Genomic DNA, 57,671 nt, shown 5'->3' on the forward strand with positions numbered 1-57,671 from the left:
ATCCTGGTCCGCAGTCTGCGACAGTGATGTAAAAAAAGATGACAACCTTACCATCGTAGACAAGGACAGTATTACCTTAATTGTAAAAAACAATTAAACAGCATAAGTATTAACCTTAAACTCAATTTATCATGTTTTTAGTTCAAATTTCCGGATCAACAATCATACTGATTGCTCTGGTCGTTCTTGCCATTATTATTTTCTTTTCCACCATTAAAATTGTTCCGCAACGTTCAGCTTTTATTATTGAAAGGCTGGGTAAATTCAGGATAACCCTACAGGCAGGTTTTAACGTCCTTATTCCTTTTATAGATAAAGTTGCCTATAAACATACGTTAAAAGAACAAGCCATTGATGTGGCATCACAGATTTGTATTACCAAGGATAACATTGCTGTAGAAGTTGACGGGATTCTCTATCTGCAGGTTATCGATCCTTCAAAAGCCTCGTATGGTATAGACGACTACAGATTTGCTTCAATTCAGATTGCACAAACCACCATGCGTAGTATCATTGGTAAAATGGAACTGGATAAAACATTTGAAGAACGCGATCTGATTAACACTAATATTGTTGAAGCCGTTGATAAAGCATCTGATCCATGGGGTGTAAAAGTAACACGCTATGAACTCAAAAATATTGTTCCGCCTCAGAGTATTAAAGATGCCATGGAAAAACAAATGCGTGCAGAACGTGAAAAACGCGCATTAATAGCTGAGTCCGAAGGTCAGAAGCAGGCCAAGATTAACGTGGCAGAAGGTGATAAACAGGAGCTTATCAAACGTTCTGAAGGTGAAAAACAGAAACGTATTAACGAAGCTGAAGGCCGTGCTGCAGAAATTGAAAAAGTGGCAGTTGCAACAGCAATGGGACTTCGTCAGATAGCAGACGCCATTGGATCAGAAAATGGTATTGATGCGGTAAACCTGAGGATTGCAGAACAGTATCTGGGAGAATTTGGGAAACTGGCTAAGGAAAGTAATACTATTATTCTTCCTAATAACCTGACTGATGTTTCAGGAATTGTTGCTACGGCAACATCGGTGCTTGAAAAAGTAACTAAAAAATAAAACTGGAGTTACAACAATAAGAGGCTGTCCCAAAAGTGATAACAGAATTTTCTTTCCTTACGGATTGTAAGTAGTTTTTACAAAATTACCCCTAAATCCCCTGAAGGGGACTTAAAGCCTCCCACTTTAGGGGAGGTTTGGAAGGGTAAAATAAAGATTGCTTACAATTTATAAGTTCAAAATATTTTTGTTTGTCTTTTGGGACAGCCTCTTATTTCATATTTTAAATGCACAAATTACTCAAAGAAGTTCCGTACCTTCTTAAAAAAGTTCTTTGCCACATTCTCCTCTGGTTTGAAGGCTTCAGACTCTGCCAGCTTTTCAACTATTTTCCTGTCTTCTTTCGACAAATTTTCAGGAATATACACATTTATGTTTACAAGAAGATCTCCTCTGCCGTAACTGTTAACATCCGGCAGACCTTTACCTCTGAGTCTTAAAACTTTGCCAGGCTGTGTTCCCGGATCAATTTTTATCTTAACCTTACTGTCCACCGTAGGTATTTCAATGGGAACTCCCAAAGCAGCTTCAGGAAAACTCAGTAAAAGATTGTAAACAAGGTCGTGTCCATCCCTGATTAATTCCGGATGTTCCTCTTCTTCAATATACACCAGAAGGTCACCATTTATGCCTCCTCTTCTTGCTGCGTTTCCTCTTCCACTTACAGATAACTGCATGCCTTCTGCTACTCCTGCCGGGATTTTTACAGAAATTACTTCTTCATCCCTAACAATACCTTCACCATTACAATGTACACATTTATGTGTGATCATTTTCCCTTCACCATTACAGGTAGGACATACAGTCTGGGTCTGCATCTGGCCAAGTAAGGTGTTTTGTACACGGGTCACATAGCCTGTTCCGTGACAGGTTGTACAGGTTGAATGTGCATGACCGCCTTCGGCTCCGCTACCTTCACAGTATGTACAAGCCACATATTTTTTGACTTTTAGTTTCTTTTCTACACCATTTGCAATATCCTCAAGATTAAGTTTAACCTTAACCCGTAGATTTTGTCCTTTATTCACCCTGTGGGCTGAACGGCCTCTGGATGAACCGAATCCTCCAAATCCTCCACCAAAATGCCCTCCGAATATATCTCCAAACGCAGAGAAAATATCTTCGATATCACTGAATCCACCAAATCCACCACCATTGGAAGCACCACCTACTCCGGCATGTCCAAACTGGTCATAACGGCTCCGTTTCTGCGGATCCCTCAGTACCTCATAAGCTTCAGCTGCTTCCTTAAATTTCTCCTCAGCTTCTTTATCTCCAGGATTTTTGTCGGGATGGAACTGAATAGCTTTCTTACGATACGCTTTCTTTATCTCATCTTCCGATGCACCTTTCGATACACCTAATACTTCGTAATAATCTCTTTTTGACATACCTTAAATTTTTAACCTCACTCTCCTATCACAACTTTTGAATAACGGATAACCTTGTCATTCAACATGTACCCCTTCTGTATACAATCCACTACTTTGCCTTTGAGTTCTTCGTTCGGAGCAGGGATCTTTGTAACCGCTTCATGCAAATCTGTATCAAACTCTTTTTCATTAGTTTCAATAGGTTTAACACCATTCTGATTTAAGAAACTTACAAATTTTGAGTAGATCAGTTCAAACCCCTGACGCACACTTTCAATGTCTGATGCATCATGTAACATCTGCTGTGCTCGTTCAAAATCGTCTATAACAGGAAGAATATTTACCAGAATACTTTCACCGGCTGACTTTGTCAATTCCATTTTCTCGCGCAATGTACGTTTTCTGTAATTATCGAATTCAGCCTGCAAACGAAGATGTTTATCATTCAGTTCTTCATATGCTTTCTTAACAAGTGTCAGATCATCAGCTTTATCCTCACATTCTGCCTTTAACTCTTCCTTTTCAGCATCAACATCATTAACAACCTCAGGATCAACTTCTTCAACTTCAATTTTCACACCTTCATTTTTACCATTATCCTTAGTGTTTTTAGATGTCTCATCCTGAACAGACTTTTTCTGCTCTTTTTCGTTGGTTTTCTGTTTCTTGGACATATTTTATTTTGATTTTTTCATTTTATCCGGCTAGGATGCAATTATCCTGCCATTACGTTTTTTAAGTCAAAATGACATTTTATACATTTCAGGCTGCAAAAAAAATCGAAAAAATGACAATTCACAACAATAAAACACGAATATTTGGCATAAGCATTTTAATAAAGATCGAGATCGATTATTTTTGCCATCAATTAGTATGGATTAAAAAGTCAGTGTCTGTACACGTAAAATGTTTACAACACATTGCAGGTTTGGTTTAAATATTGGACCGGTTCCTGATATTTAAAATTGTATATCGTTTAATTATGAAAAAAGATATTGAAACGTTTGATGACATAAAAATTCTGGTAGATACTTTTTATAATAACGCCAGAAAAGATGCACAGATAGGCCCTGTATTTGAGAAATACCTTGCCGGACACTGGGATGAACATCTTGAGAAGCTTTACAGGTTCTGGCAGACCATTCTACTTAGGGAAATGGCGTATTACGGAAAGCCTATTCCGGTTCATTTTAAAATGTTACTTGATGATAAACACTTTGGAATATGGCTTGAAATATGGAACAGCACTGTAACGTCGCTTTATGAAGGTCCGCTGGCTGACCGTGCAAAACTTCGGGGAAGAACCATGTCGGAAGCATTTCTTAAAAAAATTAAAAAAAGTTCGGTTTAGTTATTTAGAAATGGTATATAATTGCCACTAAATCAAAAAAAAAGCTGTTAAGATTTGAATTGTTAAATCTTTTTCACAATTTTGAATTCATAAATTATCAAATAAGTGTATTATGGAAGGATCAGAAAAGAGAGACAGAGATGAAGTGTTTTCTAAGATCGTAAGGGCCGGTAAACGTACATATTTTTTTGATGTGAAAAAAACCCGCAAAAACGATGATTTTTACCTCACAATCACCGAAAGCAAAAAACGATTTGTTAATGACGGTGAGTTCCGCTACGAAAAACATAAAATTTTCCTGTATAAGGAGGATTTTGACAAATTCAGAGAAGCATTTTTAGAGTCTACTGAATTTGTTGGTGAAGCTGTCGAAGGAAAGATTGAAATCGATTCCGATGGCTATTCCAACGATTCTGAACTGAACACCGAAGAAGAAGTTGAATTAACGGTTAGTTCAGGATTAACGGATGTTGATTTTGACGATTTAGGAAAATAAAATAAAACCCCGGAATTCCGGGGTTTTATTTTATTTTGTACTTTATAATTGAATTACCTGATATCTATCTCATCTATATCTTCCACATCATCACCATTATCAATAAATTCAAAGATTTCGTTTTCATTCATTTCCTTTACATTGGTGATAATAAATTTATCACTGATGAATTTACCGAACTGGTTGCAGGCATTAAATATCTTTACAACAATATCCTTGATCAGTACATCTATGGGAATCAGTGCAACAAAACTGATATAGGTCGATTTGTTTTCTCTTAATTCAAACTCACATCCTTCAAGATTAAGAACGAATTCAAATTCCTTACGAACAAAATCACGTTCAAAATCTGAAAAACCTTTATCCTTATCGTGCGGAAACAATACAATAAAATAGCGCAGCATCTGCCCTTTTCCACCTAAACCGGTAGATATGAAGATTTGTTTCTCATCAGACAGTGAACTTTCCAACCCCATCCTGGCCTCGATCAAAGCCAGATAACTCCAGTTTTTAAGTCCATCATCTTTTATTTTATAAAAAAAGTCTTCAATAATACGATAGGCTTTAACATCCTGCATCGATGCCAGCCAAATAAGTATTTTTTTACGTTGTTCATCCGGCACATCGTCATTCCAAAGACTTTCAGCCATGTCGAGCACATTATCCGGCATAAATTTCTTCAGGTGCTTCGACTTGTTGAAATATACCATCTGCTCTTCAAGGTCTATCTTCTTTTCCAGAATGTGAAAGTTACCCTTAAAATTTGCTATAATATCTTCTATCTTTTTTTCCATTACCTGTCACACAAAAATACACAAATAAAATGGCTATTTATCCTTTTTTATATAATTAACACCTATAAATGCACAATTATATTGGGGTTTTCGAAAAAAAAACGAAATTTGCACTTGTTTTGATTTAAACTAAATAAGACATTAAAAATCAACTTTTTGCGCCTGATTACAATCCAAAAACACTAGCAAATATGTTATTTTTAATTGTGATATAAAATTATATAATTTCGATTCGAAATAAGTTTGATATGAATCTATCCGAATTGCGGAATAATGAAGAGGCTGTTATTGTAAAGGTCAGAGGGCATGGGGCATTCCGCAGGCGAATTATTGAGATGGGATTCATCAGGGGAAAGGTGGTAAAAGTAATAAAGAACGCACCACTAAAGGACCCCATTGAATACCAGATTATGGACTACCAGGTTTCGCTTAGAAGAAGCGAAGCCGCCAATATAGAAGTTGTATCTGTAAGCGAAGGAAAAAATCTGCTTCAAAACGGATATGAAGGAGTTTATGAAGAAACGCAACTCCGTAATCTTGCCTTAGAAAAACGGAAACACATTAACATAGCATTTGTCGGAAATCCAAATTCTGGAAAGACAACGCTCTATAATAAGATAACCGGATCATACGAACACGTAGGAAATTTTAGCGGTGTTACGGTTGATGCCAAGCTCGGTGTTAGAAAATACAAGGGTTACGAGTTTAATCTTGTTGACCTGCCCGGTACATACAGCATGACCACTTATTCTCCCGAAGAAAGGTATGTACGGAAACATATCCTGGAACAAAAACCGGATATTGTTATTAACGTTATCGACGCCTCAAACCTGGAACGTAATCTTTACCTTACCACGCAACTTATCGATATGGATATTCGGGTGATCGGAGTACTGAATATGTTCGATGAAATGGGTTCAAAAGGTATTGATTTTAACTATAAGGCACTCGGCGAAATGGTTGGAATTCCCTTTGTTCCAACAGTAGCATCAAAAGGCAGAGGGATCACTGAACTCATGGATGAGGTTATTGATGTGTACGAGGAAGTGGATCCGGTTGTACGCCATGTGCATATAAATTATGGCGATAATGCCGAATCTGCCATCCGAAAAATCAGAAGGGAGTTATCACAGAATAAGGAAATCACCAATAGATTGTCCCCGCGTTTCCTGGCTCTCAAACTTCTGGAACGGGACGGTGATGCAGAATCATTTATTAAACAGTTCCCGGAATATGTGGCCATAAAAAATGTCACAAAAAAAGAGATCAGGCAGCTTGAAAGCATCTATAACAATGATAGTGAAACGATTCTAACTGAAGCTAAATATGCGTTTATTGCAGGTGCTATAAGAGAAACTGTCAAGGTTGATCCTGAAATGGAAACGCTCAATACCTCCAGAGTTATTGATACAATCCTTACACATAAATTATTCGGGTTCCCTATATTTTTTCTGTTTTTGTATATCATGTTCAAAGCGACTTTTTCACTGGGACAATACCCGATGAACTGGCTTGATAGCGGCGTTGTCTGGTTACAGGGTACACTGGATCATCTTTTGAGTGATGGGCCGCTGCATGATTTGATAATAAACGGTATTCTTGGAGGTGTAGGTGCGGTACTGGTATTCCTGCCCAATATTCTTATTCTGTATTTCTTTATTTCGTTTATGGAAGACAGCGGATATATGGCGCGGGCGGCTTTTATTATGGACAGGTTAATGCATAAGATCGGCTTGCATGGAAAGTCCTTTATCCCGCTTATCATGGGTTTTGGGTGCAATGTACCGGCCATTATGGCAACCCGTACAATTGAAGACAATAAAAACCGGTTGCTGACAATTTTACTGATTCCCCTTATGTCGTGCAGTGCGCGGTTACCCGTATATATTTTAATTATTGGCAGTTTTTTTCCTGAACATGCCAGTCTTTTACTACTAAGCATTTACGTACTTGGTATTTTGCTGGCCATAATATTTGCAAGGGTATTTAAGAAAACCATCATTAAAAAAAGCTCTGCACCCTTTGTAATGGAACTTCCGCCTTATCGTTTACCGTCCATTAGAACCACGGGAATTCACATGTGGAAGCGCGGAGAACAATATGTGAAGAAAATAGCAGGAGTTGTTCTGCTGGCCTCTATCGCCATCTGGATGCTGGGATACTTTCCGCATAATCATGAGATGATTAATAAATATGAAACTCAAATCGCAAAAATTTCGCAAAGTACGCTTCCACAATCCATACAACAGGATTCCATTATGGCATTACATCTTAAAATAAACGCAGATTTACAGGCCCATTCCTATCTCGGACAGGTAGGACGGTTTATTGAACCGGCACTCCGACCACTGGGATTCAACTGGAAGGTTGGCGTTAGTTTGTTATGTGGCATTCCGGCTAAGGAAATCATAGTCAGTACAATTTCCGTGCTTTATCAACAGGAAGATATTGAACCGGGAAAATTGTCAGAAAAGCTACGAAATCCTATAACAATTAACGGAGAAACATCACCCGGATTGAACAAAACAAGTGCACTGGCGCTTGTAGTATTTGTACTGATCTATTTCCCCTGTCTGGCTACTTTATCATCAATTAAAGTTGAAACAGGAAGCTGGAAATGGGCTATGTTTACCCTGGGATACACATCAGTACTGGCTTATTTTCTGGCATTTGTTGTTAACAGTGCCGGAAATTTATTATTCTGAACATGCAGGAAGTAATAGTTTCAATAATAGGTTTAATTACCATAGTAATTATCGCGCGACGCCTGGTTAAAGTATTACAGAAACCGTCGTCCCCTTGCGATACCTGTCCTGGTTGTGATTTAAAGAAAAATTGGGAAGAATCGGGTAAACCAAAACATTGTTAAGCTGTTATAACAAGGTTTACAATTAAAAATGAATACAGGATACAGATTTACGATATACTTTGAGTTCTTTTTAAGTTGATATTTTGTTTAAAAAGACAGCCGGGAATAAATTCATATAAAAACCGGTAGACGTACTTTTGTTATCTGCGAAGCATAAAATTTAAAATAATATATCATGGCTATTGAAGTAACTGACAGTAATTTTGAAGAACTGATACTTAATTCAGACAAGCCAGCCCTGATCGATTTCTGGGCTGAATGGTGCGGACCTTGTAGAATGATTGGTCCAATCGTGGAAGATATGTCGTCGGAATACGATGGAAAAGCAGTAATTGCAAAACTTAATGTGGATGAAAATCCTGAAGTCTGTTCAAAATACGGCATCAGAAATATTCCAACCGTTTTGTTTTTCAAAGGTGGAGAAGTTGCCGACAAACAGGTAGGCGCTGTACCTAAAAATATTCTGGTGCAGAAGATGGAAAATCTTTTATAATCAAACAGCAGATTAAATACAACCCCGGTCCTTGCCGGGGTTTTTTGTTTTACTATCTTTATCATTGCTTTTAAATACAAACAATACGTTGAAAAATAATACACCCCGAATAACCATTGCCGTTATCTCTGATTTAAACACCGATCAGCGAATACAAAAGATTGCAACATCGCTTCAAAATAACCTGGGTCAGGTAACTGTTATTTGCCGAAAGCTCAGGCATGATAATCCAACATACGAATATAACGTCAGGAGAATAAGGCTACTGTTTAATAAGGGTTTTAAGTTTTATGCAGCCTTCAATATCCGTTTGTTTTTAAAATTATTGATCCAACCATCAGACATCATAGTATCCAACGATGCTGATACACTTCTCCCCTGTTACTATGTTTCAAAACTTAAAAGATGCAAACTGGTGTTCGACAGCCATGAGATCATGTCAGAGGTTCCGGAAGTTATTCATCGCCCTGCGGTTCAGAAATTCTGGAGATGGATAGAGCAAAAGTATATTCCAAAAATCCATTATAAGTATACGGTATGCAAATCACTCCAAAACTATTACAAGTCAGGATTTGAAGTGATCCGCAATGTGCCGTACAGGTTTGAGATTTCTGAAAATAAACAAAAAAGGGAAGAAAAACTGATCCTTTACCAGGGATCAGTTAATATGGGCAGAGGCATAGAAGATATCGTTGCGGCGCTACCATTTATTAGTAATGCTCTTTTTGTGATTGTTGGAGACGGTTACCTGATGAAGGAACTTCATTTAATGGTTCAGAACTCCAATGTGGCGGAAAAAGTTATTTTCAAAGGCAAAATGGATCCAAAAAAATTAAGCATCTACACTCAGCTTGCAGATCTGGGTATCTCAATAGAAGAAAACCTCGGTTTGAACTATTATTATGCGCTTCCCAATAAACTGATGGATTATATTCAGGCAGGAGTTCCTGTTCTTGTCAGTGATTTCCCTGAAATGAGGAATATTGTAAAAAAATACAAGGTTGGAGAAACACTAAAAAGCCGTGAACCGGAAGAACTGGCTCAACAAATAAACAGAATGCTTAACGATGAAGAACAGATACAAAAGTGGAAAGAAAACCTTAAAACTGCGGCCATTGAACTATGCTGGGAAAATGAAGAAAAAATATTGTTGAAACTGTACCGGGAAGTTCTGCATTAGCAAATCATACTTTATGTATTAACTCAATAATGAACCGCGTAATGGTTCCACCGAATAGAATCAGTACCATTCCTTTTAAAAATAAAAACAGTAAACCCGCTGTTCCAAACCTTTTGATGATCCTCGTTGCCTTCTCGCCCATACCTTTCATAACCATCATATTTGAAATTAAACACACTGTTTTATCTTAAAGTTTATCCGGTTATGTTAAATGAAATGAAAAATATATACAGCAACTGAATTATAACATCTATTTTTGCAACACAAAGAAAAGTATATGATCCATATCGGTAAAATAAATAGTCTGACATGCGTTAAGAAGGTGGACTTCGGTGCCTATTTCGATGGAGAAAGTTTTGGTGAAATACTCCTGCCTAAACGGTATGAACCGGAAAATCTGCAACCGGGTGATTCCTTAGAACTATTCATTTACAGCGATTCAGAGGACAGGCTCATTGCCACAACCAAGAGACCGCTGGCAATGGTTGGAGAAATTGCACACATGAAAATAGCAGATGCGAATAATATCGGTGCCTTTGCAGACTGGGGACTAATGAAGGATCTGCTGATTCCTTTCAGAGAACAGAGGTCAAAACTTAAGAAGGGACAGGAAGTTTTAATTGCCGTTGAATATGATTTTACGACCCAACGTATTTTCGGATCAACAAAAATTGAAAAATACCTTGATAATGTTCCGCCCGAATATGAAGAAGGACAGGAAGTAGATCTGGTGATATGGAATGAAACTGATTTTGGATACAAGGTTATTATCAATCAACAACATACAGGACTACTTTACAAAAACCAGGTATTTAAGCCTCTGAATCCCGGAGATGCCGTGAAGGGTTATATTCAAAAAGTTCGTGAAGACGAAAAAATAGATTGCATGCTTACTAAGTCTGGATTTGCAAAAACAGAAGGTTTAAGCGATCAGATTCTGGAAGCCCTGGAAGTAAATGGCGGAACACTGAATTTATCGGATAAAAGTTCACCTGAAGAAATTCAACAGCTTTTTCATTGCAGTAAAAAAGCGTTCAAAATGGCAATAGGAAGTTTATACAAAGACAAAAAAATTACAATTTCCCCAGAAAGCATTTCGCTAACACGCTAATTATAAATCATTTTCAATACAGTGAACCATTTTTAATCGTTTAACTAATTGTTTATAAATACCTCTTTTAATCATTTTAAGTTTTAAACGGAATACCGAAATTTATATAATTTTAAAAACGCAACATCATGCAAAATATTCAAAACATTATTATTGGACAGGGACTTGGAGATTTACGGTTTGGTATGTCAATGGATGAAGTAAAAGGCATTCTGGGTGATCCGGACGAAATTGAAAAGTATACAGATGATGATGAAGATGATAACCTTACCGAGACATGGCATTATGATGAACAGGAACTTTCGCTTTCATTTGATGAAATGACCGGATGGATCCTGGTAACCATTGCTGTAAGTTCTGTAGATTATGCCTTTGAAGGCTTAAAACTGATAGGACTTTCATTCGATAGTGTTATGCAGAAAATCAAAAAACTGGAACTGGGTGACATGGAATCGGAAGACATTACCGATGATGACGGGATGCAACAAAAGCTGGTCAGTTTTGATGACGTCGCCGTCAGTTTCTGGTTCGAGGAAGACTTGTTGTCGGAAATTATCTGGGCACCTGTCTGGGATGATGAAGCCTGAATACATTAAACCTTTTATTCCGGTTGCTGTTATACCGATTTGAAAATTAACATAAAACAGACTGACCATTTTCATAATTGGTTCAAACAGATGAACCAAACGGATTGTGAAGGTTATAAATACTGATGGAATTAAAAAAGGTAAATATACTGGAGCATACACAGCTAGCGCCCCAGGCTTTTCTTCTTAAAACAGAACGGATATTTGATTTTAAGCCGGGACAGTCGGTTGCAATTTCTGTTGATGACTCTATCCCTCCCCGTTTGTATTCCATTTGTTCGGGTGTGAACCGGAATTATATTGCAATTTTATATAAAGTAATTGAAAACGGCACTCTTACACCGTTGCTTGCCAAACTAAAACCAGGCAATAAAATATGGATGTCAGAACCGCTAGGATCCTTTTTGCATGGCGTAGACAATGGTTTCTGGATTGCATCAGGAACAGGTGTCGCACCGTTTGTTTCCATGCTGGAATCGGGAGTTTCGCCTCCGGTTCGGCTTCTGTACGGATCACGGACATCCACCGAAACATATTTCGCTTCATTCCTGCGGGAAAAACTGGGGAACCGTTTTACACCATGTGTGACCCGTGAAAATATGGCTGATGCATATACCGGAAGGATAACAGAATGGCTCAAAGATGCTCAGGATCTCCCTTTGGATTTAAAGTATTACCTTTGTGGCAGCCCCGAAATGGTAGTGGATGTGAGGGATATTCTGATAGAAAAAGGGGTGGAATTCAGGAACATCGCCTCCGAAATTTACTTTTAAGTGGATATGGATAAATTATTTGGGAAAACACTGGATGAACTGAAGGAAATTGTAGCAGAACTGGGACTTCTTGCATACACAGCTAGACAAATTTCAGACTGGCTGTACAAAAAAGATATTCATGATATTGATGCCATGTCTAACCTGGCAAAAAGAACACGCGATATACTGAAAACGCGGTTTGAATTTGGCCTTACTCCTAGTCATAATGTTCAGGAAAGTATTGACGGAACAAAAAAATACCTCTTCCCTACCATAGACCGAAAGTTTATAGAGACAGCTATGATCCCTGAAGACGACCGGGTAACCGTATGCGTTTCCTCACAGGTTGGATGTAAAATGGGATGCCTGTTTTGTATGACAGGTAAACAGGGTTTTCAGGGCAATCTGACTGCCGGTGATATCCTGAATCAGCTGAAAAGCATTGATGAATGGCAGAAGATTACCAACATTGTGTACATGGGAATGGGCGAACCGCTTGACAATCTGAACGAGGTTCTGAAAAGCCTTGAAATCCTTACGTCGGAATGGGGTTTTGCCATGAGTCCCAGACGAATAACTGTTTCAACCATCGGTTTGGTTCCCGGTATGAAATCCTTTTTAGACAAAAGCGAATGCCACTTGGCAGTAAGTATGCATACACCGTTCGATGAAGAACGCCGGGAATTAATGCCCATTCAGAACGTATATCCACTGGAAGAAGTCTTAAAGGAAATCCGTTCATTTGATTTTGGTCGTCAACGCCGTGTTTCGTTTGAGTATATCATGTTCAACGGGGTGAATGATACGCCTGCTCATGTTAAAGAACTCACCCGTTTGCTGAGTGGATTACGATGCAGAATCAACCTTATTCGTTTTCACCCTATTCCGGGCACACCGCTTACCGGTTCACCGGATCATAAAATTCAGGCATTTAAAGATGCATTGAATAAAAATGGAATTCTGACTACCATTCGTGCATCCCGTGGTCAGGATATATATGCCGCCTGTGGTCTGCTTTCTACCAAAGAGCTGATGAGAAAAGAATAATTCAATTACGAATTTATCCATTCCCTATAGCTACAAACCTGGTTACTGAGTGTGCCGATGCTAATCGGGATGTATCGAAGTAACCATATAATCAATTACGAATTTCGAATTAAGTCCTAAGGTTTAAAGGTAAAGTTCTCAGGATATAGATGTAATCCTTTCATTTATTTCTCGCTGATTAACGCAGATGAATATCGCAGATGAACGCGGATTATTTAGGAATGGGGAATTACGATTCATGGCTCACGATTCACGGCTTACGGGTGATGTTCTCAAAATATAAGCGTACCCTTATAACTTATTTCCCGCGGATTAACGCAGATTAAATCCACAGATGAACGCGGATTATTTAGGAATGGGAAATTACGATTCATGGCTCACGATTTACGATTCACGGCTTACGAGTGATATTCTCTAAATATAGGTGTACCCTTATAACTTATTTCCCGCGGATTAACGCAGATGAAAAACGCAGATTTTCGCCAAATTAATAACGAATTAAGATTCTTGACCTAACGCTCATGATGCCATTATAATCAAAAAAGCGCTGATCCTCCCCTTTTGGGGATTGAGGGTTAGCGATGGAACATATGTTATTATGTCTTTTGTCTTTTGTCTTACATCTTATATCTTTTGTATTACATCTTATGTCTTGTGTCTTAATACTTGATACCTGGCTCTAATCAGCCAAATGTTTTATAGCATCCGTAATAAAAGGGATTTATCTTTTTGTCTTCATAGGTTTTTAAAAAAGAACAACTATATTTGCACGTCAAAATTCAAAGTACTTAGAAATAGTAAAATTTAACCAAATGCAAAACAAAGGATTTGTAAGACTTTTCGCAATTCTTTTAGCTTTAGTGAGTATATATCAGTTATCATTCACATTTATAGCTGCCAACGTAGAGAAAAAAGCTAAAGAATATGCACAGGGCGATGCCCTTAAAGAGTTACATTACCTGGATTCTATGTCAAATGTAACTGTCTTTAATATCGGTATTGTTGACTATAATTACAAGGAATGTAAAGAATTAGAGATTAACCTTGGTCTTGACCTTAAAGGTGGTATGAATGTTATTCTGGAAGTATCTGTACCTGATATCGTAAGAGCGCTTTCGAATTACAGTCAGGATCCAACCTTTAATAAGGCAATCGCAATGGCCAAAGAAAAACTGACCAACAGTCAGAAGGATTTTATCACATTGTTTGGTGAATCATTTGAAGAGATTGATCCGGGAGCCCGTCTTGCCGCCATCTTCAATACCATGGAGCTGAAAGATAAGATTTCCTATAATTCTACAAACCAACAGGTTATTGATGTTATCAGAGCCGAAGCCCGCGATGCCATTGATAATTCATTCAACGTGTTACGTACCCGTATCGATAAATTCGGTGTAGCTCAGCCAAACATTCAACGTCTGGGACTTGAGTCATCAGGCCGAATCCTGATTGAACTTCCGGGTGTAAAGGACCGTGAAAGGGTTCGTAAACTTTTACAGGGAACAGCCAACCTTGAATTCTGGGAAACCTTTGATAACTCTCAGGTCTATCAGTATTTGCTGGAAGCCAATAACATCATTAAAGAAATTAATGAGGATAAGGCTGCCAGACAGGAAAAAGAAACAGCTGCTAACACAGATTCAGAGGCGAATGCTGATACTACAGAAGCCAAAGATCAGACATCAGATGAATTCAGTGACCTTATTCAGGAAGGTGCATCAAAAGATTCTACAGAGATCCAGACTGAAGAATCGATTCGAAAAAATTATCCGCTTTTCTCTGTTTTACAGCCAAATACAAATCAACAGGGTCAGTTAAGAAACGGTCCTGTAGTTGGTATAGCCCGTACAGCAGATACTGCACAGGTTGATACATATCTTAATCTGCCCAGGGTTAAGGAAATCCTTCCCCGTAATCTTAAGTTGTTATGGACCGCTAATCCAATGGATGAGGGCGGACAGTATTATCAGTTGATTGCGATAAAAGTTACCAACCGTGATGGTAGACCTGTTCTTGACGGAGATGCTATTTCTGATGCACGTGCAGACTTCGGTCAGAATAAAGCAAGTGCAGAGGTTGATCTTACCATGACTACTGATGGAGCAAAGGTATGGGCCCGTATTACAAAGGAGAATGTGGGTAAAAGCATTGCGATTGTACTGGATAATTATGTAAGGTCATTCCCTAATGTAATTGAAGAGATTAAAGGTGGTCGTACGCAGATTACAGGGATGGAATCGTTTGAAGAGGCAAAGGACCTTGCCAACGTTCTTAAATCCGGTAGAATGCCGGCACCGGCACATATCATCAACGAAAACGTTGTTGGCCCGTCGTTGGGTCACGAAGCCATCACTGATGGTCTGATGTCATTTATAGTGGCTTTCATCATTGTATTGCTTTACATGATCTTCTATTACGGTGTTAAAGCCGGTTTGATTGCTGACCTTGCATTGATTGCCAACCTGTTCTTTATTATGGGTGTACTTGCATCGTTCGGAGCCGTTCTTACCCTTCCGGGTATCGCGGGTATTGTTCTTACCATTGGTACTTCGGTGGATGCAAACGTGCTGATCTATGAGCGAATAAGGGAAGAAATAAAGGGCGGTAAGGCCATCAAAAAAGCTGTTGCAGCAGGTTATAAAAATGCAATCTCTGCCATCATTGATGCCAACGTAACTACATTCCTTACCGGTGTTGTACTTTATACGTTCGGTACCGGACCAATCAAAGGTTTTGCTACAACCCTGATGATTGGTATCGTAACATCGTTCTTTACAGCAGTATTTATGTCACGTTTGATTTTTGAACAACTGCTTAAGAAAGAAACACCATTAAAATTCGATACAAAAATCACCAGGAACCTGTTTGCAAATGCACATATCCAGTTTATCAGTAAACGTAAAATTGCATACTTCGTTTCAGGTGCACTTATTCTGGTCAGCATAATTTCTCTTGTAACAAGAGGCCTTGATCAGGGGATTGACTTTACCGGTGGACGTACATACGTAATTGAATTTGCAAAACCGGTAAACACTGTAGAAATACAGGATGCCATAAAAGGGCAATTTGAGGGTGAGTTGATGGATGTAAAAACCTATGGTGAAGCAAACCAGGTTAAAATAGGTACAAACTATCAGATCTATAATGATGATCCGGAACTGGATAATATTATTGAAGATAAATTTTATAAAGCCTTGAAACCATTCCTGGCTGAAGGTACAACATTTGAGAAATTCGTGGAAGATGATATCCGCTCATCCCAGAAAGTGGGACCAACCATTGCGGATGATATTAAAAAAGATGCCGTTTGGGCTATCCTTTTCTCTCTTGTAATTATCTTCCTGTATATCCTGATCCGGTTTAAAAACTGGCAGTTCTCGTTTGGTGCCGTTGCAGCACTGGCACATGACTCCATGATTACGCTCGGATTATTCTCACTCCTGTATGGCTATCTGCCATTCTCGCTGTCGATAGATCAGGCATTTATTGCGGCTATCCTGACGGTGATTGGTTACTCCATTAACGATACGGTGGTTGTATTCGACCGTATCAGGGAACGTATCACAGAATTCCCGAAACGCAAACGTGAGGATGTAATTAACGAGGCTTTAAACTCTACTTTGAGCCGTACTTTGAGTACGTCATTGAGTACGTTTGTGGTACTGTTGACCATCTTCATTTTCGGTGGAGAAGTAATCAGAGGTTTTGTGTTCGCGTTGATGGTTGGTGTTGTTGTGGGTACATACTCATCACTTTACGTGGCAACTCCGATTGCTTACGATACACAGAATGCAACAAAAAAGAAAAAGAAATAATTTATCTCTGGTAAATAATATGAAAGAGGCTTCTTTTGGGAGCCTCTTTTTTTTGCGCCCCTCCTCGTTTGCAACTACACTAACTGACTCACCCCAGTCCATAATTTCTACTAGTCCGTATCAAGATTCCCCTCTCTCTCACTTCCATTGCATTCCGTGACAAAGGCCGTTTCAACATAAATCCAAAAATAATTGCTTCTTCGAAGTGCCGGTCATGTTCCTAGAATAGCGTCAGAATAGGTAAGGCAGTTTATCCAAAACAATCTTGTTAACTAAGAGCCAGATGGGTCATGTTACATCAAATTCCTCAGTTTCTTCGCAATCCTTAACATTTTTCCACTCAGAGCCAATGTTTGTTTGAACCAAAACTTTGTATATTTGAGCCTGAAAAAGAAATACCGCGTTGTGTAGCGGTGGATTCAGACTATATGGGACCAGATTCATACATACTTCTCTCCTTCCCTTCCGGCGGTGAACTGATCATTGTGATCGTCGCCATCCTAATTCTGTTTGGTGCAGATAAGATCCCCGAATTTGCACGGATGTTTGGCAAAGGCATGCGCGAATTCAGAAGAGCTACCGAGGATATTAAACGTGAGTTCAATGAGGAAACCAGGGAAATAAGGGAAGAAATAGAAACAGAGAAACAGAGTCTGACAGATAAGATTAAAGAATTCAGAGAAGAACTGAACACTGAAAAAAAATCAACAGGAAAAAAAGAAACACCTAAATCTGAAGAAACCAATACAAATGCTTAAAGCCATTGATATCCATAAAAGTTTTGGGAATGTAGATGTACTGAAAGGTATAAATCTGACCATTAATAAAAGTGAAGTTGTTTCAGTGGTTGGTGCCAGCGGTGCAGGAAAAACAACCTTGCTGCAGATTCTGGGATCACTGGATAAACCGACAAAGGGACAGGTACTATTCGATAATATTGATATTCACAAACTGAAACCGGATCAGCTGGCAAGCTTCAGGAATACCAAAGTGGGATTTATTTTCCAGTTTCACCAGTTACTGCCTGAGTTTACTGCTCTTGAAAATATCATTATTCCTGCATTGATAGCCAGGAAATCCAGGAAAGAGGCTGAAGAGCGCGCCAAAGAACTGATGGACTTTCTTAAACTATCGCATCGTTCCACACACAAACCTGCGGAACTGAGTGGTGGCGAAAAACAACGTGTTGCTGTTGCACGTGCCTTGATCAATAATCCGGATATCATTTTTGGCGATGAACCGACCGGTAACCTGGACTCTAAAAACCGGGATGAACTGCATAAACTTATTTTTGAGCTCCGGGAACACTTTCACCAGACCTTTGTCATCGTATCGCACGACCAGGCAATGGCTAAGATTTCGGACCGTGTACTGACCATTAAGGACGGGATTATTTTTAGTTGAGAGTTACGAGTGGCTAGAGTTACGAGTGACTAGAGTTGGAAGTGACTAAAGTTACAAGTGACGGGTGACAGGCATTGATAAAATGAAAATGAATAGTGAAAAATGACTCACTCCGGTTTTGACTAATAGCCCGTTATCATTATTCTGCCCCCTCTCTTTTCAACGAGACAAAGAGAGGTAGTTCGTACAAGTTCATTGATTCATTTAAAAGATGGACACCAGAATATTTATAATTGCCACACCTCGATTATTGACATATCTTATGTCTTAAATCTTGTGTCTTATGTCTTGGCTCTAATACATACTATTTCATCAATTCGCCTGCAGTGCGGCCATGTAATGCCTATATTTCAGAAGACGATGCTTTCTCCGGCCTTAATTTACATAACTTCTAATTACCCATGGCGTGCTCCTCTGCTAAAGCTACGGCGACACGCAGATGCCATGGGCTGAATTGCGTTTTGCCCTTCAGGCAAATTTGGAGTGCATTCGTAAGGTATAATGAAATAATTACTGCTTGAGCATATCTATAATATGAAACACTTAATAAATAATTTGAATTTACATCATTGAACTAAGGCATTAACACCCCGAAGGGGTGATATTACTATAGCCCAGGGTAAGTGAGCGAAGCGAGTGCCACCCTGGGTTATAGTAGAAATGTAAATGAAGGCCGGGGTTAAAATCTCTTGATGAAATGAAATCGTATCAAGGCCGCAGGTGAAGTTCTTCTAATGATTTCTTTCTTCTTATATCTTAAATCTTACGTCTTGGTTCTTGGCTCTACTAAACATGACTCACCCCAGCTCAGGACGAATAGCCCGCTTACATCAAATTGACCCCTCTCTTTTTCTTCGCTGCTCTACGAAATAAAGAGGGGTAGCATGTTCAAGCCCGTTAATTCATTTAAAACAAGGTAATCATCATATTTAAATTATCAAACCTGGGTTATTCACTTATCTTATGTATTGGTTCTTGGCTCTTGGTTCTAAAATCTAAAATCTAAAATCTTTTTCCTACTTTTGTATTCCTTATTACAACACGGGGCTGACTGGTTTTGACAGCAAGATGAGGTGTTGTGTAAGCATGCCGGGCTTTGTACGCTGGCCCGCAAATCTCAACGTTCAGACTTATAATTGGCGAAACTAACTACGCTCTTGCCGCGTAACCGAATCACAGTAGGTTAGCTTATCCGGTATTAGATACCGGAGCGAGACATCGTCGGAAAAGCCCCTGCCCTGAGGCGGTTCCATCAGACGGTGCAGTAAATTCAGGGATAGGTTAACGGAAGCTCCGGCCGTTAATTGAAATTCAGGAGATAAGGCAGTAGTCGGTGGTCCTGATCCAGCTGCTGCACGAAAACCAAGTCGGGACTAAGCATGTAGAAAGCACATGACTTCCTTGTTTGGACGAGGGTTCGAATCCCTCCAGCTCCACTTTTTGAAAAAGCAAGCCAAAGCAAAATCCTGTAAATCCCTCATTTACAGGATTTTTATTTTTTACCTTAAAGCAGGTTGATGCATAAAAATGCATTTTTTAAGGTGCAAATTCGGGAGTGATTATATTTCTCCCAAAAAACTACTCCCGAATCAGGGCCTAATGCACTGTTTTGCAGTATTTTGCGTTTCATGTTTATTTCACTTTGCTATACATTTGGGTATTAACATTTTAAACAAAAAGTGATGAAAATGAACACATTTAATTTGAGATTTGTAGCAAGAAGCGCAAGTAGTAAAGAGAAAAACATGCATAGAATTTATGCGAGAATTACGATCAACCACGAAAGAAAGGAGTTCAGTTTAGGTTACGACATTACAGCAAACCTGTTCGACTCCAAAGCACAACGCTGTACCAGAACAACACGGGAAGCTAAACTTGCCAACGATTTTATTGACACCATGCGGTTTAAAATCAATAAGATTAGAAAGGATCTAATGTTTGAAGGATATGAAGTCAATATTGAGAATATCCAGCGTCGGATTAATGGCATCATACTGGAAGGTGAAAATGAAGTGCCTTTAATTATTGTATTTTACCTGAAGCACAACACTGACCTAAAACAGCTTATCGGTATTGATATCGCCTACGGTACATGGCAACGCCATGAAACCTCCGTGATGCATGTTCAAAAGTTTATTCAACATCACTATGGCAAAGACGATCTGCCCATTGATCAGATTGATTTTAGCTTTCTGAATGAATATGCCATATATCTTAAAACCGTTCGGAATTGTAACCATAACTCTTCTATGAAATACATTAAAAATCTGGGGAAGGTCATTCGCCTGGCCATTGCAGAAGGACATATTACAAAGAATCCGTTTGACAAGTTTAAACTGACCTATAAACCTGTTCTGAGAGAAGCTCTGAACCAGGATGAAATAAACAAGATAACCAGTGTGAAATTACCTGAGGAACGTCTTGACCAGGTACGGGACCTGTTTCTGTTTTGTATTTATACCGGTCTGGCCTTTGTTGACCTTAAGAAATTACGGATGGAACACATTGTGAAAGGACAGGGTGACACCTTGTGGATAAAAAACTCACGGCTTAAAACCCAAATTAGTTTTATGGTGCCTCTGCTCCCACTTCCTTTAAAACTAATAGAAAAATACAGTGACCATCCATTAAGGGAAAAAGAAGGTATTGTTATCCCCACCCCGAGTAACCAGAACTACAATTCCTATTTAAAGGAATTGGCAATCCGGGCAAAAATTATAAAAAATCTGACCACTCACCTGGCCCGGCATACCTTTGCCACTACTATCACCCTTGAACAAGGCGTACCGCTTGAAGTCGTATCTAAGATGTTAAGACATTCCAACATTAAAACCACACAGATTTATGCCAAGGTAACCGAAAACCTTGTCTCTGAAAGTACAAAACAGTTGCATGAAAAGTTCAGCGACACAGAAAAAATAGAGGATCAAAATCAGAACACTTCAGAATCGAGTACATCAGGTGATTCGTATGTGTATCATATAAAAGAGTAGTTCTTAAACTTATTTAAAATCAAAATTCATTTCTCTTGTATTTTTAAAAAATTCCAAGTATACAGGTAATGTTGCTCTGTAAAACTGTTTTCTTAAGCTCGGCTGGTGCGGAAAGGGAAAAAACGGCCTCCCTAATTTATTTGTGTTGACAAATGTAAAATTACCATCAGTTGATTTTGTTTTAGGATTATAGTCCCAATAATCTTTGAGAAACTTTTCCTGACTTGTTAATAATCTGAAAACGGGTTCACCTAAAGTAATAATTTTTGCATATGGGAAATGTGACATTTCTACTTTCAACAATTCAAGGTTCTTCTCAAAATGTGCTTCCAGTACATTAATTGTATCGGCCGGAGGAATGGTGTAAAAATACTTAAATAAATTGGTTGCATAAACATTTTCCAATGAAAGATCCAAATATGTAATAACCTGATTTAAGTATCTTTTTAAGGCATTCTCCTTGTTAAGATTAAGCGTACAGGTAATTCTCTTTCTGCTGTTAATATTTCTAATGGTTGGATCCTGACCTATTATAATGAGTTTAATTGCTTCAGATCCCATATAAGGTGGAACAGGAGACAATTCTAAATCTATTGGATTAATATCAAAATCCATTTCTGACTTTAATTCATTCCTTATTTCTAAGGCTTTAATTGTAATATCATCTTTTAGGTTCATGGTTTTGAGGTTTAATAGTACTCCTTAATATATGCATAAGCACGGTCAAATAGTAATTGATCTCTGTGCAACTTGTATTTCAGTAATGTTTTTCTCAGGGACTTTTGAACCTCCCGTTCACCTGAACTTGTTTTTTGCCAACCTGGGAAACGAACGATTCTTACTATAGAATCAATATCATTCACAATTCGTTCGACAACTGCCGGAGTCTGATCTGTTTTAATTTCCAGAAATAATTCAGATAATGCAGCTTTAGGTGTTTTTTCTAAAATTTGATCTTCCAATTCCTTTTCAGCCTGAACTGTTTCCTTAGCCAGCTTACAGAGTTCTTTTACGAATTCAATAGATGTGATTAAACCCAATTCCGCTTTATTCCTTAATTCTTCCAGACGTTCACTTAATTTCTTAAATTTTGGATTACCTGCATGTCTATTAAAACGCTGTATCAGTATTGTTTCCAGTTTCTTTGCATTCTTTGGATCTGGATTATTAAAAATATCATCAATCACATCAGCATCCAACACAAACTCTTCCAGGTGATGCACCTCTCCCACGTGAAGATTTTCATGGATTAACTGGGTTGTCTTGGCTCCTAAAGAAAACCATAACAGTTTTCCAATATTATTGGATGCCGGACGGACTGACTCAAACACCTGGGATAACCATTTATAATCCTGATGATAAATGTTCAGAATGGCATCCGGTGATAAGGATTCCCATAATTTGGAAAGATATTTATAATCGCGGGCAAATGCATCCTTTTTATCATTTGTGTTAATAGCATCCTGGGCAGCTTCAAGCCCTTCAAATCCTTCCAGCTTTCTGTCAACACCATTAAAATGTGCCAAAGTTCTTTCCATAGCATCCGGTAGTTGATCTCTAAGCTCAGAAAGATTAGAAATTACTTTCTTAACGCTGGATTCATCAAATTCAAGTGCTTTTGCAGTATCATCGAACACACCGAAATAATCTACAATCCTGCCAAATGACTTATTCGGGAACAGTCGGTTTGTCCGACAAATAGCCTGCAACAACGTATGATCCTTTAATGATTTATCCAAATACATGGTTTGCAAAACAGGCGCATCAAAGCCGGTGAGTAGTTTAGCCGTTACGATTAAAAACTTCAGCTCAGATAATGGATCATTAAACTCATCCACTATTTTTTCCTGCTGACTTTTATCAATGCCCCACTTCTGTTTGAATTCCAGTTCATCGTTTGCAGATGTGGAAATGACTACCTTACTGGTATCTTCTGAAAAATAGTTATCCAACTCTTCTTTATACTGCACACAAGCAAATCTGTCCGGGGTTACAATCATAGCTTTAAAACCATGCGGATCAACTTTTTCTTTAAAATGCGTAGCAATGTCTTTGACTATCTGACTTACCCTTTCAGGTGCTTTCAAAAAAGCGGCCATCTTAGCAGACTTTCGGTTCAAAGCATCGGCCTCTTCATCGGTTAAGACAGCTTCTTCTTTAAAGGCTTCAAAAGCCCTGTCTATACTTTCAGTGTCCACATGTACATCAACAAGCCTTGGTTCAAAATGTAAGGGTAAGGTAGCATCATCACGCAACGAATCCTGAAAGGTATAGCGGGACAAATAACCGCCTTCATCTTCTTCTGATCCGAATGCCCAGAAGGTATTTTTATCCGCCTTGTTAACCGGCGTTCCTGTAAGACCAAATAAAAATGCGTTTGGTAGTGCTGCCCTCATTTGACGACCTAAATCACCTTCCTGGGTTCGATGTGCTTCATCCACCAAAACAATAATATTGTCACGGGTATTCATATTGGGTTTTGCATCCCTGAATTTATGAATCATGGATATTATAATCTTCCGGGTATCTCTCTCCAATAAAGTCTTCAGTTCATTTATGTTGTCAGTGCTTTGCACATTAGGGATATCAGCGGCATTAAAAGTACCGATTATTTGAGTATCAAGATCCGTTCTGTCAACCAGGACAATAACAGTCGGACTTTTTAATTCTGCAGTTCTCCGAAGTTTCTGTGCTGCAAAAACCATTAACAGTGATTTGCCGGATCCCTGAAAATGCCAGATCAACCCTTTTTTTAGTCTTCCTTCCCTAACCCTGAGAACTATTTTATTGGCTCCACCGTATTGCTGAAAACGACATATTATTTTTGTACGTTGTTTCTTTTTATTGGTTGAAAAGAGCGAAAAATTCTGAAGTATATCTAACAATCTAACGGGTGAAAGCAGATCAGATAATTCCTTTCCAACTTCTCCTAAACCCAGGCGTTTGGCCAGAGCATCATCATCATTTTCAAGACGCCACGGAGACCAATGATCCAGAGGAGTTCTTACTGCTCCGTAATACAGTTCTTTTCCTTCGGTGGCAAAGGATAATATATTAGAAACGAATAACTGAGGAACAGCATTTTCGTAAATATCGTGTATCTCATGTGCACCATCCAGCCAGCTAATAGATGGACGAATGGGTGTTTTGGCTTCACCCACCACAACCGGAAGGCCATTTATCAGTAATACAATATCAGGTATTTTGGTTTCCCGATGACGAATTCGAAACTGATTGGTTATAATGAAGGAATTATTATCAATATGGTCAAAATCGATTAAACGCACCGGTACATAGCGGTTATTTTTTCCAAACGGCATAGTTTTATCGCCTGTCATCCATTTGAAAAACTCTTCATTGGCTTTGACTAAACCTATTTGGTTTACAGAAATTAATATGGCCCTTAGTTTATAAATGACTTCATCCGCCAACTCATGATTGTGGTTGATTTCGGGGTTAATCCGGATCAAAGCATTTCTCAATTCCTCTTCAACAATAACTTCATTTACACCACGATTAATCTTTGATGCCGGTTTATAGATCCAATGCTTTCCATAGTAGACCAGTGCATCTTCGACAGTTTCAGCATTTAAGTTAACGCCACTTAACTGACTGACAATAAAATTTTCAACACTGTTTAGTTCGGTAAAGGTCATAATGAAAAGTTGATGATAATAAGTTTGACTTTAAAATTAATAAAAATCAAAGCTAACATATGTCTTTCTTAAAATTTTATTCAAAATCTTTAGACTACAATACCAACTTGTAGCACAAAAGAAATAGTATTGATTTTGTCAGTTTTTTGTATTCAGTAATAATAACTGTTCTTTTAACTCATCAAAACATGATACACCTATCAGTGGATATTTTTTCCTATTATCCAGCGTTTTATTTGCAAGATTAGCCGCCCAACCTGAATATTGAGTGAAGCATATTACTTTTTTGTCAAACTGCCATGCAAGTGAAATTTCAGACAATGTACCTGCCCCTCCCCCAACAGCTAAGACAACATCACCTGAATTGACAACAATAACGTTTCTGGCAAATCCTATTCCTGTTGGTATGACTATATCACAATAAATATTTGCTTCATTGCGATTGGTCCCCGGTATAATTCCAACTGTTTTACCAAAGGAATAAGTATCCGACCGTTTTGCTCCTTTGCAAACTGCTTCCATTAACCCATGCATTCCACCACATACTATGATAAAATTATTATCTATTAAAAACTTACCCAGCTGAATTCCAAATTCATATATATCAGGTGTACAAGCACTTGTATTCGGGCCAATAACAGAAATTGTTTTCATATTTTTTTGAATGTATTAGTACAATAATCACACGTAAAACATAATTCTGAACAGTTTCTTTCAGTACTAAAGAAAGACTCAACAAATCCAATTTTATCCAGAGAAGAATTTTTTAATTTGTCACTAATTTCCGGAAATTGTTTTTCAAAACCTGGGAAAATATAAAATAGAGAATCATTGGGTGTACTACGATTTAAATATGCCCTTATTAAATCCAAAAGTATTTTGGGCTCCAATGTTCTTCCCTGGATTTTTAGATTTTTCACACCAATGTTCTCATACAGAGACAGGTCTTCAGGTCTTATCCACGTCGCCTTAAGGAAATTTTCTTTTTGCTGGTTAAATGCAGAGATACAATACTTTAAACAGAATTCAGTATCAATAACATTTAAATCACTCCCTGATGACAATGCTCCATTCTCATTCGCATGGTATTGTTGTAAAGGGCAATCAAACAAACATGTTGAATTAACAAGTAGAGAATAATTTTGCCCCTGGATCTTTAACATCTTTAAAAACCGAATATTTCTGTTTACAGTTCTGTCAAGAACAACACGATGACATCCATCTTTCAGAAGCTTATTAAACCTGTAAGCAGTAGCTGTTTGCAGATTTATTGATCCTATTATTTTCAATTCAGGCCAGTTATCTTTTACAAAAGCAATCAGGTATGGATTTGCCAATACAAGTGCATCGATACCTGTACCGATAATAGAACTAATTTCCGTTTTTATATCATTCCTATTTTCCGTATACCTTTCCAGCATACCATTCCATGGACTGTTTAAGGTGTAATGAAATTCAATGCCCAAATCATGAACCTTCTTAACAAAATGTGCTAGTTCCTGATGGTCTAGCTGTGGTATCTTCTTACTAAACCTTGCCTGACCTATAACACTCTTTTGTATTGCTCCATATACACTTCCAATCTGTACTAATTCCTCCTTTTCCAGCCCTGCCAATCCATCAATATATTCCCTACGGAATAACATAGGTATATCAAATCGTATTGCCATAATTAACAAGTTTAAGCGCGTTATAATCAATTTTCGCTAATGGTTCAGATAATACATCTTTGAGTAACCCAAAATATGGACTATGATTAACGTTAGGGCATATCTTTTCAATATCATATAGTACTAATCTTGCCAGTTCAATATTTTTGTTGTACTTGCGAAGTCGTTCTACAATTTTACGTCTCACAACAGCCATATCGATATCCATAACAAGTTCAGAATCGGATTCATTTATTGACTCCCAAAATCCAACACCAATAACATCTGATAAGGCTTTTCTCTGGAGTGATTCTTTACTTATATTATCACATCGTGATTTACGATTGTGAGTGATTGCCAGATTTTTCTTTTTTATTTTATACCCTTTTTGGTGGTTACGTAAAAACCATATTGCATCTGAACGTCTGGAAATTAAACCAAAATAATTAAGCGCATAGTATTCATCTGTTGAAAGTAATTCATCATTCATATATAATGTATTACCTCCAGAAACGATCGATTCATCATTTACGTCCCATGCAGAGATAAATCCATCACGTTTTTGAAAATTGGCAAACAGGGGTCTTGAAGCGGGTGTGCCGTTCAGCAATTTATAGAAGAAACTATTAAGAAATTCATCCTGGTCTGAACTATTACTTATCCATACTTCTGGTATAACTGGAAAATAATCAATTTTTTCTCTGCTTAAGTCATAATAATAATTCGGTGCCAATTTAATCTGATTTAGCACTTTCCCCCGATTATTAACTAAACCATTTTTAAGAAATTCTCTAAGATCCATTAGTTGAAGTCGAATTGTTGATAATTCCGGTATTGGACATGAACCACTGTTGCCGCCAACGATAGCATCTGATTTGCCCTCATTTATCAAGCATTCCATTCTATGAAATACTGATCCTACCCTAAGTTCTTTGGCAAAATCCCTCTTATCAGGAATTGTCATTTTGAATTCAAAATCATCATCAAGAACCCATACTGGTTTATTACTACTGGCATGCCAGTCCAACTTCTTCAGCCACTCTATTAAGTAAATACGGGATTCAGCAATTGAATACGGTCGTTTATTAAATCTATTTTTTTCTATCCATGGGATATACTTTATATTAACTTTTTCATGTTTAAAGTTAGCGCAAAAATCATGATTGTTTTGGACAATATCTACGTCCTTACTGTTTTCAATAATAAGGATATCAAACAAAATACCCTCTTTTTTGGTATTCCATCCTGAAACTGATAGTTCTTCAACCAATGAATCTACCATTGTCTTTATGGCTCCATCCGAATCAGTGGTGGTACATGCTAATCTGAAACTCAAGTTTCTGGCAGGATATAATGTTTCATATTTTTGACAAATTAAATTAATACGATTTTGTATTTCCTGAATATTTTGCGAACCAGACCAAATTCGTTCAAAAAGCAGCGTCTCAGCATCATGTAAAATATTGGGGAAACCAGTGATAAATTCATCACCTGACAATACCTCATCATTACAGAGTTTATCATGTTGAGAGTTACTCTTCACTGCGTTATCGAAGCCTTTTTGTTTAAAAAAATCTAAAATATTATTAGCGACACTTTCTGCTCCGGGTGCACCCAATATCTCCAGATATTTCTTTTGTTTTACAAAATAATCAGGCTTCAATGAATCATTCAACTGATCTTTTAAATGAGTTACAATTTTTGATTTTGTTACAGTGTCATTAGCTAATTTATTAATCGCTATTAATACTTCTGTCGTAAGTTCAGATTCAATTATAGTCTCATGATTTAAACTTGAGAATTCCGGATAATAATCTGGAAGATTTAAACCTTTATTTATTAATCCTGCATTTTCTAAAATGGTGGTTTGTATTATTTGACTAGCATTTTGTGGTGGTAAAAAAATAACTTTCTTTTCCAGATATAATCCTTCAAATGTCGCGTATTGTCCGGGACTGGTAAAAAATATTTCTGATTTAAGTAAGGTATCTAAAAACTCTTCTTTGCTAAACGTTTTCAGCATAAAACTCTTACTGTACTTATGGGTTTTTATTGAATTTATTGATGCCTGTCCTCCGGCTATTATATATGTATAATCTTTAAATAAACTTTCCTTTCTAAGTTCATCCAACAGTTCGATAACGACATTTATATATCTGGAATTTATACCAGGTTTTATGTATTGATTTGCGCCACCTCCAATATTTATTAGCACTTGCTTCTTAATAAATACTTTTTTTTGTGGTAAGGATATTATGGGACCTACCTCAATTGATCCTTTAGGCAATGTGATACTTTCAACAAAGTATTTTTCAATGAAACATGCCTCAGCTTCTTTCCAAACTCTATGGTTTTTATTGGATGGATACCAATAATGAATATCTACATAAAAAACCGGTATTTCTAAATCCAGATAAGTATTTAAATTCGTTGAGTTTGAAATGACAAGAATTGCATCATATTTTCGAAAATCAACACTTTTCTTTATTGACTCTGCATCTTTATTATTAATCTTTATTGTACTTTCAATTAAATCACTGCTTTTTAAAATTTTCTCAGTTACTCCCCATACGAATGCAGTATTCGAGCTGGATAAATATTTCAGTATGGCCAGCAATGCAGAACTTGAGCCATACGCCATTTGGTTTGTGTCACAAAGAAGTCTTATTTTATGATTTTTGTTTGCCATAATTTCATCGCTCTTTTAATAAATTCTTCTCTTTGAACTTCTGACATATAAATTTTATATCGTTGATAAAAATGTTCTATACCAATTCTTTGGTCCGGAGTTTTGGTCATAGATAATCGGTTGCCAGTATGAGAATAATAAATGATTAAATACTCAGGTATTGATTTATACTTTAGTTTAGGATGGAAAAGTGCCCTAAGCATAAAATCATTATCTTCAAATATGTGGCTAAAATTCAGATCATCGAAACCATGTATCTGATTAAAAAATGCCTTTTTTACGGTTACATTTGAGCCCTGAATTCCGGGATTTTTTACCAGTAAATCATCAATTGTTATATTCTTAGGTGGTATCTTATACTCAAATATCTCTTTCCCCTTTTTCTTATATATCCCGGTAAAAATTAGATTATATCCGTTGTCAATTTCTCTTTTCACCCGGTCTAAATAGTTTTCTAACCAAACATCGTCATCATCCAAAAAACTTATATACTCATTTCTTGCACGTAATACCGCCTGATTTCTGGCTCCTGAGACGCCATTGTAATTGTTGTAATCCTGCTTTATATAATTAAATCCATATTTATCGCATAGCATTTTGTTTTTGCTAACTGTATTTAAATTAACAGACCCATCAATTACAATTATTTCATTAGGGGATTCAGTTTGTTTTATTACTGAATTAATGGCTCGTTTTAATAATTCATGTCTGTTTTTAGTGGGAATTATTGCAGTTATATTCATTATTTTTTGTCAACTTTTAAAATCAACCTCAACTCATTATTCCAACCTGAAGGCAAACAAAAACCTGCAGGTTCAACAAAACCGTATTTATTTCTGATCACCTCCTGCATGTAAATTATTTTGCTGATATAGCGTTTAAAAAGCATTTGTATTTCTTCTGGATTATCAAAATCAACAGCTTCTTCTTTCCCATAATCATCAAATGGAATTGTATGTAACCAAAATGCCCCTTTAACTGAAACTCTGTACATCTCTTCAATAGCTTTTTGAGGAAATAGTGAATGATCAAGAGAATGGTGTGTGTAAACAATATTAAATATATGATCAGAAAATGGTAGAAAATGCATATCTCCTTCGATAACTCTATTTGAACGGGGATAAATATCTACCGCTGTCACATTTTTATATCCCAGCTGTTTGAATGCCTCAATTTCAATACCATATCTGGCTCCAACACATAATACTTTACTATTTTCTTTCTCACTTTCAGGTATTGATAATTTTGAAATTAAGTCAATGTGTTTAGAAAAAAGCTTCAACTCATATATGCGATCTACGCTTTTCCATTGCTTATCTTTATAATCTTGATAATTATCTGTTGAAATTAATTGTTTCATTAATCCGAAATAATAAAAATAATTGTATGTTTATTTAACTTCTTTCCTGTAATTTCATTTTCCACATTATCCAGTGTGGTGCATATAATGGATTCATCCTTCCACGAAATTTTATATGCAAATATCACACGACAGTTTGGCTTATAATACTCTTTAAGTAGTTTTAAAATCAAATGCCATTCTCTGTATGACTGGTAAAGGACTAAGGTTGGGGTTGTCATTAAAACTCTCTTCAATTTATCCGGGCTAAACTGCTCTGAGTCCATAAGTCTTTCAAAACTGGTTACTAAAACATTTTGATTTTTCGCAAAGGATGTTAAATCAATCTTTGCTTTTGCGCACAATGCATTCATTGCACTTATACCAGCAACAATTTCAAAGTCATAGTTTAACTCTTCAAAGAGTTCAATATATTCATCAACCGTAAACTGTTCATTAAACTGACCTGAAAACATCGAAATATCACCTGGTAATAATATTGCAACTTCTTTGTTATCCCTAATAGCCTTTTCCAGGATTGATCTAAATGTAGTTTTATCGATATATTTTCCTGTTATAAGTTCTTTTTCTTTAAAAAGATCACATATTTCCTCTCCAATCATTTCACCAACGTAAATGCCAATATCGACTCTCTGTATAGCCCTGTAAGCCTTAATCGTCAGATAACCTATATCGTTTCCCGGCCCAATGCCAATAATGTAATTCATAAGTTAGTTTTGAATAACAGATAATTCTTTATCATATAACTGTCTAATTTCATAAATATCTCCCAGTTCTTCAAATATGTATTCAGATTGCAGTTTCCCATGATTATTTAAAACGTAGATAGAAGGATTTGAAGAATATCTTTCGTAGTTATCAAAACATATATCGCTCCCTCCTACAAAAGAATTCTTTTCGGTAACAGATAATCCCCGTAATAATTTATTTGCAGTAAAAAGTACCTTTTCGTTTTTCATCAAGATTTTGTTATTGCTGTCACAATATATCATATCCCCATTCTTTATAAATATATTGTGCGCGGAATGCGCGTTTAGATGTATTGTTTCCTGCTTATTAGTTATGGTATTAAACACAATTAAATCACTTAATCTATTCGTTTTCATTGTATAATTGTGAGCAATAATATAGAATCGTTCATTTAGGTAAAATATTGAATTTAAATGACTATACTCATTCAATTCAAGTTCAATGGAATGACAGGAATCAATCTTTAAAGGTTTGTTTGTTTGGAATATTTTTTCCAGAGGGATCGACAAAATCTGATTATATCCGGTATGTGGAAAAACCAGATTGTCATTAATGATTTCTATTTGATGTAATTCAGACGGTATTCCGTATAAAGCAATCTGCAAATTTTCAATTCTGTAATCACAAATTTTTGAATAACATATTTCGGAAACTCTGTTATTTATGGGAAAACTTCGCTCACCTTTCGTTCCGAGCCTGGCAAAAAAAGTAAAATCATTGTACTTCGTTATACCATAGAATTTACCTGCCAAAATTTGTTTACATATGTTCTGTTTTGTGTCAAGTATGTAAACACCTTTTGAAGTTGAAAATATTATTGAAAAACTTACATCGTCACCGATCTTTGTAAATTCTACATTTTTATTTACAACGTGCTTATTCTGATAGTTTTCAATCTCCGAAAGGCTTTGTTCATTTCTTTTATTTGAAACGTCTATTGTATGTCTGAATATGTCGTTCATTTTCTAAATTATTGTCTCCCAATGCAGAATAAATTATGTTCTTTGTGTCTTATGGACAATGCATTAGAATAACCGGCCTGTTTGCATTGTTCTCTTAAAAAAGCTGTATTTTTACCCTCCGGATAACAGAACGTTTCAATGTTTGAACCACAAAGGTCTTCAAGTATTTTTTTTGACCGTATTATTTCCTCTTTTGATTGTTCTTCATGACACGTTAAAAACCGGTGCGTTATTCCGTGCGAACTGATCGTAAATAAGTCAGATAACTCCTTAATTTCTTCCTCATTCAGAAATATCGGTTTTAAATACGAATGTAATTCAGCAAAGTGATTTGACAAGGTTACGAGCTCTTTCGGTTTCAATGAGGCAACACATTCTTTAATCTCATCAATAGAGTTGTTTTGCAGGTCCTTTTGCAAAAACGTCCCTAACTTAGCCATTTTATCATATTTAAGAATTGTATAAAAAAGGTCCATCCCAGTGTGTTGCCCCAGAATGGAATTCCCAACATTTATAGAAAATGACACTCCATATTTAGGTGCATTGAATTTTTCTATTAAAAGTTTAGCAACATACAAATGCTCTTTAAATCCATCATCAAAACTTAGATGAAAGTGATTTTTACTTTTTAAAGTCTGTGGAATGCTGCCAAATACCAATCCTCTCATTAATAAACCTTTTATCAGTATAGTTAGCTGGTGTATGGAAAGTACCATCCCACGTTGAGCATAGTACGGATTTATTGACTGTAATTCATCAAAACAGATGCGATGAAACATATAAATATTTGGCTTCATTTTTCCATTAAATATTCCGTGGTGATTTACTCCAAGAACCTTCGCTCATATTTTCATATTCCAAACTCACCATCTGCCATGCCGCATTTTGCGCTAAAGTATATACAAAAGCTTCCCATTCACCCTTACTTCTGGAGTCTATCTTTGAGAGATACTTTTTATGAATAGCTTTATTTTCCTGTTTATCTGTTTTATAAATTCTAACCTTATTACCTTCCGAGAGAACACCATTTATCTCACCAGTTTTTAACTTGTATTCTGTTAGGCAGATAACCTCCGGTTTTATATCATAGTGATTTGATAATATCTCTGAAATATTATTTCGAACAGGATTGACAAATAGATAAAGATTCGTATTAATTACTTTAAAGTCAAATATGTTATCCACTAGAATGCTTGATTTATCGTATTCCAGAACTAACAAGCTTTGATTAAGAAATCTGATAGTATCTGCGATTTTAACACTTTCTGTATATAAAGCTATTTGCTCTTCATTATTTTTAAAAATATCATTCAACACATTAACTGCCAACATCAAATTTCCAGTTTTATTACCTACTACGCCACTAAAGGTGTTGCTCTCTGAATGAACCTGATGGTTTCTAATTCTTCGTGCCCGGTCAATATCTTTTTTAAGAAATTGGAAGTGCTCTTCAGTAAAGACTTCATTGATAAGAACAGACAATTTTTTGTCGAAAATCTTACCTTTTTTGCTTGGTTTAGTTTTTAACGACATATCCAATTCTTTCGCTTTGAGCTTAACTGCCATCTCAATAATCAATAAAGCTTTTTGAAAGCCTTCATCATACATGGGCCAATGGTAGTATGCATGAGCCAGAATATATTCTACGGTTTGCCAGGCTTCTTGAATATCGTCAGGTACATTTGCATGAAACCTACCTTTAACTACAAATTGTTCAATGTATTCTTCCAAAGATTCAATCCTATAAAGCTCCCAGCGAATATCAGGAACAAGGTAAGTTGATATGGTCTGTCCAGTATTCATCCTAAATTGTAATTCATAGAAATGTAAAGGTTAAAATATCTGATTAATTAAACTCCTTTGTAAAGCTTTCGAGCTTGCGATTTTGGATTCTACTTGAAGCTGGATTCTCTCAAATCGATTCATAATGCGGGAAAATTCTTCCTGCTCAGTATCAGGTGGTAGAGGTATCATTAATTTATTAAGTGATTCTTGATTGATATTCGTATTTGCACTTATTGTACTTCTTCTAAGCAGAGAGTATCTAAATCGTTCTTCATAGAAACAATATTTTTTATAAAGATGGTTTAGACTATTGTTCAAGGGTCTAAATCGAATAATAAAACCAGAATAAACAGTATCTGGCAAATCTTCAATAACTAAGGTAGTAAGTCCAACTCCACTTGGTTTTACGGATGATCTCACAAACAATATATCTCCCTTTTTCAAATCAAACTGCTTGAGTTCGGAAGCTGTTACATTTACTTTTCCAAATTCTCTATTTCCTATTTCTTTATTTCCAAAAATGTCTAATAAATTCACAAATGGATTCCCGAACCCAAAATCATTTTTATCTTTATTAATACCATTTTTAAATACACCTAAATCATTCAGCGTTTTTAATTCCCAACTTTCTGGTATTAATCCATACTTTGATTCTTTAGATTTTTGATTTAAAAATGCACCATATCTAAAAGATTTATTCAAATAAACTTGAGATTGAAAAACTAATTTATTGTAAACTTCTTTTTCCTTCTCAATCACATCATCCATCGCCCAAAGAAGTTCGGCCAGTTTTTCTTGATGGTCTTTGGGTGGAAGAAGGACTTTATAGTTGGCAAGGTCTTTAAATTTAACGCGTGGAGATAATCCCCCGGCAGAATGTTTAACCGCATAATCAAAGAATTTGTCGTTATAAACCACAAAGGGAAGTAACTCTGGTAAGATGCTGTCTTTTGCTCTAAATACTGTAATATCTCCAGAACAGATTCCCGAAAAAGGAGCTTGTGCAGCTTTTTTTAGATATGCTCGTCTTCGACCAAACAAGACATCACCAGTTCTAAATTTCTTTGTAAAAGTTGTACTTGATTCAAGATTTGCTGATCGTCTTAGGTGAATATCTTCCGAATCGATGTGCTCTAATCCGACAACATGTTCTATACCTTCGGCATGTATATCTTTAACATTTTCTTTGGGTTCTTTGGCAACGTCACCAAACTTAACAAGTGTCCAGTTGCTTTTATCAATATTCAATTTGTTTAGATTTACATCCATCAGTTTTCAAGAATTTGGAATAATTGATTCATCGATTTTTTTAGTTCCTCTGAAGAAGATTCCCATTTATAGTATGTTTCTTCAAAACTTTCCTGCTCCGCATCACCATTTTTAGGTCGCACATAAAGATTAATTGCCATGTTTCCATTTTTCGATAATACTTTTTCAATATCAACTAATCGTGCAAAATTCTCAATATCAGCAAAGTTCTGGTAAGCAGTAAAAATTTTTTGAATGTGATCTGGTTCTAAGAATGCCATAGTTTTTTCTTGTCTTACTTCTTTTACCGCATTGATAAATAGAATCTTCCCTTTTTTAGTCGCTTCTTTGTTTGTCCGGGTTATTAAAAGACAAGCTTCCATAGGAGAATTGTAAAACAGATTCGGTCCTAATCCAATTACACATTCAACCAAATCGGCTTCAATCATTTTCTTTCGCATTTCTGCTTCTGCTTCACGAAACAAGATTCCATGTGGCCATAGCGAAATGGAACGTCCGTTGTTTTCGTCTAAACTCTTTTGAATATGTTGCTGAAAAGCATAATCGGCACAACCTTGCGGTGGCGTTCCCCAAAGGTTTCGTCCATAGGGGTCGTTCTCAAAATTTTTACGGTCCCAGGCTTTTATGCTGTATGGTGGATTGGCCAATATTACGTTGAACTTTTTTAGTTCATCATTTTCTAAAAAAGCTGGCTGAGCCAGGGTGTCGCCACGTACAATGCTAAATTCTTCAATGCCATGCATAAACATATTCATCCGTGCAATGGCCGAGGTAATCAGGTTTATTTCCTGTCCATATAATTTCAAGGTTCGGTATTCTTTCCCTTCTTCCTTTAAATGCAATGCACAATTCAGCAACAATCCACCAGAGCCGCAAGTGGGGTCGTACACACTTTCTCCCGGTTTTGGGTCCATGATCAGGGTCATCAGTTTTACCACAGTGCGGTTAGTATAAAACTCTGCTGCTGTGTGTCCGCTGTCGTCAGCAAATTCTTTAATCAGGTATTCATAGGCATTCCCCAATTGGTCGTCAGGAACATTTTTATTGCTCAGTTTGTGTTGCGAGAAGTGTTCAATCAGGTTACTCAATATTTCATCCGAAAGACGTTCTTTGTTTGTCCAGCTGGCATCGCCAAATATTCCGTAAAGGGTATCAGGATTCGCTTTCTCAATCTTTCGCATGGCTTCCTGTAAAGCCATTCCCACATTTACGGTTGTTTCACGTACTGTCTTCCAATGCGCATCTTCAGGAACCTGAAAATGGTGATTTTCGGCAAACGCTGCATATTCCAGATCACCATTACTTTCTTTCAGAGCATCTTCGAATTCTTCATCATACACATCACAAATGCGTTTGAAAAAAAGTAAAGGAAAGATGTATTGTTTATAGTCTCCGGCATCAATGGTTCCGCGCAATGCGGTAGCCGCTCCCCAAAGATATTTTTCGAGTTGTTGTAAGGTCATTTTGTTTTCTTTTGAAAAAGCCAATGTTCATTACCCATATTCTTCATAAAATGGTCAACTTGCATTTGTATTTCATCAACAAATTCACTTCTGCCAGCATCCACAAAGAGATTGGCAAATTGTCCTCTGGATGATGTTGGATGAGGTACACCAAGTACTGATTTTGTAGGATATAAATACGAAAGTGCTTTATGTGCTTCTCTTCCAATAGCAATAAGCGGCCAATCTTCAGGAACTACAGTTAACTCTTTCGAAAGGTATTGATACGTACAGTTCCTAAACGTTTGCAACGGAGGCATAGGAAATCCCATTTTTGTTTGACATTTCACCAGTTCGGTCCATAAAATAGGCCCTTTTAAACCAATTGTATTTATAAAATCAGTTAGGAATTTATAATAGTTAACTTTGTCCACATGTGATTTCCAAAGTTCAACTTGTGAATAATATGAGTTATTATTTTGTAAATAGTATTTACTTTCTTCTTTTCCACTCTGTCCCGGATTAATACCAATAATAACACAACCTTTACTTTTGTTATCTCTTTTAATATCAAAAAAAAGACACCTGGGTAATATTCCATTTGAAGGCTCATTACAGATACCTTTACAGTTTATGTTGCACTTAACCATTTGTTCTCCGATGGTCTGCACTTTTAACTCTATGTCTTTTACCATAGTCAATTGAGAAAATTCGTGAGAATGTTTTTAAACTTTTCTTCAGCTTTTAAACTCTCCTTCCATGCCATTTTCAAATCACTTAATGCTTCCTCAACAGAAGGTAGATCATCTTCAATGATTTTCTCAACATAGAGTGGAATATTCAAATTATAATCGTTTTCTTTTATCTCTTTAAATGTTGCAACTTTTACGTAATTTTCAACATCTTCATATGCATTATACCATTTATATATCTGATCCACATGTTGTGACTCCAAAAAGTTTTGAGCACGTCCAACACGTATTTGTTCAGATGCTTCTATAAACAGAATTTTATCTTTTTTATCTGCAGGTTTGTTTTGCTTAAATACCATCACACAAGCTGCCAGTTGGGTTCCATAAAAGATGTTTGGTCCCAGGCCGATTACCGCTTCCAGTAAATCCTGCTCTAATAACGCTTGCCTTATTCTTCCTTCAGCACCTTTACGAAACAAAGCCCCGTGTGGCAGTATTACCGTCATTCGTCCAGAACCATTCATGGATTTTATCATATGCTGAACCCAGGCCATATCGCCGTTTCCTTTAGGGGGTACACCGACTATGTTTCTTCCATAAGGATCGTTGGTCCATAAATCGGCTCCCCAGTCTTTCAGAGAAAAAGGAGGATTAGCAATAACACAATCAAAAGTCCGAAGGCCATCAGCATGAAAAAAGGCCGGATTTCTAAGTGTATCGCCTCGCGTAATATAGAAATCCTCAATTCCATGCAGGAACATATTCATACGTGCAATGGAACTGGACGTCAGGTTTTTTTCCTGCCCATATAATTTTAGGGTTCGGTAGTCCTCGTTGTTTTCCTTCAGGTGATTGACACTTTCCAGCAGCATGCCTCCGGTTCCACATGCCGGATCATAGATGCTTTCACCTTCATGCGGATCGAGAATTAATCCTAACAGATGGACAACAGAGCGGGGTGTATAAAATTCACCTGCTTTTTTATTGGTCAAGTCGGCAAAATGCTTGATTAAATATTCGTAGGCATTTCCTAAAATATCCGGTTCCACCAGTGAATTGGATAAAGTATACTGAGAAAAATGCTCAATTAAGTCGATAAGTAATCTATCGGATAGTTTGTTTTTGTTGCTCCACTGTGCATCCCCAAATATCCCATATAACAAATCCTGATTGGCCTGTTCAATACCGCGTAAGGCTTTTTCAATTGCCAAACCTATATTTGTAGTTGTTTCACGCACATTATTCCAATGGCAACCAGTAGGAATTTCAAATCGGTGAAATTCAGGCAAGGAAGCATATTCTTCATCGCCCTCAGATTCAGTCAATGCTACCTGATATTCTTCATCATAAACATCAGAAAGGCGCTTAAAGAACAAAAGCGGAAAAATATAAACCTTAAAATCAGAAGCATCCACCGGGCCTTTTAAAATCCAAGCTGCTTTAGAAAGATATTGCTCTAATTGAGATAAAGTCAATTTATTTTGATTCATGTTGAGTCTATAATTGGAGTTCCATTTAAACAGGACTTTCAAAGATAATAAAATTTGAACCTGATTGTCATTTACAGTGACTGCAAACAGTAAACATTTTGCTTTAGAGAATAAGAATTAGCTTTAAAGTTATACCGGAATACGAAGGTATCCATTTTACCATATACCTTATTATCCGGGTATTACTGGCGAATACATTTAATAGTATACCAAATTATAAAGGTATATTTCATTCGAAAACCGTAATATAGCCGTAGTTAAAACCCGGTATTTCGTAGTCAAGGCGTAATCAGACCGTAGTCAAAACCCGGAATACCGTAATCAAGGCGTAGTCAAAGCGAATACGGATGGAAATAGCTTTTTGTCGTAATTTTCAGTCTTTCTGTAAAGTTGAGCAGCAGTTCTGTATACTTTTACCTCATTAATCTTTCTGAACTGAAATAATAAAGTATTGTTAGTAGAAGTAGACAAAACCAGTTTTAATAATGCTTCAGATATTGCAGCAATGAAACAAAATTTAATGATTTACGGGGCGACAGGATTTGTCGGTCAGGAGCTGGCTGCTATGGCAGTTAGGAAAGGACTGAAACCGGTTCTTGCAGGACGAAATGAAGACATGCTGAAACCACTGGCAGAAAAGCTTGGTCTGGAATTCCGGGCATTTGATTTGAATGATGCTCAAATTATTACAGAAAATTTGTCCGGTGTAACGGTGTTGCTGAATTGTGCCGGTCCGTTTAAATACACCTGGAAACCTCTTGTTGAAGCATGTATAGCCAAAAGTGTTCATTACCTGGATATCACCGGAGAGATTCCGGTATTTGAAGGCATAGCTTCATACGATCAGGAAGCAAAGGAAAAGAAGGTAATGTTGCTTCCCGGTGCCGGTTTTGATGTCACACCAACGGATTGTCTGTCAATGTATTTAAAAGAAAAACTACCTAAGGGCACCAGACTGGAACTTGGCTTTTTCAGTGATGGTCCTGCAGGTCTTCCACCTGGTACGAATAATACCATGATAGAACAGATACCATATGGTAACCGGATCCGTCAAAACGGAAAACTCATAAAACCGCCAAAGGGTATTAAAACCAGGTTGATCGATTTTGGTAAGGGCATGCAAAAGTCCGTCCGCCTGACCTGGGGTGATGTGTTCACGGCCTACCAAAGCACAGGCATTCCCAATATTGAAGTGTATGCGTCTTTTCCTGAAACGGTCATAAAGCAACTCAAAATGATTGAAGCCATCCGGCCCATATTAAGTCTGCCCTTTGTGCTGAATATACTCAGAAAAAGAAAAACCAAAGGATCAACAGAAGCAGAACGTCAAGAAACATTAATGCATGTTTGGGGTGAATTAAGTGATGAAAAAGGAAATAAAGTCAATGCCCGTCTTCACGGTCCTGAAGGAGGTGTGGTTTGGACATCTGAATGTGCCCTGGCAATTGTCAACAAGATAATATCCGGGAATAGTGTCCCCGGATATCAAACACCGGCAAAAGCTTACGGTGCAGATCTTGTGATGGAATGTGAAGGCGTAACACGTGAAGATATATAAGCTAATGGATATTAATCTATTTATTTGGCGAATCATCTTCTCAGGTCGTCCCGACTTGCGGCCTTGATTTGCTTCCATTTCATCAAAAGAATTATCACCGGCCTTGATTTACATGACGTAATTAGCCCAGGGTGGCACTCGCTTCGCTCGCTTACCCTGGGTTATAATAATAAAACCCTTTCAGGGTATTCTGGCGCGCCTTTAAACTAATCTTCCTGTTTTTTGTAAGAACTACCCCTCTTTATTTCGAAGAGCATCGTAGAAAAAGAGAGGGGGCAGTTTGATGGGATTGGGCTATATGTTTCAATTGGGGTGAGTCATCTTTGCAGACCGTTTTGACTTGCGGCCTTGATCTGCTTCAATTTCATCAAAAGAATTCATCTCCGGCCTTGATTTTCATGACGTAATTAACCCAGGGTGGCACTCGCTTCGCTCATTTACCCTGGGCTACAATGATAAAAACCTTTCAGGGTATTATTTTAAACCAACTGATGATAAAACTACAGACAAAACTCTTAGAAATGCGGGGAGCCCGCTGCAAATCCGGCGGATATGCGGGTGGTTCTTTTTAATGAAATCAGAAACCTTAATTACAAAGGTCAAACATAACTTAAAGTAAAGGCAGGTTATTACAGGGATTGATTTGCAGCAGGCATTTTTGAATACTTTTGATGCTTCAAAAGTATTAACTGGGTGAATTCCGATTGAAATGAGGAAGAGGGTGTTAAAACCCTTCAATAATTTGCACATTGTATTACCTTTATTTAAAACAAGATACCAAACACCGGCTAAAGCTTACGGTGCGGATCTTGTTATGGGATGTGATGGAGTAAGCAGGGAAGATTTGTAATTATAAAAGAATTATCCGGTACGGGATGAGGCATCTCTGCTGCTCGTTCTGACTTGCGGCCTTGATTTGTTTCCATTTCATTAAAAGAATTCATAACCGGCCTTGATTTACATGACGTAATTAACCCAGGGTGGCACTCGCTTCGCTCGCTTACCCTGGGCTACAATAATAATACCCTTTCAGGGTATTCTGGCGCACCTTTAAAAGAATCTTCCTGTTTTTGTACAAACTACCCCTCTTTATTTCGAAGAGCATCGGAGAAAAAGAGAGGGGTCAGTTTGAAAGTTTCGATCTGTTTATGCAGACCGGGGTGAGTCATTTTCTCAGGCCCTTCATACCTACGGCCTTAAATTCAAAAATAGCTTTGTAAAAGTTTATTTTCTCTGTCCTGATTTAAACAAGATACCAAACACCGGGGCAACCCTCGTAACAAAATATGCTGGTGTAACCAGGGACGATCTGTAATCACCCTGAATGCCCTCTGTTCGTATAATTTTCAGACAATAATCGCTCTACGTCGGTACTTTTGTAATACACCTTCCCTCCCACTTTTGAATACGGAAGCATTTTAGTATCCCGCATATTCTGCAAGGTCCGCTGACTGATTTTCAATTCCAGCATAACATCCTGGTTATCCAAGCACTTCTCCGATAAACCACCTACTTTTGTTTTCAATTCTGAATCAATTTTCTGATGCAGTTTTTTTATTTCATTAAACAGTTCATTCACTGTTTTTTCACTGATAAGCATGAAGAGTTCAGACATGATCTTACTATTTTAAATTAATAAATAGTCATCTGAACAAGGCCTCGTCATAATGACCCTACAAAGGTTGCTCAACTAAAAAACGGAAGTTTGGTTTGCGTTGCTTTACGTTGCTTTTTGTGGCAATAAAGTGCTATAAAGTGGTTTGCTTAATAAAAACTGATATTATACGAGTTAGATTTTTTTAAAACAGGTTATTTCTTAAAGTTATTAAATGGTAGTTTTTGATATCCGAATCCTTATAATAAATTTTCGTGACTATAATCTAGCTCTAATTTATATTTGTTCCACATTAACTTAAACTGTATTGATTTGATGTAAATTAGAACGAAATAATGCCAATAGCTCCTTTATTAGAGGCTTTCAACCAGTATTTAAATTATAATATTCGATTTAAAACTTGTACTTTCAACGGTTTTTCAAAAAAATCTATGAATTATTTAAATACTAAAATCAAATTTTAATGGCAAAATATCTGGACACTTCACACATTTCCAGTGAATTAATGGAACTTCTAAAAGAAGCAAAGGAAAAAATTATCCTGGTTACCTATTCTTTGAAAGTTAATACACAAATACAGGAACGACTTAGAACTAAAAGTAAAATTGGAACTCTTGCCGAAATAACCATCATATATGGAAATACAGAATTAAAAAAATCTGAACTTGAATGGATGTCGGAAATAGAAGATATTAAAATATGGCAAAAAAAGAATTTACATGCCAAATGCTACATTAATGAAAATAAAGCAATTATTTCTTCAATGAATTTATATGATTATAGTCAGACAACTAATATTGAAATGGGATTTCTTATCACAAAAGAAGATGATGAGGAAGCATACAATAAAATTATGGAAGACATAAAAGACATGAGAATTAATGGGACGCGAGTAAAACCCTGGATTGAAAATTCAGATAATCCAATACAAACAGAATTTAACAATACTGAGAAAAAGATCAATTTATTACCTTATAATCAACAAATTAAGAAGAAGTTATTAGAGTGGTTACGAGATGATCTATCACCTGTTTACCGTCAAAAATCAAACACTATACTTTCCGATCAGGAAATATTGGAAATAATTAGTTTAAATAATGTAACACCAGCAGATTTAAAACGAATTTTAAAGACTAATATTAAGTTTTATAAATTAAAGGATGAAGTTTTGCGTACTCTTGAAAATGTTAGTCATTTTACTGTTGGAGTGGTTATGGATAAAAGATATCAAAATAATGACTTTAGCTACGATCAAATTCAATTAAAAAGATTTGATGATAATAGTATCAAATGGTATAATACTAAGCAAGAGTTACCAAAGAAAGAGCAAATAGTTGCAGTTAGTTTGAACGATATATGGTTCAACGACTATTTTATTCTTGATGAAACAAATGATATAAATGTTGAACAGACATCACAAAGCAAAAACTTTTCAAATTCCACATACCATACAACTAATGAATTATCTAAACTATCGGGTATTCCAAGTCGCGAAATCAATTCCAACCTTGTAGCAATGCAATTAATGGAAAAAAGAGGTAATGATTGGTTTGCAACTGAAAATGGGGAGGCATTAGGAGCAATACAAAAAGATGGACAATACGGTAAGTTCATTATTTGGCCGGAAGAAATTCTGTCTAAATTAGATATTAATTAGATTAGCCATTAAAAGAATTCTTAAATGGATTAGAATTTACATCCATATATATCAGTAGTCTTACTATTCTTCACATCATTGGCAGCATTAAAGTCTGCAAAGTGTGTTTAATAAATACACTTGTTTGTTATAAAGTGAAAATTGGGGAGTATAATTACATCCAAATTTTAATCAACTATTATCTAGCATAGTAAAAAGTCGGATTATGTTCTCTTAAGAAAAGAATCCGACCACTTCAATTAAGAAACCTTTCAGATTTTAGTATAAAAAAATAAAATCAATTATTTTTATATGTTCCTTTAAATGGGAAACTTACAAACCACAACAATATCACAATTAAAAAAGGTACCATGAAAAACAAAAATCGACTTTTACTCATTCTTTCATTGACTCTTGTTTTACCGGCTACTTTAATGATGATTCTGGCCATGTCCGGAGTCGGAAGTAGTGCGGTTCCCCAAAGACCGGAAGGTCCGTGCGATGTATATGCTGCCGGAGACTGTCCGTGTGTGGCAGCACACAGTACTACCCGTGCCTTGTATGCATCGTATAATGGCCCGTTATATCAGGTCATGCGTATGTCCGATGGGAAAACACTGGACATTGGCGTTGTACAACCCAGCGAAGGGGATCCGGGCGGTTATGCTGATGCAGCTGCACAGGATAAATTCTGTGCAGATACCTATTGCTGGATTACAATTCTGTATGACCAGTCAGGCAAGGAAAATCATCTGATACAGGCTCCACGTGGCGGAACCGGTGCCCCGACAATGATGGGCGGTTTTAACAGCCTTCCTATTGCGGATATGGCACCCGTAACGCTTATGGGACATAAAGTTTATGGTATTTTCATTGAGCCGGGAATGGGCCTTCGTTTAAATGACACCAAAGGAACGGCAGTGGATGATCAGGCCGAAGGTCAGTATTGGGTGATTAACGGGCTTCATTATAACGATGGTTGTTGTTTCGATTATGGAAATGCCGAAACTGACAGCCGGGATGACGGTGACGGAACCATGGAAACCACCTACTACGGTAATGCTCCCTACTGGTATCACGGACAGGATCAGGGACCATGGATCATGACAGATCAGGAAAATAATCTGGTGGGTTGTGTTAATCCTGATCCAAGGGATAAATACTGTGCAGACTTACCCAGCATCAGCTGGCGTTTTGTGACGGCCACAGCCGATGGTGAGCCTCACCACTGGAGGTCAATGGGAGGAAATGCACAAAAAGGCGATCTCCAGGTGATGTACGATGGACAACGAATCATTAATGACAGAAACAGTTATGACCCCATGCGTAAGCAGGGTGCCATACTCCTGGGTAACGGTGGCGATAACAGCAACGCTTCACAGGGTACTTTCTACGAAGCTGCCATGACAGCTCCCGGAACGTTTCCATCCAAAGAAACAAACCAAAAACTCCAGGCTAATATTGTGGCTGCAAAATACGATGTACAACGGGTAAATATTACACCGGCATCAAATACAGGTATGCCTCCAGGACTGCAAACCTTTACACCTAATTCATCACAAAACACTACCGTAACATTTACCAACACTACCGGAGAAGCTATTAAAGATCTTACATTGAGTATATCAGTACCTAAAGGATGGAAGTCTGTGGCATTAAACTCAGAAAAGGATTCGAAGAAATTTAGCGGTAAAATTGCACCGGGAGCCAGTGTAAGTGCAACCTTCACGGTTACTTCAGGTTCAGCCGCTTTTAATGGCGATCTGGTTGGGAATGCAAAATGGATAGGTTCCGCGCAAGGAAAATCACAGTCAGAAACTGCTATTGAAAAGGTAAGAAATGTGAGCCCTGTAAAAATTAATGAGTTCCGGGTCAGCGACGGATCCAACTCAACAAACACCTTCATCGAACTCTATAATTCAGGGAATGATAATATTGACATTTCAAACTGGACATTGACGGAACATGCCACACAAATGCCAGTCTTCACAACAGTTCAGATTCCGGCGAAAACAGAACTGGCGCCTCACAGTTTCTACCTGTTGGGACTTTCCAACTCAGGTCTTGCAGTACCGGTAAAAAAAGGCGAATCAACTATTTTTGTGCGAAGCACAGAAGGCATGTCTGTTGGCGATGAAGTGATCATAGGCCAAGGTTCAAATAAAGAGATCAGGAAAATTGCAGGAATATCAACTCCTGCTGAACCCGAAAACGATCCGCGTCGCAGATGGCGTCGGGGTACTCCGGGTCAGACCAATATCTGGCAACCGGTGCCCGACGGACCCGTCGTTACTTTCCCTGCCGGTTCAAACAGCATTTCGGTTAACAGTGTAGAAGGATTCGAAGTTGGCCAGAAAATGGCGATTGGTTACGGAGCGCAATATCCTGTTGTTGGAACAGCTGTAGAAAAATACGAAGTGGTAACCATTACCAAAGTTGGGAAGCCCGGAACACAGGCCTGGCTCTCGATGGATGCAAAAGCTGGTGACACAAACATTAAAGTATCTTCTGTAGAAAATATTTCTGTTGGCGATAAAATCAGGCTGGATATCGAGAGTGAAGGCCATGGAATAGAATGGGTCGTTGTTAAAAGTGTGGGAACAGCTTCTTCCCGCAGCACATTTGCCGGACCATTAGGTGAAAATGATAACCCGGGAACCGGTCTTGAACTGGAAGAACCGTTGAAATTCGATCATGCGTCTAACATGCCGTTTAGCGCCTGGGGAACAGGGATCAGTTTTGAGCCAAAATCTAAATTCGATCATTCAAGCAATGAACCTGTACTGGCACTCAATTCAAACATCAAGCTGGATAAAGCTCTGGCTAATGATCATGAAATGGAAGAGGTTGTTCTTGACCCAAAAGTGACAACTGCAGGCTACCAGGGACCCCGCAATCCGGATCAGTGGTTCGGAGGCCCGGCTCTTTCTTCCCGTTCGGGCAGCATGGTATTGCGCGATGCAGAAAACAATATCGTTGACGGATTAAACTACGGGGCACTTGTAGATCCTTACCTGGCAGAAGGGTATCAGGCTGTTTCAGGGGCTCGTGAATATGGCTGCTTTGCTCCTACTCCTATCGGCAGGGGAAGCTTCCGCTGGTTTGGTGGCGGCTCCATATCATTGCCGGATATCAGTACAGGTCGTTATCCTGATGGTGCTGATGAAGACAGTAACTGCGGTGATTTCCATACACAAACAAGTACCTCGATCGCAATTGCGTCTGTTAAAGGTGATGAAAACCTTAAAGTCTCTGGTGTAAACGATTTTACTCCGGGCCAGAAGGTTGTTGTCGGAAGTGGTAGCGAAAGTGAAATAGCTACCATAGCTCTTATTGGTACAGCCGGTGGAACAGCCGTAGCTACAGCTACAAAAGAAGGTGATACCGTTGTTCCGGTTGAAAGCGTGGATGGATTCAGTGAAGGTCAAACCATCACAATTGGCAGTGGTGCCAATAGCGAAAAAGCAGTTGTTGCGTCAGTCACCAACAGACGCTTCCGTCGCAACAACAATAATGATAATGGTCCAGGTATCTTTATCACGGTTTCTGCGCCGCTAAAGAACATGCACAATAATGAAGAACCGGTTTCTGGTACAGGGATCACATTTTCAAAACCCTTGGTTAAAAATCATGAGATTGGAACCATTATTGCAAGCAATATTCCGACTCCAGGTGAACCAAATCAGTATTAATTAGAATTATCATTGATAAGATACAATATACAAGAACTCCGCTGCAAATCTTTCAACTTTATTGCAGCGGAGTTCTATATTAAAAGACGAAGGTGCAATGATCCAATATTCACAGGATAAAAACAACTGGCCGTTCTGGCGACTATTATTTACCGGGCTTAACGTACTGGCCATTGGTTTAAGTCTTGTTTTAAGCTGGCACTATTTTACCGAAGGAGCAATGCCGGGCTGTGGCAGTGGTAGCTCATGCGATCAGGTATTAAGCAGTCGCTGGTCAACGCTGGCAGGCCTTATTCCTGTTAGTGGTATGGCACTGGGGGTCTACCTTGCCATACTTGTAGCCGGTTTAAACATAAGTAATTCTGTTGAATTATCGGTTCGACGCCTGTCATGGAGTGTAATGACGTTTCTGGGAGGTGTGATTATTGGCAGCGCAATCTGGTTTACCGTATTACAAAAATGGATCATCGGAAGTTTCTGTATGTATTGTATGACGACTCACATTACAGGCGTTTTATTATCGGTTGTAATAATCCGGAGAGCATTTAAAGCCTATGAAACAACCCAAAAAGAAAAGCACCTGCTGAAACCTACACGCATAGTTATACTTCTGCTGACGGGCCTGATTATATCTGGATTTGTAGCAGTATTTCAGTTCACAAATACGCCTTCTGCTGATGTTCACGACAGCCATACGCAGGAATATACCTTAAACACTGATTTTAAAAATGCCCCCATAATTGGTTCACCGGATGCACCGTACAAGGTTACATTGCTTTTTGATTATCAGTGCTCACACTGTCAGAAATTACACTTTATGTTGAATGAGGCTGTTCGGCAGTATAACGGTAAACTTGCATTTGTACTGCGCCCAACACCCTTAGAACACAGCTGTAATCCTTTTATCCCGGTCAGTACAACAAACTTTAAAAATTCCTGTGAACTGGCAAAAATCGGATTAGCTGTATGGCGCGCGAATCCGGAAGTATTTTCCTCGTTTGAAAACTGGATGTTCACCTTTGATTCAGGTAACTACTGGCGTCCAAGAACGCTTGAAGAAGTTAAGATGAAAGCTGCTGACATTGTGGGTCATGAAAAGCTTGAGGCTGCACTGGCTGATCCATGGATTGAGCGGTATATACAAAGCAGTGTGCAACTATTTGGACAAACGCTACAGAATGGCCGGGGCGCAATACCCAAACTGATTTATGGTTCAAAATGGATTATTCCGGAACCTTATAATGCAGACGAACTGGTAAGCATTCTTCAGGAAAGTCTGGGAATTCCTAAAAAGTGAATTGAGTTACAGCTGTGCATTAATACTTTATGCAATAGACCTTTACTCCTATTTTTGAATAATTCATTTAAAAAGGATCTTTTCATCTGAGAAAAAAGATTCTGCAGCACCTGGTTTTTACTAATCGTACTTTGGTCTTAATTTGGCAAAACAAAAAAAACGTGATAACTTTGTAATTACAATAAAAATAATAGTATTATGGAAGTATCTGTTATTAGAATAGGAAATTCGAAGGGTATAAGACTAAGTAAAAGTCTTTTGGAAAGATACAACATTAAGGATACAGTGGATCTGATTCTTGAAAAAGGGCAAATTGTATTAAGACCATCATCAACACCCAGAAAAGGTTGGGATAAAGCTTTTAAAGAAATGAATGAAAACGGGGACGATAGGCTTCTTTTTGATGATGTATTTGAAGACGAAAACCTGGAAGAATGGAAATAAAACAATATCAAATCATTCTTGTGAATTTGGACCCTACGCTTGGAAGTGAAATTAAAAAAACAAGACCTTGTGTAATAATCTCGCCGGATGAGATGAATAAATACCTTAGAACAATTGTAATTGCTCCTATGACAACCAGTTCTAAAAATTATCCTACAAGAATCGAGGTTAAGCATGATAGTAAAATTGGTTGGATTGTACTTGACCAAATAAGAACCATTGATAAACAAAGAATAATAAGACCTCTTGGTAGATTATCAAAACCGGAAATCAAGGAATTGAAAGCCATAATCAAGGAAACCTTTGTTGATTAAAAAAAAACAAATTTAGCCCGACACGCCCGATATTTCGGAAACTTAACACAAAGTAGTTTTACCAGTCATTATTCAAAATAAAAAGAGATTGAAATGAAATTCAACCTCTTTTCGTGTGAATGCTTATTTAGTATTACCAATTCTGTTATTCTTTACACATCGCTATTATAATTCACCAGATTATAATGATAGATTATGCGGTCAGGTTTTGACCTACCCGTCCGGATTCCATTCTGAAAGAATTTGAATTCCTCAGGTAAGCATATGTATCCATGTAATATGGCATTACATGAGTTTGCATACTTAATAAGCGGTAAAGCTCATATTCACTGCTAAATTTTTGTTTCCCTGACAGAATCCCCATTTTCAGCAACAATTCCCTTTTAATAAATATCGCTGTATACAAAGGCATGTTACCAAATGGGACTTGCCATTTCCTGTTTTTTGATATCCGAAGGGAAAAGATGGAACTCAGGTTATTACTCCCGTTATACAGCATGTTTTTACCGTATATCAGATTGCAATTCCTTTTTTGAAAATTATTGACAATTCGGGATAAACTACCTGTATCATATAATATTTCTCCAGGATTCAAAATGCAAAGTATTTCACCTTCTGTTTCATGTATCATTTTCATCAGGCCGTCATAAAAACTATCCTTTATTAAACTGATTTTCAAGCTTTTTACATCATGAGAATCTGAGGGAAGTTCTTCAGTATTAACCGTTGATTTATAACACGCAAGTATATGCTCAACGTTGCTGTAAGTTTGATTTGCAATTGAATCTATTGTTAGATCCAGTAATCGATCATATTTGATGGTTGGCGTAATAACTGATATTTTCATCATAGTAATCTTAATAAATATTTTCAATCTTCATGCATTTCATCAAAAGCCCGTTTACTGACTAAAGATGCTTTCAAATCACTTGTTGCTTTTACAGTAAATAAACACGTGCTGTAAAAGAAACTCAGGCCGCTTACTGAACAAACGCATTGCTATCAGTAGAATTGCCGTTAACATGAAAGGGAAGGGTGAACTTAAAGAAACCTGTTCAAAAACACTCAAGCCTGCTAACATAGCAACGATTAATGCAATAATGGTTTTATTCATAATTCATATATTAAGTATGAGATATTCAAACTTTTAATTATTGATTCCAATTATCGAAATCGTAGGCACTAATTCAAACAGATTATAAATTTACGGTTATAGGGATATTCTTTCAATTGGTATTTGTACGTAAAAGGAATGCTTAAGAATAGGTAGGGTTTTTACCTAATAACGGAATATGAGCTACACACAAAAAACAGGTATCTGGAATAGTTTAAGTGCGACTGTGAATATTCTGTCCATTACATTATAAAACCAAGCAATTAATAAATATATCAAATAATATAATTATTCTTTATTCGATAAATTATGAGAAAAATTTAGATTATAAACCATTGTATCTAAATTAAAAACATAAAATAAACTACAGTTGGTTCTGTCTTAAAACTACTTCTGTAAATCATAATATGTGTACACAGGGAATAGACTTCCTGACAGTTTTGTCATTGTTCCTTTTTTAATGATTTTAAAATTGCCTTCCAATTCATTTGTGACAAACTGTCTTGCATTTCCAAATTCTTCTTCCGGTTTTTTATCGGTGTAGAATGACAGAAAAATATCTAAAAAACTGCTTTCCATTGGGCATATGGTATAGAAATGACCATCCGGAGTCAGAATTCTCTTAATTTCTGCTATGGAAGCTCTTAAATCGTCTACAAACTCAAGTGTACTTATTGCCACAATGCCATCAAAATAACTATCAGGATAGCTGGTCTTCTGAATGCTTTGTTTTGATATAAAACAATTATCCAGATCACACTTACTGACTAGATCACTTACTACATCTATGCGATCATGAATATCACATGCGTAAAGATTATCACAATGCCGTTTGAGCTCAGGAAGGAATATACCACTTCCTGTGCCCGCTTCCAGGAGATTGTTAAATTCTCTATCCCCAATAAGCTTTATTATGCTTTTAAAACGATAGCGTTGAATATATTTTATAAAAAACTGATAATTCCAGTTTGCATAGTCAACCTCCGATGTACGAGCCACTAAATTTTCTGGCGGAAATAATAGCTTCATCTTACTTTCTCTAATTATGTTAATGAAAAACACATAAACACTTATAATTAAGATGTGTTTTAGATTAGTGAAGTAAAAATGGAGAGAGTTACCGAATTAATACAATCCAGATATCCTTAAAAACTAAATTGTGAATTCTCAATACATATGATTATACAGTTATTCTGAATAATCAGGACCCAAATCAGTTATATATTTAACTTAGTAAAATAAACATCTGATTCAATAAATAAGTTTATACCCTAACTGAAAATATTTTATTGCCTTATTTATAATTACATTTATAAATGTAATCAAAATGTATTAAAAAAAGTAATTATTTCTTGTCAAACTTGCTTCGAACCAGTTTCTTATCCTGTAAGAATTCTATTATATAAACACCGTCTGCAAGACCAGAAATTTGAATCACAGTATTAACTCCATGATAGTTTTGTTCTATTACTTTTTTGCCTGAAAGATTATAAATATACACCATCCCTTCGCTATCTGTATAGTTCAACCATATTTCTTTATGCGCCGGATTAGGATAAACATTAATTCCTGAGTTTTTAATTGCTGTAAAGTTTGTAATAGCTGATACATCAACATAAATCGTATCTGAATTAGAACAGGAATTTGAATCAGTAACCAATACTGAATAGGAATATTTTCCCGGCTCCAAACCAGAAATTTCAATCGATTCGGAAAAATCTCCGGTACTCCACTCATAGTAACCAAAGCTATGTCCTGCATTAAGTATTAATGTTTGGTTCTTTTTAATTAGTGTGTCATTTCCTAAATCGATATAAGGCAATGGCTTAAGCGTAACTATTACGCTGTCTATGTTTGTACATCCATCCTGTTTGACTTTAACATAGTAAGTGCCGGAAGAAGTTATCTTAATACTCTGTGTTTCGTCACCAGTGCTCCAAAGGTAAAATCCATCGATGTCACCAGCATCTAATGTTATGGTATCTCCCTGACAAGAAGAAATTCCATCACCTAATTCAATTTCAGGTAAACTTTCAAAAGTAACCTCAATACTATCACTATTTGTGCAACCTTGATTACCTACAGTAACCCAATAAGAACCAGTAGAAGTTACCTGAATCTCCGGATATTCCTCTCCAGTATTCCAGTAGTAGGATTCAAAGCTATTTCCTGCATCTAAAGATATGGTATCGCCCTGACATGAAGTAATATCATTACCTAATTCTATTTCGGGTAAGCTTTCAAAAGTAACCTGGATACTGTCTGTACTTGTGCAACCATTCTGGCTTACCGTTACCTTGTATGAACCGGTAGAAGTTACCCTTATACTTTGTGTTTGCTCTCCATCGCTCCACAAATAAGATTCGAAATTATTACCGGCATTCAAAGTAATTGTATCTTGATTGCATGCATCAAGGTCGTCACCTAAATCGACCTCAGGTAAACTTATAAAAGTAACCTGTATGGTATCACTGTTAAAGTAACCATTTTCACTAACAGTCAAAACATAATAACCTGATGAGGTAATCATAATAGTATCTGATATTTCACCGGTACTCCATAAATAAGAATCAAAACTTCCATTGGCTGAGATCCAGACCGCGTCTCCCTGACAAGCTTTGATATCATCCCCCAAATAAATTTGTGGCCATTTTATATTCGTTGTATCAAAAGCCCCAAAATCGTATTTTAGTCCTCCAGGTATAACATTTCCGTAAAAATCATTTTCTCCAACATTTGACAATAAAAAGGGAGCAAATAATAAGTTTGAAGCAGAATCTATCAGTGGAGACTCCGGTTTTAATTTGTAGGCATTTAAAGAATTTAATGCATAGGTATCACCAACGGTAAAGCCATTGCCCGGACTAACAAACAACGGATTTGTTTCAAGTCCCAATGGTTTATCTCCATCCATTTCTTGTCCGTTTGCATTATTGCGCCATGAAGACAAAGAGCTGTACGTTGACAACCAATTTATTTTGAAATCGTTAGGATAACCAGAATAATATGCATTGTTTTGAAATACTACCGAATCAGTATTAAACGAATAAGTTGAGTTAATAAGGCTAAGATTATTATCGGACATAAATATGTTATTCCATATTTTTACACCTCTCATATTTTTACCTAAAAAACCGATACATGCAGGACTACCATCTAATGGTGTTTCACCCATGTAGACTGTATTGTTGTATACGTAATTTACACCAACATAATCATCAGTTGTGGCACCCCATACATATATACCACAATAACTTCTTTTTCTTCCATCGTTTTCTGATATATTGTAACGGATTACATTGTTTGCCAATGGTCCATATTCTTTGGCACCAGCAAATTGAGCAAGTAAAAACCCAGCGCCATAATTGTCATGTGAATAACAATATTGTATTATACAATTTTGACAAGCACCATCCAGGTCAAAGCCTCCTCCATCGCCACTTGTCGTTTTATTCTCATATGATTCGCAATATTGAATAATGCTATTTGTACAATCCCAAAACCAAATACCAACAGGACCTCCTGAATTGTTATTTTTGATTCCATTGTTATGCGCAATGCAATGTTCTATCAATGCACTATCAGCACCAGCGACCATTATGCCGCTACCTGTGTGAGGGCTTACCTCAGAATTTCCCGGATTATGATGTGCTATAACATTTCGGACTATCAAATTGGTAAACTTTCCTTTATCCAGATTCCGTGTTATTGCAATTCCATTTCCTGCAAACCCTCTTATTTCTACATTTTCAATCAGAAGATAATTTAAATCTAAAATTGAATTATTTGAAACTGAAATCCCTGAAGCATTCGAAGTAGGATTCTGAGTGGTACTGTCACCTTCGAGTATTAGGTCTCTAATTTCAATACCTAATCTAATATTTGTTTTATTTGGTGCCCAAATTTCAAATAAATGACAACCTCTTGCCTTAAGTGTTGCTCGATCTGAACCAAATGATGTAAAAACAAGCGGATATGATTCAGATCCGCTGCTTTTATCACACCTTAAATATAGACTACTATATGTTGTAAACGTTTTGCCACCTTCAAAATAAACAGTATCTCCTTCTGAAAAACCCTGATCCTGGGCATATTCTGTAACTTTATCAATACTAAACCAAGCCTCTGATTTAGCAGTTCCACTATTGGAGTCATTACCTGTTAAGCTAATATAAAATCCTAAGGGTACAGCATTTTGACTAACACTGTACAACAACATTAAAATGAGAACCCTTCTAAACGACTTCATATTTTGTGCTGATCTTAATTTTATCTCGTTAATAAGTTAGATGGAGCAATTTAAATTATATTTTTTAAATATATTTAATTTACTGATAATAATAAAGTTGCAGATTAATACATAATTTGGTCAATTAGTGTCAAAATACAATGCCTGATAATACAATTATAAAAAGATATTGGCAATTTAAGTAATTTATAATCACTGTTTCATTGAGTTTTTTAAAATTAGTTTTATTTAAAAAGGGTATTGATACGTCTAAGTACCACTTATTTATCATCCGGTGAAAAATTATGGATATATATACGAGTATATTGTTTAAGTGCTATAGAAATTCTATGCAGGCAAAACCAAATATTTATCCAGCATATCAAAAGGGTGCATCATTAGTTTTTTATTTCTAAGTCCTAAAATTCCAAGATCCTGACATAAATTAAAATATGTACTTTTTGTATCATTTTCGCAATACACTTTATAACAGTAATCTGTTAACCCCTGGTAATTATGATTTGACTTTTGAAATAAAGCTACTGACATTTTATTCAAAGAATCATCGTAAATAATGAAAGATTCAACTTTACCATTCAAATATACGCAGTAGCCTTTTAAAATACCTTCCAGCACCATATCAATGCCTTCAAGACATTCATAATAATCCAATAAAAACCCATTATTAATCTGTTTTACCCATAATTCAAGACAGGCTCTCACAAAGTTGACATTTGACTCAGATATTGGCTCACATTGAATATCATATTCACGTAATAACTTATTAATATGATATCGTTGTTTTTGATATTTCTTTCCGTATGCTCTTAAAAAGTCCTTTCTACAATATATATAATCAGATTGATCCCTATGCTGGAATACATTCAAACTAAGCTTATCATATTCATTTACTATAGCTTGTGCCTGTGTTTTGTCTAATGGCTGAATTCCAAATCCATGATTGAAAATATCCTGTGCATACAAATGAATAAAATCAGGATTCTTACTCAACTGGATAACGAACTTTTGATTGTACCTGGTTTTACCTTCCAGACAATCAGGCCATCTTTGGGAAGGTATATAATTGTAAGTCTTTCTGAATAGAAATAAGTTTAGTATCGAAGATTCAGAAAATGTATAATCTTTAAAATCAAAGTCTTCATGATTAGAATCAACAGAATAATCATTCCATTCCGTTAATATGTTCAAATTCTCCTGAGTCATAAGGCTTATTATTAATATAGTCCCCATTATTTATAACCATACTTACAATGCAGTTTCAAACGGCAACTAAATTTAAGATAATGAATACGTTATAACAAGTACTGTGAATATTTTGGGGGTAATTACGTAAATCCTCCCACCTATTTCTTCATCAAGTCAATTATATTTTTTATGAATTAAACATGAACCCTTTGTCTAAAAAATACTAGGCAATATTTTACTTTGATAATCTTTTTAAGTCAAGAAATCAGATTAAAGTTGTTAGCAAATACAATTACATTTTCGTCAGAAAAACGTATATTTTTGAATGGAATTTTCTAAATTTGAACTGCAAATTGAAGCAAACTGAAGCGCATTTTGTACAAATCCGGGTGGGGATTCGGGAGTTTTGCTTAATTTCAAAAAGTTAAACAATTGATTTTTAATTGATTAAAAATCGGGTGCCGTTCCCTCCAGTTCTTCAGTTAATCCTTAGATTTAATCACTTTCTCTTTCTGCGAAATAAAGGTCTTGTTTTATGTTCTCCATCATTAATCACACCGTAACTGGAATGATACCAGGCACGTTCATGGAGATAATAAAGCACTAGCTTAATGATAACATCAGCAGCACCGATAGCCATTCCAAAATCAAGATTTCCTGTTACAATCCAACCAATTATAAACGTAGTTAACGATGCTATAATTCTCCATGTTATTGCTTTGGCGAGGTGTCGTTTTGGTAATACTGACATATAATTTTTTGTTATTCTTTTATTACAATTCAAATAATTGTACAAAATAATCAATTATAACGAAACAAGCCTAATTGTAAAATTAATATGCCCTGAAGAAAACATTTGCGAGACTAATCTATTCTGAATAATAAACTACTTTGTTTATCTTTGAAACCAATAATTACGTGCTTTTAAACACATTAGAAATATAACGTTACATTATAAAGAGACCTCACATGAAAAAACTATCCAGATTTTTACTGACATTGATACTGTTAGCTTTAATATTTGCGGCCATCAGTAATCCTTCCAGGGATGAATTCATAGATTTTTGTAAAACTGAATATGTCAACGATTCGGATTCAGGACTGGAAGGTATTATATCCCGGATTGCCAAAGGTGCGGTTGGAACCATTGCTTCACAGGCCACCCGACATAACTATGTTATTTTCTCGGTGTATGATCTGGCAGATGCCAAATTTGTAGGCATATACGGAAATTTTTTTCGTTTGGATAGCAACTAGACCCCCAATAAAGCTATAAATATATAATGAAAGATTTATGTGAAATCACCCGAGAGTATAATAACGACAAATCTTTTCCTTAATTAAATACGCACAAAACGTACTTTAGTTGTCATTCAATACGTTATTATAAAGGTATTGAGACATATTTGTTTCTGATCCAATTAAAAGAAACTACTTTTGTACAAATTTTAACTCCATAAATTATGAAACACTTAATTTTATTTT

At 36.7% G+C, this 57,671-nt stretch carries 47 protein-coding genes and 1 other RNA gene (2 of these 48 cut by a window edge); 24 read left to right on the top strand and 24 right to left on the bottom strand.

The genetic code is table 11. From position 1 onward, the window contains the following. On the top strand, positions 1 to 97 hold the 3' portion of the coding sequence (locus tag ACE01N_RS15530; protein WP_375726950.1) for an NfeD family protein. The gene continues 353 nt to the left of window position 1, outside the view; only the last 97 of its 450 coding nucleotides appear in the window; its start codon lies off the left edge, out of view; the stop codon is at positions 95 to 97. Positions 98 to 131: 34 nt separating this feature from the next. Further along, complete coding sequence (locus tag ACE01N_RS15535) at positions 132 to 1,070, top strand: SPFH domain-containing protein (RefSeq protein WP_380590924.1); 939 nt, start codon at positions 132 to 134, stop codon at positions 1,068 to 1,070. A gap of 236 nt (positions 1,071 to 1,306) precedes the next feature. Here the strand turns inward: ACE01N_RS15535 and dnaJ are convergent, their stop codons facing one another. Both dnaJ and ACE01N_RS15545 read right to left on the bottom strand, forming a co-directional pair. Beyond that, positions 1,307 to 2,461, bottom strand: coding sequence for a molecular chaperone DnaJ (gene dnaJ, locus ACE01N_RS15540; RefSeq protein ID WP_380590927.1), 1,155 nt, complete (start codon positions 2,459 to 2,461; stop codon positions 1,307 to 1,309). Between the two features lie 17 nt (positions 2,462 to 2,478). Further along, positions 2,479 to 3,117 (bottom strand): nucleotide exchange factor GrpE, encoded by a 639-nt coding sequence (locus tag ACE01N_RS15545; RefSeq protein WP_380590930.1) that lies wholly within the window; start codon positions 3,115 to 3,117, stop codon positions 2,479 to 2,481. Between the two features lie 308 nt (positions 3,118 to 3,425). On the opposite strand from ACE01N_RS15545, the gene ACE01N_RS15550 reads away from it, so the two are divergent. After that, complete coding sequence (locus ACE01N_RS15550; protein ID WP_380590933.1) at positions 3,426 to 3,794, top strand: group III truncated hemoglobin; 369 nt, start codon at positions 3,426 to 3,428, stop codon at positions 3,792 to 3,794. A gap of 112 nt (positions 3,795 to 3,906) precedes the next feature. After that, positions 3,907 to 4,290 carry a DUF3276 family protein gene (locus tag ACE01N_RS15555; protein WP_380590936.1) on the top strand — a complete coding sequence of 128 codons (384 nt, stop codon included), beginning with the start codon at positions 3,907 to 3,909 and terminating at the stop codon, positions 4,288 to 4,290. Positions 4,291 to 4,343: 53 nt separating this feature from the next. On the opposite strand, the gene ACE01N_RS15560 is transcribed toward ACE01N_RS15555, so the two are convergent. Then, complete coding sequence (locus ACE01N_RS15560; RefSeq protein WP_380590939.1) at positions 4,344 to 5,084, bottom strand: hypothetical protein; 741 nt, start codon at positions 5,082 to 5,084, stop codon at positions 4,344 to 4,346. Between the two features lie 248 nt (positions 5,085 to 5,332). Here ACE01N_RS15560 and feoB point away from each other — a divergent pair, with 248 nt between their 5' ends. From feoB to ACE01N_RS15620, 12 genes are all read left to right on the top strand, one after another. Then, positions 5,333 to 7,789: a ferrous iron transport protein B gene (gene feoB, locus ACE01N_RS15565; RefSeq protein ID WP_380590942.1), complete on the top strand. Its 2,457-nt coding sequence runs from the start codon at positions 5,333 to 5,335 to the stop codon at positions 7,787 to 7,789. 339 nt (positions 7,790 to 8,128) lie between these two features. Beyond that, positions 8,129 to 8,446: a thioredoxin gene (gene trxA, locus ACE01N_RS15570; protein WP_375729285.1), complete on the top strand. Its 318-nt coding sequence runs from the start codon at positions 8,129 to 8,131 to the stop codon at positions 8,444 to 8,446. Between the two features lie 88 nt (positions 8,447 to 8,534). After that, positions 8,535 to 9,626, top strand: coding sequence for a glycosyltransferase (locus tag ACE01N_RS15575; RefSeq protein WP_380590946.1), 1,092 nt, complete (start codon positions 8,535 to 8,537; stop codon positions 9,624 to 9,626). A gap of 256 nt (positions 9,627 to 9,882) precedes the next feature. After that, complete coding sequence (locus ACE01N_RS15580) at positions 9,883 to 10,737, top strand: CvfB family protein (RefSeq protein WP_380590949.1); 855 nt, start codon at positions 9,883 to 9,885, stop codon at positions 10,735 to 10,737. 128 nt (positions 10,738 to 10,865) lie between these two features. Continuing rightward, a complete protein-coding gene (locus tag ACE01N_RS15585) occupies positions 10,866 to 11,324 on the top strand; it encodes a hypothetical protein (protein WP_380590952.1) in 459 nt (152 codons plus the stop codon). Positions 11,325 to 11,449: 125 nt separating this feature from the next. Then, positions 11,450 to 12,097 (top strand): ferredoxin--NADP reductase, encoded by a 648-nt coding sequence (locus ACE01N_RS15590; protein ID WP_380590955.1) that lies wholly within the window; start codon positions 11,450 to 11,452, stop codon positions 12,095 to 12,097. Positions 12,098 to 12,103: 6 nt separating this feature from the next. Further along, entirely contained in the window at positions 12,104 to 13,126 is a 1,023-nt protein-coding gene (gene rlmN / locus ACE01N_RS15595; RefSeq protein WP_380590958.1) for a dual-specificity RNA methyltransferase RlmN, read from the top strand. An 812-nt stretch (positions 13,127 to 13,938) separates the two neighbouring features. Then, on the top strand, positions 13,939 to 16,941 hold the full coding sequence (secDF, locus tag ACE01N_RS15600) for a protein translocase subunit SecDF (RefSeq protein WP_380590961.1): 3,003 nt from the start codon (positions 13,939 to 13,941) through the stop codon (positions 16,939 to 16,941). Between the two features lie 353 nt (positions 16,942 to 17,294). Beyond that, a complete protein-coding gene (locus ACE01N_RS15605) occupies positions 17,295 to 17,699 on the top strand; it encodes a twin-arginine translocase TatA/TatE family subunit (protein WP_380590964.1) in 405 nt (134 codons plus the stop codon). Then, positions 17,692 to 18,345: an ABC transporter ATP-binding protein gene (locus tag ACE01N_RS15610; protein ID WP_380590967.1), complete on the top strand. Its 654-nt coding sequence runs from the start codon at positions 17,692 to 17,694 to the stop codon at positions 18,343 to 18,345. The genes ACE01N_RS15605 and ACE01N_RS15610 overlap by 8 nt, the downstream gene beginning before the upstream one ends. A 1,043-nt stretch (positions 18,346 to 19,388) precedes the next feature. Then, positions 19,389 to 19,784: a transfer-messenger RNA gene (gene ssrA / locus ACE01N_RS15615) on the top strand. Between the two features lie 249 nt (positions 19,785 to 20,033). Further along, positions 20,034 to 21,338 (top strand): site-specific integrase, encoded by a 1,305-nt coding sequence (locus tag ACE01N_RS15620; protein ID WP_380590970.1) that lies wholly within the window; start codon positions 20,034 to 20,036, stop codon positions 21,336 to 21,338. A 9-nt stretch (positions 21,339 to 21,347) separates the two neighbouring features. Here the strand turns inward: ACE01N_RS15620 and ACE01N_RS15625 are convergent, their stop codons facing one another. The 15 genes from ACE01N_RS15625 to ACE01N_RS15695 all read right to left on the bottom strand — a co-directional run bounded on the left by ACE01N_RS15625 (position 21,348) and on the right by ACE01N_RS15695 (position 39,082). Continuing rightward, positions 21,348 to 22,016, bottom strand: a complete 669-nt coding sequence (locus tag ACE01N_RS15625) for a uracil-DNA glycosylase family protein (protein ID WP_380590973.1) — start codon at positions 22,014 to 22,016, stop codon at positions 21,348 to 21,350. Positions 22,017 to 22,027: 11 nt separating this feature from the next. Beyond that, on the bottom strand, positions 22,028 to 24,994 hold the full coding sequence (locus ACE01N_RS15630) for a type I restriction endonuclease subunit R (protein ID WP_380590976.1): 2,967 nt from the start codon (positions 24,992 to 24,994) through the stop codon (positions 22,028 to 22,030). A gap of 138 nt (positions 24,995 to 25,132) precedes the next feature. Then, on the bottom strand, positions 25,133 to 25,648 hold the full coding sequence (locus ACE01N_RS15635) for a TIGR00725 family protein (RefSeq protein ID WP_380590979.1): 516 nt from the start codon (positions 25,646 to 25,648) through the stop codon (positions 25,133 to 25,135). After that, complete coding sequence (locus tag ACE01N_RS15640) at positions 25,645 to 26,664, bottom strand: U32 family peptidase (protein ID WP_380590982.1); 1,020 nt, start codon at positions 26,662 to 26,664, stop codon at positions 25,645 to 25,647. The genes ACE01N_RS15635 and ACE01N_RS15640 overlap by 4 nt, the downstream gene beginning before the upstream one ends. Continuing rightward, entirely contained in the window at positions 26,648 to 29,332 is a 2,685-nt protein-coding gene (locus ACE01N_RS15645; protein WP_380590985.1) for a hypothetical protein, read from the bottom strand. The genes ACE01N_RS15640 and ACE01N_RS15645 overlap by 17 nt, the downstream gene beginning before the upstream one ends. Beyond that, entirely contained in the window at positions 29,308 to 30,075 is a 768-nt protein-coding gene (locus ACE01N_RS15650) for a glycosyltransferase family 2 protein (protein ID WP_380590988.1), read from the bottom strand. Before ACE01N_RS15650 ends, ACE01N_RS15645 begins: the two co-directional genes overlap by 25 nt. Beyond that, on the bottom strand, positions 30,075 to 30,692 hold the full coding sequence (locus ACE01N_RS15655; protein WP_380590991.1) for a class I SAM-dependent methyltransferase: 618 nt from the start codon (positions 30,690 to 30,692) through the stop codon (positions 30,075 to 30,077). Before ACE01N_RS15655 ends, ACE01N_RS15650 begins: the two co-directional genes overlap by 1 nt. Beyond that, a complete protein-coding gene (locus tag ACE01N_RS15660; protein ID WP_380590994.1) occupies positions 30,692 to 31,399 on the bottom strand; it encodes an SAM-dependent methyltransferase in 708 nt (235 codons plus the stop codon). Before ACE01N_RS15660 ends, ACE01N_RS15655 begins: the two co-directional genes overlap by 1 nt. 3 nt (positions 31,400 to 31,402) lie before the next feature. Further along, on the bottom strand, positions 31,403 to 32,404 hold the full coding sequence (locus ACE01N_RS15665; protein ID WP_380590997.1) for a hypothetical protein: 1,002 nt from the start codon (positions 32,402 to 32,404) through the stop codon (positions 31,403 to 31,405). 8 nt (positions 32,405 to 32,412) lie between these two features. After that, a complete protein-coding gene (locus ACE01N_RS15670; protein WP_380591000.1) occupies positions 32,413 to 33,201 on the bottom strand; it encodes a polysaccharide deacetylase family protein in 789 nt (262 codons plus the stop codon). A gap of 7 nt (positions 33,202 to 33,208) precedes the next feature. Then, positions 33,209 to 34,207, bottom strand: coding sequence for a hypothetical protein (locus tag ACE01N_RS15675; protein WP_380591003.1), 999 nt, complete (start codon positions 34,205 to 34,207; stop codon positions 33,209 to 33,211). A 30-nt stretch (positions 34,208 to 34,237) separates the two neighbouring features. Beyond that, positions 34,238 to 35,458 carry a restriction endonuclease subunit S gene (locus ACE01N_RS15680; protein ID WP_380591006.1) on the bottom strand — a complete coding sequence of 407 codons (1,221 nt, stop codon included), beginning with the start codon at positions 35,456 to 35,458 and terminating at the stop codon, positions 34,238 to 34,240. After that, entirely contained in the window at positions 35,458 to 36,921 is a 1,464-nt protein-coding gene (locus ACE01N_RS15685) for a type I restriction-modification system subunit M (protein ID WP_380591009.1), read from the bottom strand. The genes ACE01N_RS15680 and ACE01N_RS15685 overlap by 1 nt, the downstream gene beginning before the upstream one ends. Beyond that, complete coding sequence (locus ACE01N_RS15690) at positions 36,918 to 37,595, bottom strand: uracil-DNA glycosylase family protein (RefSeq protein ID WP_380591012.1); 678 nt, start codon at positions 37,593 to 37,595, stop codon at positions 36,918 to 36,920. Before ACE01N_RS15690 ends, ACE01N_RS15685 begins: the two co-directional genes overlap by 4 nt. Before the next feature lie 2 nt (positions 37,596 to 37,597). After that, positions 37,598 to 39,082 (bottom strand): type I restriction-modification system subunit M, encoded by a 1,485-nt coding sequence (locus ACE01N_RS15695; RefSeq protein WP_380591015.1) that lies wholly within the window; start codon positions 39,080 to 39,082, stop codon positions 37,598 to 37,600. Positions 39,083 to 39,533: 451 nt separating this feature from the next. On the opposite strand from ACE01N_RS15695, the gene ACE01N_RS15700 reads away from it, so the two are divergent. After that, a complete protein-coding gene (locus ACE01N_RS15700; RefSeq protein ID WP_380591018.1) occupies positions 39,534 to 40,640 on the top strand; it encodes a saccharopine dehydrogenase family protein in 1,107 nt (368 codons plus the stop codon). 1,315 nt (positions 40,641 to 41,955) lie between these two features. Here the strand turns inward: ACE01N_RS15700 and ACE01N_RS15705 are convergent. After that, positions 41,956 to 42,255, bottom strand: coding sequence for a helix-turn-helix domain-containing protein (locus tag ACE01N_RS15705; RefSeq protein WP_380591020.1), 300 nt, complete (start codon positions 42,253 to 42,255; stop codon positions 41,956 to 41,958). A gap of 463 nt (positions 42,256 to 42,718) precedes the next feature. Here ACE01N_RS15705 and ACE01N_RS15710 point away from each other — a divergent pair, with 463 nt between their 5' ends. From ACE01N_RS15710 to ACE01N_RS15730, 5 genes are all read left to right on the top strand, one after another. Next, on the top strand, positions 42,719 to 43,912 hold the full coding sequence (locus ACE01N_RS15710; protein WP_380591023.1) for a phospholipase D-like domain-containing protein: 1,194 nt from the start codon (positions 42,719 to 42,721) through the stop codon (positions 43,910 to 43,912). 350 nt (positions 43,913 to 44,262) lie between these two features. Next, the gene (locus ACE01N_RS15715; RefSeq protein WP_380591026.1) at positions 44,263 to 47,583 is read left to right on the top strand and encodes an arabinofuranosidase catalytic domain-containing protein; all 3,321 of its coding nucleotides are present in this window, start codon (positions 44,263 to 44,265) and stop codon (positions 47,581 to 47,583) included. 97 nt (positions 47,584 to 47,680) lie between these two features. After that, the gene (locus ACE01N_RS15720) at positions 47,681 to 48,880 is read left to right on the top strand and encodes a vitamin K epoxide reductase family protein (protein WP_380591029.1); all 1,200 of its coding nucleotides are present in this window, start codon (positions 47,681 to 47,683) and stop codon (positions 48,878 to 48,880) included. Positions 48,881 to 49,078: 198 nt separating this feature from the next. Next, positions 49,079 to 49,324, top strand: a complete 246-nt coding sequence (locus ACE01N_RS15725) for an AbrB/MazE/SpoVT family DNA-binding domain-containing protein (protein WP_380591032.1) — start codon at positions 49,079 to 49,081, stop codon at positions 49,322 to 49,324. Then, a complete protein-coding gene (locus tag ACE01N_RS15730) occupies positions 49,315 to 49,638 on the top strand; it encodes a type II toxin-antitoxin system PemK/MazF family toxin (RefSeq protein WP_380591035.1) in 324 nt (107 codons plus the stop codon). Before ACE01N_RS15725 ends, ACE01N_RS15730 begins: the two co-directional genes overlap by 10 nt. Before the next feature lie 193 nt (positions 49,639 to 49,831). On the opposite strand, the gene ACE01N_RS15735 is transcribed toward ACE01N_RS15730, so the two are convergent. The 5 genes from ACE01N_RS15735 to ACE01N_RS15755 all read right to left on the bottom strand — a co-directional run bounded on the left by ACE01N_RS15735 (position 49,832) and on the right by ACE01N_RS15755 (position 56,937). Continuing rightward, entirely contained in the window at positions 49,832 to 50,488 is a 657-nt protein-coding gene (locus tag ACE01N_RS15735) for a glycosyltransferase (protein ID WP_380591038.1), read from the bottom strand. Positions 50,489 to 51,139: 651 nt separating this feature from the next. Continuing rightward, complete coding sequence (locus ACE01N_RS15740; protein WP_380591041.1) at positions 51,140 to 51,781, bottom strand: class I SAM-dependent methyltransferase; 642 nt, start codon at positions 51,779 to 51,781, stop codon at positions 51,140 to 51,142. Between the two features lie 316 nt (positions 51,782 to 52,097). Next, entirely contained in the window at positions 52,098 to 55,001 is a 2,904-nt protein-coding gene (locus tag ACE01N_RS15745; RefSeq protein ID WP_380591044.1) for a T9SS type A sorting domain-containing protein, read from the bottom strand. 327 nt (positions 55,002 to 55,328) lie between these two features. Further along, a complete protein-coding gene (locus ACE01N_RS15750; RefSeq protein WP_380591047.1) occupies positions 55,329 to 56,204 on the bottom strand; it encodes a phosphatidylglycerol lysyltransferase domain-containing protein in 876 nt (291 codons plus the stop codon). Between the two features lie 481 nt (positions 56,205 to 56,685). Further along, complete coding sequence (locus tag ACE01N_RS15755; RefSeq protein WP_380591050.1) at positions 56,686 to 56,937, bottom strand: DUF2061 domain-containing protein; 252 nt, start codon at positions 56,935 to 56,937, stop codon at positions 56,686 to 56,688. A gap of 218 nt (positions 56,938 to 57,155) precedes the next feature. On the opposite strand from ACE01N_RS15755, the gene ACE01N_RS15760 reads away from it, so the two are divergent. After that, entirely contained in the window at positions 57,156 to 57,443 is a 288-nt protein-coding gene (locus ACE01N_RS15760; protein ID WP_380591053.1) for a hypothetical protein, read from the top strand. A 206-nt stretch (positions 57,444 to 57,649) separates the two neighbouring features. After that, a protein-coding gene (locus tag ACE01N_RS15765) for a Cbp1 family collagen-binding glycoprotein adhesin (RefSeq protein ID WP_380591055.1) crosses the window boundary here: on the top strand, positions 57,650 to 57,671 show its 5' portion. 836 nt of this gene lie beyond the right edge of the window; the window shows 22 of its 858 coding nt (coding positions 1-22); the start codon lies at positions 57,650 to 57,652; its stop codon lies off the right edge, out of view.

It is taken from the genome of Quyinboa ferrireducens, assembly GCF_042436675.1.
Taxonomy (GTDB): domain Bacteria; phylum Bacteroidota; class Bacteroidia; order Bacteroidales; family UBA5342; genus JBHJHP01.

Bases quoted from the DNA above. Each gene is read 5' to 3' on its own strand.
- ACE01N_RS15695 (WP_380591015.1), bottom strand. From the start codon at position 39,082: ATGAATCAAAATAAATTGACTTTATCTCAATTAGAGCAATATCTTTCT.
- ACE01N_RS15740 (WP_380591041.1), bottom strand. From the start codon at position 51,781: ATGAAGCTATTATTTCCGCCAGAAAATTTAGTGGCTCGTACATCGGAG.
- ACE01N_RS15665 (WP_380590997.1), bottom strand. From the start codon at position 32,404: ATGAACGACATATTCAGACATACAATAGACGTTTCAAATAAAAGAAAT.
- ACE01N_RS15550 (WP_380590933.1), top strand. From the start codon at position 3,426: ATGAAAAAAGATATTGAAACGTTTGATGACATAAAAATTCTGGTAGAT.
- ACE01N_RS15715 (WP_380591026.1), top strand. From the start codon at position 44,263: ATGAAAAACAAAAATCGACTTTTACTCATTCTTTCATTGACTCTTGTT.
- ACE01N_RS15690 (WP_380591012.1), bottom strand. From the start codon at position 37,595: ATGGTAAAAGACATAGAGTTAAAAGTGCAGACCATCGGAGAACAAATG.
- ACE01N_RS15660 (WP_380590994.1), bottom strand. From the start codon at position 31,399: ATGAATTACATTATTGGCATTGGGCCGGGAAACGATATAGGTTATCTG.
- ACE01N_RS15620 (WP_380590970.1), top strand. From the start codon at position 20,034: ATGAACACATTTAATTTGAGATTTGTAGCAAGAAGCGCAAGTAGTAAA.
- ACE01N_RS15560 (WP_380590939.1), bottom strand. From the start codon at position 5,084: ATGGAAAAAAAGATAGAAGATATTATAGCAAATTTTAAGGGTAACTTT.
- ACE01N_RS15670 (WP_380591000.1), bottom strand. From the start codon at position 33,201: ATGAAGCCAAATATTTATATGTTTCATCGCATCTGTTTTGATGAATTA.
- secDF (WP_380590961.1), top strand. From the start codon at position 13,939: ATGCAAAACAAAGGATTTGTAAGACTTTTCGCAATTCTTTTAGCTTTA.
- ACE01N_RS15585 (WP_380590952.1), top strand. From the start codon at position 10,866: ATGCAAAATATTCAAAACATTATTATTGGACAGGGACTTGGAGATTTA.
- feoB (WP_380590942.1), top strand. From the start codon at position 5,333: ATGAATCTATCCGAATTGCGGAATAATGAAGAGGCTGTTATTGTAAAG.
- ACE01N_RS15635 (WP_380590979.1), bottom strand. From the start codon at position 25,648: ATGAAAACAATTTCTGTTATTGGCCCGAATACAAGTGCTTGTACACCT.
- dnaJ (WP_380590927.1), bottom strand. From the start codon at position 2,461: ATGTCAAAAAGAGATTATTACGAAGTATTAGGTGTATCGAAAGGTGCA.
- ACE01N_RS15590 (WP_380590955.1), top strand. From the start codon at position 11,450: ATGGAATTAAAAAAGGTAAATATACTGGAGCATACACAGCTAGCGCCC.
- ACE01N_RS15535 (WP_380590924.1), top strand. From the start codon at position 132: ATGTTTTTAGTTCAAATTTCCGGATCAACAATCATACTGATTGCTCTG.
- ACE01N_RS15630 (WP_380590976.1), bottom strand. From the start codon at position 24,994: ATGACCTTTACCGAACTAAACAGTGTTGAAAATTTTATTGTCAGTCAG.
- ACE01N_RS15730 (WP_380591035.1), top strand. From the start codon at position 49,315: ATGGAAATAAAACAATATCAAATCATTCTTGTGAATTTGGACCCTACG.
- ACE01N_RS15650 (WP_380590988.1), bottom strand. From the start codon at position 30,075: ATGAATATAACTGCAATAATTCCCACTAAAAACAGACATGAATTATTA.
- trxA (WP_375729285.1), top strand. From the start codon at position 8,129: ATGGCTATTGAAGTAACTGACAGTAATTTTGAAGAACTGATACTTAAT.
- ACE01N_RS15680 (WP_380591006.1), bottom strand. From the start codon at position 35,458: ATGGATGTAAATCTAAACAAATTGAATATTGATAAAAGCAACTGGACA.
- ACE01N_RS15645 (WP_380590985.1), bottom strand. From the start codon at position 29,332: ATGGCAAACAAAAATCATAAAATAAGACTTCTTTGTGACACAAACCAA.
- ACE01N_RS15750 (WP_380591047.1), bottom strand. From the start codon at position 56,204: ATGACTCAGGAGAATTTGAACATATTAACGGAATGGAATGATTATTCT.
- ACE01N_RS15555 (WP_380590936.1), top strand. From the start codon at position 3,907: ATGGAAGGATCAGAAAAGAGAGACAGAGATGAAGTGTTTTCTAAGATC.
- ACE01N_RS15640 (WP_380590982.1), bottom strand. From the start codon at position 26,664: ATGGCAATACGATTTGATATACCTATGTTATTCCGTAGGGAATATATT.
- ACE01N_RS15755 (WP_380591050.1), bottom strand. From the start codon at position 56,937: ATGTCAGTATTACCAAAACGACACCTCGCCAAAGCAATAACATGGAGA.
- ACE01N_RS15625 (WP_380590973.1), bottom strand. From the start codon at position 22,016: ATGAACCTAAAAGATGATATTACAATTAAAGCCTTAGAAATAAGGAAT.
- ACE01N_RS15720 (WP_380591029.1), top strand. From the start codon at position 47,681: ATGATCCAATATTCACAGGATAAAAACAACTGGCCGTTCTGGCGACTA.
- ACE01N_RS15735 (WP_380591038.1), bottom strand. From the start codon at position 50,488: ATGATGAAAATATCAGTTATTACGCCAACCATCAAATATGATCGATTA.
- ACE01N_RS15675 (WP_380591003.1), bottom strand. From the start codon at position 34,207: ATGAATACTGGACAGACCATATCAACTTACCTTGTTCCTGATATTCGC.
- ACE01N_RS15610 (WP_380590967.1), top strand. From the start codon at position 17,692: ATGCTTAAAGCCATTGATATCCATAAAAGTTTTGGGAATGTAGATGTA.
- ACE01N_RS15705 (WP_380591020.1), bottom strand. From the start codon at position 42,255: ATGTCTGAACTCTTCATGCTTATCAGTGAAAAAACAGTGAATGAACTG.
- ACE01N_RS15685 (WP_380591009.1), bottom strand. From the start codon at position 36,921: ATGACCTTACAACAACTCGAAAAATATCTTTGGGGAGCGGCTACCGCA.
- ACE01N_RS15760 (WP_380591053.1), top strand. From the start codon at position 57,156: ATGAAAAAACTATCCAGATTTTTACTGACATTGATACTGTTAGCTTTA.
- ACE01N_RS15655 (WP_380590991.1), bottom strand. From the start codon at position 30,692: ATGAAACAATTAATTTCAACAGATAATTATCAAGATTATAAAGATAAG.
- ACE01N_RS15545 (WP_380590930.1), bottom strand. From the start codon at position 3,117: ATGTCCAAGAAACAGAAAACCAACGAAAAAGAGCAGAAAAAGTCTGTT.
- ACE01N_RS15745 (WP_380591044.1), bottom strand. From the start codon at position 55,001: ATGAAGTCGTTTAGAAGGGTTCTCATTTTAATGTTGTTGTACAGTGTT.
- ACE01N_RS15710 (WP_380591023.1), top strand. From the start codon at position 42,719: ATGGCAAAATATCTGGACACTTCACACATTTCCAGTGAATTAATGGAA.
- ACE01N_RS15725 (WP_380591032.1), top strand. From the start codon at position 49,079: ATGGAAGTATCTGTTATTAGAATAGGAAATTCGAAGGGTATAAGACTA.
- rlmN (WP_380590958.1), top strand. From the start codon at position 12,104: ATGGATAAATTATTTGGGAAAACACTGGATGAACTGAAGGAAATTGTA.